Origin of the sequence: Flavobacterium aureirubrum (assembly GCF_038739835.1) — a bacterium.
GTDB lineage: Bacteria > Bacteroidota > Bacteroidia > Flavobacteriales > Flavobacteriaceae > Flavobacterium > Flavobacterium aureirubrum.
In genome coordinates, this window is record NZ_JBCGDO010000001.1 from 230,687 (window position 1) to 288,357 (window position 57,671).

Consider the following 57,671-nt stretch of genomic DNA (forward strand, 5'->3'; position numbering starts at 1 on the left):
CTTAGTTATATATTAGTGTTCAAATTTTACAATTTTGAGCCAACTACGGGAATTGAACCCGTGACCTCTTCCTTACCAAGGAAGCACTCTACCCCTGAGCTAAGTCGGCAGAGAAATTTTATTTAAAATTGTTTAAAAGTTTAAAGTTGTCTATTACTAATTAAACCATTTAAACCTTTAAAAAATTAACTTCATTTTGTGGGGAGAGCAGGATTCGAACCTGCGAAGACGTAGTCAGCGGATTTACAGTCCGCCCTCGTTGGCCGCTTGAGTATCTCCCCAACTTTTCTCATTGTTAAACCCTTTATTTAGAGCCGGCGGAGGGACTCGAACCCACGACCTGCTGATTACAAATCAGCTGCTCTAGCCAACTGAGCTACGCTGGCATACACAATAAAAAAAGCCCGCTATTTCTAACGGACTGCAAATGTATGATATTTATCGTGTAATCAAAACATTTTTTTAAAAAAAATTAAATTATATATGTGTTCTGATTTTTTCCTTTCTTTTAAGTAATAATCGCTCCAACGATTCGGAAGCTAATTCTACTCCTTCTTCAAATGTTTTACATTGTTTTTTAACTATGAAATCATCTCCTGGAACGTGAATTTTGATCTCCACAATTTTATTTTCTTTCTCACTTGTCTTTTCTACTTTTAAAAAAACATCAGACGAAACTAATTTATCATAATATTTTTCCAATTTCCCAAGTCGATCTTGAATGAAATCAACTAATTTTCTGTCGACAGTAAAATTTACTGCATGAACATTTACCTTCATATTCAAATTTTTAAGGGTTAAACATTTTTAGAATTACTTTTTATTTCTTGGATGGGCATTACCATAAACTTTTTTAAGTTCTGCTAAACTACTATGAGTATAAACTTGTGTGGATGCCAAACTAGAATGTCCTAACAGTTCTTTAACTGAATTTATATCTGCTCCATTATTGAGTAAATGAGTCGCAAACGTGTGCCTCAATATATGCGGACTTTTTTTTACTTTTTCGGAGACATTACTAAAGTAGTAATTAATTAATCGATACACAAATGAATCCGTCAATTTAACACCCTTTACTGATAGAAAAAAATACTCTTCATCAGTAATCTCTTGTAAACGAGTTCTTTCCATTAAATACATTTTTAGCTGTTGTACTACAACTGGAAGTAGTGGTATAATCCTTTCTTTGTTTCTTTTTCCTAGTACCTTTATAGTACTATTTTCGGTATCAACATTATGAATTTTTAACTGTATTAACTCTGCCCTTCTTATTCCTGTTGTATAAAACAACTCAATAATTGATTTGTCCCGGATTCCATCATAATCGGCTGTGTAATGAATTTGGTTCAAAACTAAATCCAGCTCTTTTTCCGAAAAGGGTATCTGCAATATCTTGGGTGACTTGAGCGCTTTATGTTTCAAAAACGGGCTCGACTCTATTTGCTTTGTTTTTAACAGAAATTTATAAAACGATTTTAAAGAAGATAATTTCCGATTAATAGAAGAATTTGAAAGCGCATCTTCAGACATTGCAACTATCCATGCTCTGATTTGCGCATAATTTACTGTTAACAGATTACTATCATCAAACTGACTTGATAAAAAAACTTCAAAAAATTCAATATCACTCACATAAGCTGTGACAGTATGGATAGAATAATTCTTTTCTCGAAGCAAATAATAATAAAACTTTGTTTTAAAATTTTCCATAAAAAAAACCGCTGACATCAAAGTTAACAAACTTTAACGAACAGCGGTGATATCAAAACGGAATTTATCTATCCTTCGATATTATCCCTCAAGTTCTGAATGTAAGCAGCTTTTTGAATCTGCGCTCTTCTAACGATTGAAGGCTTTATAAAAGCTTGACGCGACCTAAGTTGTCTTACAGTTCCGGTTTTATCGAATTTTCTTTTGTAGCGCTTCAATGCTCTATCGATGTTTTCTCCGTCTTTAATTGGTATAATTAACATTTTTGGACCTCCTTTCTTTAAAATTAGACTGCAAAAGTAATAATTAATTTGAATTATCAAACTAAAACATAAAGAAAAAAAGAAAAATGGAATCTTTATGATTAGTAATAGAAAAAGCCAAGTTGAATTTCGTGCTCCTTGCCTTTTTTCTATAATCCTTCTTCTAAAACATTCTTTCTACAGATTATTTCACAGCTGGTTTATAATTTTGTTTATCAATAATCATCTTCGATAAAATCTCTCTCAGAATTTCGGATGTTCCGCCGCCAATTGGTCCTAAGCGACTATCTCGTAGTAAACGCGCCAGTGGATATTCTTCCATGTAACCATAACCACCAAGCATTTGCAAACAATTATAAATAGCTTCATCAGCCACTTTAGTTGATTTTAATTTAGCCATGGTAGCTTCTTTAACTACATATTCTCCTTTATTAAGTCGCGCTACAGCAGCATAATTAAAAATTTTGCAGTGTTCCACTTCAGTTGCATGATCAACCATGGTATGGCGTAACGCCTGGAATGTGTTTATTTTTTTACCAAAAGCCTCACGCTCCGACATATATTGCAGCACATAATCGATAGCATATTCAGCTCTAGCATGGGCATTGATAGCCATGATTAATCGTTCCAAAGCAAAATGTTGCATGATATAAGGAAAGCCTTTTCCTTCCTCTCCCATTAAGTTATCTAACGGAATTTCAACATTGTCAAAAGATATCTCAGCAGTATCACTTGCTCGCCAACCCAGTTTATCTAACTTAGTTGCTGTAACACCTTTTAAATTGGTGTCCATCAAAAAAATGCTAATTCCTTTATTTCCTAAATCTGGACTAGTTTTTGCGGCAACAACATAATAATCAGCATATACACCGTTTGTTATAAAGGTTTTTGAACCGTTAATGACATAGCAATCACCCTTTTTTACTGCTGTAGTTCGTAAACCTGCCAAATCACTACCACCAAAAGGCTCTGTCAAACACAACGCACCTATTTTATCTCCTGCGATACTTGGCGCCAAATAATCTTGCTTTATACGCTCATCACCTTCTGCATTTAAATGTGTCATAGCCAAATAGGCATGTGCCCAAATAGCTGCAGCGAAACCCGACGATTTAATTTTTTGAAGTTCTTCTAATAATACAACCGTGTAAAATAAATCTAAGTTCAAACCTCCATAGGCTTCGGGGTAATTCAACCCAAAAAAACCCATATCGCCAAACTTTTTCCAGATAAAGCGCTCAATAGTTCCCGTTTTTTCCCATTTTTCAATATGTGGGACTACTTCTTTTTGCAAAAAATCTTGCAAGCTTTTCCTAAACAATTCGTGTTCCTCTGTAAAATATGTTGAATTCATATAAATTAGACTGTTTTTATTAGCAATTTTTTAGAATTCCAAATATAAGGCAATAATTTTAATTTTATCAACAGGAAAATCTTTAATTTTTGACAAATCCTCAATTTTAATATCACCATTCATACTCCTATAAATGACAATATTTTTGGCTAATGCATATCTGAAAAAAGGAAACTGAGATAGTTCTTTTATAGAAGCAGAATTAATGTTTATCCTCTTTATACCAGTGATAGATTTCACTTCAAAATGAGTATTGAGTTTATCCAAAACTTCGGGCGATAAACCCCATATATCATTCATTTGTTGCATACTAACAAAGCTGCCATACTTCTCTTTTTCGTTCAAAATTCGGTCAGAGATTTTATCCCCAATACCATTGATTTTCATCAAATCTTCTTTAGTCGCCGTGTTGATATCAAGAACAGTAATAATTTTTGACTTTGAAAAATCTTTCTTTGGAAAAGATTGAAAATCATTTCTCTTATTTTTTACCCACTCAGGAAATTTAAAATACGGAGAAATAACACTTAGTAAAGAATCGGAAACTCTAGTCACCGCTTGAAACTCGGCAGCTGAATTGACAAATTTGTTTTGTTTTCTAAACGCTATTAATCGGTCAATTTCATCTACTGACATTCCTAGTTTATATCCTTTAAAGTCCGTTATAAAGTTGGGATTGAATGGATAGATTTTAGGTTTGTATTGCCTTTTATAAAGTTTCAGACTATCAATAGTCCCCTTTTGAGAAAGCCACAATTCTTTATCCTTGTTTTTATTTGCGCCACTGCCAAAATCCATAAAAAAATAAAGCGACTGCAGAGCAAATAGCAAAGTAAAGAACAATAAAATTTCTATTCGTTGACTTTTAGTGTAGTGAATTAAAGTGTTTCGCATAAAAACGCAACTTTCAAAAATTATAAATCAAAAACTGAGGTTCTTTTTCCGCGAATTAAATCTTTTAATTTAAGCCAAAAAGCTAAAGTTAAATACACCCCAAAACCTAATCCCGCGGTGACAAAAGATATGTAAATAAAAAACAGTCTAACATCTGAAGCACGCATACCCAAGCTATCTGCTAATCGAGAGGAAACATGAAAACCGTGTTTTTCGAAAAAATATTTTAATTGTATAATGGGTGACATAAGCTAAAATATATAATTAACTATTCTTTTTATTAAAATGAAATTAATTATAAAATTACACTTTTAATAATTGAATTCCAATAGCACACTGCAAACATTTGCTTTTATTACAATATTCATTTTTTAAAGTCAATAAAGATTGTGTGTCAAACGCCGATTTTGATTTACATCCGAATTGCGAAAACTTATCTATAATAGCATTTTTTTCAGCAGGAATCGTATAAAATAATTCGAGTAAATCCTCCGAAATTTCTTTACCCAAGCTTTTAGCATAAGCATACTTTATGGGCGCAATAGTATTAATGAGCAATAAATCGATAAAAGAATTTGAAAATTGCTTTTTCTTTTTTGGACTTTCTTTATCAAATTGATAATGGGTTTGCCAATAGTCAGATATTGAAATTGAAAACATCTTATAAAATTGTTCCACGTCTTTAGTATCAATAAGTTTTGAAAATAAATTACTTTCTTTATGGTACAGCATGGCCAATTGCGCTAGTCTTATCGTAGGAAAGTTATCCGGACGATGTTTAAAAAACTGAACAGGCTCAATAAAGATTGTTTCTAATTGATGTTTTTGAAGAAGATAATCGAAGCGGGCTTTTAATGCTTTGGCATACAAATCTTCGGGTTCCATTGGCAATAAATCAGCACGACCAAAAAATAATGCTTCCAAATTTTCAACTTCAAATCTTTCTTTGCGTAGTACTGCAAATGGAATAGACTTCGCCACCTTGAGAAAAATTTCTCCATTAGTATTTAAACCAAAATTCTTAGCCAGCATATAAAAAAGAACTGCTTCCCAATCATTCGCTGTTTCTTGTAAAAGTTGTTCGATAGAAAGTGATTTTCGCTCTAGCCGTTCAAAAAACAATCGTTCTTGCCAATTTTTAATAACAAACTCATCAACCGAACCCAATTGGTTTTCGCAATAAATCCAGCTCTTGGACGAAGTCAATTCTTGGTAGTTGCGCACTACTTCTTTTAAAACATAATCCTTCAGCTCTAAAACTGGCAATTCTGAGTTATCTTTTCTAAAAATAGGTGTATCGTGTTCCCAAACCACATGAAGTATCACACTGTCGTATGCTTCATCTTTCTCGTGATGGTGCAAATACCAATCCGAAGATTTAATGTGAATTTCTACATTGCCTGCCCACTTCTGATCACCAATTATAATTTGTGCATTAAAAAAATCAGGTCCGGAAAGTTGTAAATACTGCCCACAGTTTATCACAGTCAGCAATTCTCCTGAAACCGTTTTTAGGTTGGAAAAGCTAAACTTCTTATATTGCCATACATAATGAAGAAAATCTTCTTTCACGATTTTAATTTTATAGGTCTAATTTATAGAAATTACTGAGGTTTACAATTGTTTTATGAAAAAATTAGTGTTAATTATCTCGATATTCCTTTACGGAAAAACCTTTTCGCAGCATTTTAAAATTACTTATTTGCGAAGTTCTAACGGAAATTTGATCGAAAATCAAAATCCAATATTGATTTTCACTGATGAAAATTACACAAAATTAACTACTGAATATCTTCCTAATAAAAAAAACACCTATCCTGAAGAATACACTACAATCAATAGAAGCACTAATTTTCTCAAACAATTTGCCATCTTAAATAGTTTAAAAGCTATTTATACCGTAGACAGTATTTCGCTGGGCAAACAAACTTTTGAATATACCGATGAAACAAAATAAATTCTTGGCTACAATTGTAAAAAAGCAAAAACTGTAGTCAATTCAAATACTATAGAATTATGGTATACTAACGAATTAAAAGTAAAAGGCTCGCCAACCATTTTAGGACAAAATCTAGGATTAGTATTAGAAATGGTGCGCAACGGAAATTATATAATTGCTGCCACGAAAGTCGAAAAGATAAAAAGATTACAAACCACAGAAATAGAAGCAAAAGAGGTAGACGGATTAACATACAAAGATCTGCTGTGGAAAAGTCGGTTCACTACTATTCCTGTTTTTAAAGACCAAATCATCAACTTTTCAGATGCTTCTAAATCAAATGACACCATTTTGCGATTTGCTAACGGAACTATCGCCGTTAGGAAAATTAAATTTCCTGAAATACCTATAGGAAGCCAAATTTTTGCAGACATCACTGAACAATCCAACGGCGATGCCTATGATAGAACTGGGTCGTTTTTTATCATCCCAACAGAAAAACCGCTGTCTTTTTTAGATGCATTACAAAAAGGAATTAAATCGGTACCCATTTATACTAATGGAAATGGAAAAGAATATCAAGGCGTAACTATAACAGAAAACTACAATCCAATTGTAGAATTAATGCGCTTTTTCACGCCTTTTGGAGTAAAACAATACAATTCGCTTCAATTAAAAGACAAAACTTGGCAAGAAAATGTATACTACAGACAGGATATTTCTGAAATAAGAACCATGCTTAGCAATAAAGAAGTTTGGTTAGGTATAAACATTGGTAACTATGATAAAGGTGGACATAAAGTATCAGCAAATATCACTATTCATAATGAGGAAGAAACTAAAGCAAAGCCAACTCAAATTATACCGCTATTTTGCACTACTAATATCATGGAAATGGCTGGACAAGAATATGGAACGATGTTTAACTCGGATAAAGGACTATTAGTGACTTTCAAATTAGACAAACCGATGAAGAATGTAAAGTTACGTTACATAACCACAGGTCACGGTGGATGGGAAAATGGAGATGAATTTGTACCAAAAAAAAATACGATTGTAGTAAACGGAAAAGAAGCATTCAGTTTCATTCCATGGCGTCAAGATTGTGGTTCATATAGATTATCAAATCCAGCATCTGGAAATTTTCCAAACGGCTTATCTTCCTCTGATTATAGTAGAGCCAATTGGTGTCCAGGCACGGTGACTAATCCAATATTTATTGAATTAGGTAACTTAGAGGCAGGAAATCATACCATTCAAATTAAAATTCCACAGGGTTTAACGGAAGGTAGTAGTTTCAGCTCGTGGAAAATTTCGGGTGTTTTGATTGGGGAATAAAAAAAAGTCTCGCTACTGCAAGACTTTACTTTTATTTTATCGAACCTATAATATCATACTTTGTAATGATGTGATGCTTTCCGTTGCCCAAATCAACTAAAACAGCCTGATTTTCTTTAGTAAACAGTTTAGAAACTTCTTCAATAGGTGTACTTCGTTGTACGATTGGGTATGGTTTACCCATTACTTCTTTAATCGGTTTATCGGCTACATTTTTATCGGTAACATAACTTTGAAATAAATCGGTTTCATCTACAGAACCTACAAAGCCATGAATATCAATCACCGGAATTTGCGATATTTTTAATTTTCTCATTCTGTCTATGGCATGGGAAACCAACTCTTCTGTACGAACAGTAGCTAACGGCTTATCGAGATGATCCTTGATCACGTCTTCTGCTTTTGTAATTTCTTCATCTAAAAATCCTCTTTCCCGCATCCAATCATCGTTAAACATTTTCCCAACATAACGACTTCCACTATCGTGAAACAACACAACCACGACATCTTCGGGTTTAAAATGCTCTTTCAATTGTTGTAATCCTTTCACACAAGCGCCAGCAGAATTACCAACAAATATGCCTTCTTCAAGTGCAATTCTTCGGGTATAAACTGCTGCGTCTTTATCAGTTACTTTTGTAAAACCATCAATAAGTGAGAAGTCAACATTTTTAGGAAGAATGTCTTCTCCTATTCCTTCTGTGATATAAGAATAGATTTCGTTTTCGTCAAAAATTCCTGTTTCGTGGTATTTTTTGAATACAGAACCATAGGTATCAATTCCCCAAATTTTAATGTTTGGATTTTTTTGTTTTAAATACTTAGCAACGCCTGATATTGTGCCACCAGTTCCAACACCAACCACAAAATGAGTTACTTTTCCATCTGTTTGTTCCCAAATTTCTGGACCTGTTTGCTCATAATGTGCTACAGCGTTACTTGGATTATCATATTGATTCACATACCATGAATTAGGGATTTCGGTTCCTAATCTTTTAGAAACAGAATAGTACGAACGTGGATCAGTGGGTTCAACATCAGTAGGACACACAATTACTTTGGCACCAACTGCTCGAAGAATATCCATTTTTTCTTTGGATTGCTTGTCGGTTATAACAAAAATACATTTGTATCCTTTGACGATTGCGGCCAAGGCTAATCCCATACCTGTGTTGCCTGATGTTCCTTCGATAATGGTTCCGCCCGGTTTTAATCGTCCATCAGCTTCTGCGTCTTCAACCATTTTCAATGCCATTCTGTCTTTTGTAGAATTACCAGGATTGAAGGTTTCAACTTTAGCTAATACCAAAGCGTCAATACCTTCAACTACTTTGTTAAGTTTAACTAATGGTGTATTGCCAATGGTTTCAAGGATATTTTTTGCATATTTCATTCCTGTTTAATTTTTTTATGGTGTCATACCGTCGCAAGCTCGGGTCATTTTTTAAAATTGCGGGTTTCGGGTTGCGAGTTTACTATTGGACAAATGTACTGCTATTTCAAAACTTTACAAATAATCGAATAGATTATCGTATAACCCTGATGGAAGTAGAAATCCTTTTTTAAACTTTTTTTGTTTAAAAAAGATTGTAACGAACAGCAGGAAATGCCAATCTTAGAAACGCCGAACGCGCTGTTTCTATTGGAAAAAATTCCACACGAGTCCGAAACGAATCATGAAATCTCGATAGGGATAATTGGGTGCGTTATAGTATCTATTGCCTGTAAACCCTGAATTGAAATGTTCTGCTTTTAAAAAAATTCGCGTTTGTCGAATTCGAGCATTAATAAAAAAATCAAGCATAGGGAAATCACCAATTTTTACTTCGTTTTGAACAAACGCTTCGGTAATTAGAGGATTATAATCATTGACGTAATATTTTGAAAAATAATTAAATATAAATCCTGTTTGTAAAAACATCGCTTTTTTGAAGACATAATCAGAAAAGTAAAGGGTATTTCTCGTGAGTAGTTGCGGCACATTGAGGATGTCATCGTTTTGGTCCACTTGCTGATAAAGAAACGTATTGTCGAGCGCAAATTTGCCCCATTTAAATTCCCTACTCACTTTCAGGCTAACATAGTTTATAGTTTCAGCATATTGTTTGGGCGAAATTAATTGCGTTCTATCAGGAGATGCATCCTGACTAAAATACAAATAGTCGTCATACGAGCTAAGTTGTAAAGTGGCATCAACCCATTGTGTTTTGGCTGTAGCCTCTAAAATATTGATTTTTTCATTATTGAAATTATTAGACCAATTATAATTTATGTAGCTACTTTGGCTCAAATTATAGATATGATCGGGAATTTTATTCAACATTTGATACTGAAAAAGAAATGAATTTTTTTCATCAAGTTGGTATTTTAACTTTGCATCGACATTTGACAACGATTGATTAGTCACTGAATTAGAATACAAAAATGTTCCATTCCATTTGTTCTTTCTGTACTCATATTGTCCGCCAATAGTGTTAACTTCACCACTTATGGCATTGGGAACAACACCGGAATCTAATACTAAAATCTTGTCATAATAAAAGTTATAACGAAAATCTTCAACAAAAAATTGAAACTTACCTAGTAAACTATTGTCGTAAATGGCACCCACTTTATTGTATAGTTTGTTGTACCGTGCCTGATCGTTTATACCACTTGTCACAAACGCCTCTCCGAAACGTAATATTTCTTCATTACCCACTCGAGAAAACAGTGTTCTTTGATTGTACTCATAATACTTATTCTCATAGGTAAACTGATGCGAAAGTACTAAAGCACTTTTATTATCTGAACGATTAAACTTGAAATTATGATCGAGAAAAACACGATTGCCCTTCATGAAAGACCTGGCATCCGTGAGATAAACTTCTAAACGCGCTCTATTTTGAAATGTTACATCATTGCCTTCAAAATCATCGAGATTTGTTATACCACCATTTTCTCCGTTTAGTATATCTTGCCCTGTAAAATGAAAATTTAAAAAATACCTGTTATTTGAAGAATGATAGCTGGTTGTAAATCTAAAATTACCTGCGCTTGATAGTTGGTTAATATATTTTCCTAAAGACCGCAAACCTTTATAAGCAATAGACACATTTAGCCGCTCTGAAATATTTAAAGCAACGAGCGCATCAATAGATTGGCCTTGTCCCATTACGGTCTTAAAATACAACTCAGTTAATGGCGTGGCAACAGAAAAATAATTGATATCGTCAACCTGTAAATAATTAAAATGCTTACCAGAAAATCCTATATCAGGGAATGCAGTATAGTTTTTAAGGCTATTGTCTAGCACAGTATAAGTTTGCCCTTCATTGGCAAAAGGCAAAAGTCCAAAAATATCCTTTCTCAAATAGTTATATTGATACTCTTTTTTAATGGTAAGCGATGTATCAACAAAAGTAGTGTCTTTTTGTAAAGTAATAACTCGATACTGATCAAAAGTGGCTTTTGGTGCAATCTTTACTGGTTCATCAGTTGAGGCATTGTCTCGCACGGAACCATTATTTTGAACTTGTGATATTCCTGTGGATAGTGTCAATAAAAAAACAACTATGATAATGTTTCTCATTAGTATAATTTACACCACAAAAATACACAAAACAATTTGGAAAAAAATCAATAAAAGCCATTCCTAGTCAATAACAAATTTGTGAACTAAAAAAAATAAATTTACAATTTCACAAATTTCTTTGTAACGATAGATTGCTCAGTTTGAAAAGTAATAAAATAAACGCCATTAATTAATGAAGATATGTCTAGAGAAGATATGTCACTAATTCTATCAATGCTGTAAACTTCTTTACCTGCAACATCACAAATAGTTATAGATGAAACTTCTGCTTCATTGGCAATTGAAAAATTTAAAATATCTTTTACGGGATTTGGGTAAACAAATATTTTGTCTGAATTATTAAAATCAGTCATATTTAAACTTAAAGCATTATTACCATTAGCAATTAAAGAAAAATTTTGAACTCCTCCTTGCAAAGTGCCTTTATGCTTTACTTCGATGGTATATACACCTGGCGGTGCGTTAAAAATTTCAACCTTTTCAACATTATCTACGTTATTGTCTGAATTATTTGTTGCTTGAGCTAGAGGATCATTAAAATCGAGCTTCCAAGGATAATAAGTTACCCCATCTTTTAAAATTTTTAAATCCAAGTTGTTTACTAATCGAGCGGTTCTATTATCTACATCATTTGAAGCATTAGGAACTCCGGTAGGATCTGTCCAACATATAGTTGCAGCTATATTTTGCGTTGCTGTTATAGAAATCTGCTTAGTAAACACCTCACCATTATTTAAAGTCTCTTCGGAAAGGATAGCTGTTGTACCCCTTCCTGATATAATTTTAACTGCTTCCTCCGCATTACCTAAACCCCAACCAAATTCATAATCAGGACCTGGGTTCATACCACACTCTTTAGCAGAATGACATATTAAACCTCTAACTGTCGCAGCCCTCATAAAGTTAGAAGGATTTAAATTATTATAATGTTGCTGTAGTAATAAAATCATGCCAGTTATAGCGGGAGTCGCCATTGATGTACCTTGCAAAGTAGCATATGATGTATCTGTAAAACTAGTACACGAGCTCACACCAACACCTTTAGAAGAAATATCTGGTTTGATTCTTCCATCATCTGTTGGTCCAAAGTTACTAAATGCAGACATTGTAACACTAAAATTATCGCTATAAATTGGTACATCTTCAACAGCAGCAACAACAATACTGTTTTTCGACACACCTCGACCAGAAATCAAATCATACCCACCCTTATTTACAACTTGAGGCAATGAAAATGAATTGCGGTCATTGCCTGCGGCAATAACAATTTGATAGTATGGAAAGGCATTTGCTAACTCATCCATCTGCACTGCAAGAAAATCATAAGCACCAAAACGGGCGCTTGTTATACCTGTGGCTATTAACCCATAGGAATGATTTGAAACTAAATATCCCTCTGAACCAAATGTTAGCATTTCTAAATAATCATCAGTAAAGCTGTAAGTAATTGCATTAGCATTATACGCCATACCTCTTCTTATAGGACTTACACCTCGCGCTATAATTGTTCCAGTAACATGAGTAGAATGGTCGCTGAGATTAGAATTAACATCACCGCCGTAAATAACTTTACCGCCCGACAATTCTTGATGAGACTCCCTAACTAATCCACCATCCCAAACACCAGCTAACATTCCAGCACCAGTAAGATTCAAACCTAAACCACCGCCAGGGTACAATCGGTTTATTCCTAAAGAAATTGCAGAACCTTGATTATTAACTGAAAAAAACAAAGGAGAACCATTATCAATAAATTGCAAAGAATTATTCTCGCTTTCTATAAAAAAGTTATTCTCTTTATATTGCTTAATGAGCTGTTTTTGCACAGAATAAAACGACTCCGCTTTACTGTATAATTCAGCAATCTTACCAAAATCATAGTATGATTTAATCCTTTCACGTTCTACAATAGTTTGAGCAAAACAAGAAAAAGATAAAAAGAAAAGTAATAAAAAATTTTTCATAGCAAAAATAGTATTTATTGTAAACTGAACAAATATATAAAAATGACAGCAAAAAAAAAAGCTATCAATACGATAGCTTTTTTAAAAAAGTTTATTTCAAAATTAATATCCAGGATTTTGTGGAAAACTCGCATCAGCATTTATTTGTGACTGAGGAATTGGCAAAGCCCACTTGAAGTTACCAGCAAATTCAAAGAAAGAAGGATTTCCACCTGGGAAATTTAACCCTGATGGAGCATAATCCGCTGGATCACGATCAAAGCTATTCACACCAGCCTCAACATATAACCTCTTAAGATCAATAAAACGATGACCTTCAAACGCTAACTCTTTTCTTCTCTCATCTAATATTGCCTTCCATGCTTGTTGCGCAGACGTTAATACCAACTGAGCTGGAGGCGTTGTGAACCTTCTATCTGTAATAGTTTTTAACGCTACAGCCACTCCTGTAAAATCTGAAGCAGCAGCGCGACATTCTGCTTTAATTAAAAACATCTCAGATAATCTTACCTGAATAAACGCAGGATTAAATCCATTATTTGCAGTTTGTGCACCAGCACCACCGTGCTTAAATGGTACTAAAATATCCGATGACCTTACCGTTGGCGAAGTAGCATAATTAGGGTCAATCAATGAGCCTGCAGTCCCACCAGCGGGTCTAACAATTAGATCTCTTCTTCCATCTGAACCAGGCGCATTATTTAAAAAATTATACAACGACCTTGAAACCTCGTAAAAAGGAGAACCATTTCTAGCATTTGCAACCGAAACCCATCCATTATGTAAATTAGAGCCTTGTGCATTTTGTACATTAGTTCTAGCAAACTTATAAATTACCTCTAAAGTAGGAGCAGAAGTATGCGAATGGAAAACAGAAGGCAACTGTGCTCTTGTAGATAAAGTAATACCAGAGTTATTGATAACCTGATCAGCCCAAATCTCCGCATTTACATAATCCTTTTTGTACGCATACGCTCTAGCCTTCAAAGCCCTTGCTAAATTAAGCGTTGGAAATAAAGAATTATTTGTCACAGCGGGTAAAGTGTTGTTTGTATACAAGTCAATTGCATCATCTAAATCACTATGTATAAGCTCATAAAGTTCACCTACAGTAGCACGCGGTGGTTTCTCATCGAACAAAAACGTACGATTAGCTAAGATACCAGCTAATGCCGCATCATTTGTCATATCTGTAGAAAAATAAGCTATAATCTTTAGATGCGCTAAAGCTCTCAAAATTTTAGCTTGAGCTTCAATTCTTTTCACCAAATCAGCATCAGCAGGGAAATTAGTGGCAACTTTTTCAACGTTCTCTAAAACTAAATTTACTCTAGCCATAGCATTGTAATTTCTTTGCCAAATCACGTCTGGTGAAGCAGATGTTGGAACAACAAAAAACAAATAGTAAGCATCAGTTCCAGCGACACCTTGACCGCCATTATTAGCACCCGGCGCTGCCTCGTCTGTAAATATAGAAGTAAAGGTATACTCATCTCTGTTTGTCAACACATTTTGAGCGTTATTCAAGATTCTATTTAAATCTGCAGCAGTTCTTGTTGCTTGTTCTTCAAATGCTACACCAGGTAAGAAAGGATCAAGCACATCTTCGTTACATGATACAATCACAAAACCGAAGAAAAAATAACTAATAATTTTTTTCATATTTTTTTTTTTTAAAATTTAACATCAATTCCGAAAGTATAAATTCTTGGTGTAGGATACTGATAGAAGTCAGAAGTTCTATTACTTTCAGCATCAAAGCCTTTCCACTTAGTCACTGTAAATAAATTTTCACCTTGTAGAGTAAATGCAAGAGAACTAATAAACGTTTTACTTAAATATTTAGAAGGCAATCTGTAACCTACTTGTGCATTTCTTAATCTTAAATAAGAAGCATCTCTTAAAAAACGATCTGAATCACCAGTAGCAGGCAAATTTGTAGCATCCAAAGAAGGCACATTAGTATTAGTATTTGTTGGAGTCCAAGCGTTCAACATCTGACTACTATTTACAAACTGACCTATGTTTGCAACATCAAACAAATTCTCTTCATCTTGATCAAACCTCCATGTATCTAAAACATAAGTAAAGGTTGTTGAAGCAAAAAATCCTTTGTATTCAAAATCAAAGCCAAAACCACCTTGATAAGTAGGAATAAAATTCTTACCAGTCGCTTTTCTATCAACAGATGTAGGGTTTTCAGTTGGATTACCATTTACATCAGCAAAAAGTAAATTACCATTAGCAGGATTAACTCCAATATAATCATAGACAAAGGCTTCTTGCAAACTACCACCGTTTTGAGTTATGAAGGTATAGCCAGCAGTATCAGTAGTAACGATACGCCCATTATTTGTTAATATTCCATCAACAGAATTTTTATTGTAAGAACCATTTAAACGAACTGTAAACTGGAGGTTGTCATTTTTCACTAAATCGTAAGCTAAATTCAATTCCAAACCACGATTTGTAAGATCGGCATCAGAATTTCCTCTTACAGTATCTGTACCAAACGAAGCAGAGGTTGGGATACTAATGTAACTATCAACTGTTGTTCTGTTGTAAAATTCAATGCTACCTCTTAATTTTTTAAACATATCAAAATCAAGACCAATATTAAATTGCTCTGTGGTTTCCCACTGTGTGCGTGGAAAAGCAAAATTAAAATTATACCCCTGCTGACCATTATAAGCATTATTCCCTAAAGCAAAAGAGTCAATGAAAAGAGGAGGCTGAACACCAGCAAAAGCGGTACCATCTACAATACGCTGGTTACCAGTAGTACCAATTGAAGCTCTAAGTTTCAATACATCTATAAAGTTAACGTTATCCATAAAAGCCTCTTTATCAAGATTCCATCTAGCACCAACAGACCAGAAGTTACCCCATCGGTATTGAGCAGCAAATCTCGAAGAACCATCTCTTCTTATTGTACCGGATATACCATATTTACCGTCAAAATCATAATCAACTAAAGCAAAATAAGACAACAAATCAGTTCTAATATTGGAAGCACTAGCAACAGGACCATAAAAATCGTTTGCAGCGTTATCAGCAACATAGCCAGCTCCAGTATTTGGCACGAAGAAAATAGGGTCTAAACCTCTTTGTCTCTGATTATCAGTATTAATTCTCGCGTGATTATATTCGTAATTTAAAGATGCGTTAATTTTGTGCTTTCCGAATTGCTTATTATACTCTAACTGGTACAAATTGTTGAAATTAAATTCTCTCCTGTTATTAATGTCCTCAAAACCATTAAAATTTCCACCTTCGAAGGTAGGTATACCCTGGGTTGATGAGAAGAGTAAAGCATTGAACGAATCTGGAAACTCAGATTGAAAAAATCTATTGGTTTGCAATAAACCATTTAATCTGGTGCGAATCGTAAAGTCATTTGATAACTTATAGGCGAATTCAGTAGCTACATCGAAACGCGCTTCCTCTGTTAAATTTGCATATTTCTTTAATTTGTCTATCAACATGAAAGGTGTTGCCTCAAGACCAGGCGTATTGTTGAATAAATCAAGTGTCCACACAGAACCTTGGTATTCATCTGGACTATAATAAGGCAATGATAAAAACGCACCGAGTACATAGTTTCTATTAATCGCACCTTCACCAAGGTTGGTAGCTTCATTATTTTTCGAATACCCAAAACCAGTAGCAACTTGGTAAGTAAACTTTCCATCTGCTGTCTTCCCACCAGTATTATTTCTAAAATTAAACCTTTGTAAACCTGTAGTATCTAATATACCGTCTTGATCAGTATACCCTATAGAGGTGAATGAACTCATATTTTCTGAAGAGGTTTCAAAACTAAAGTTATGATTTACTGTATTAGCTGGTCTAAAAAATACATCAACCCAATCAGTATCTGTTGTTATGGCATTAATCTCTTCATCAGTCAAACCAGCACCTCTACCAAGTCCAAAAGCACGTTCAATTCGCAATTGTTCATTTGTATTAGCATAATCATATTTTGGCGTTTGTAATACTGCCAATCCGTAGGTAGAAGAATACCTAAAAGATGTTTTTGAACCACCAAGGGCTGGTCTTTTAGTAGTAATTAAAATAACACCATTAGTACCTCTATTACCATATTGAGAAGTAGCAGAAGCGTCTTTCAAAACAGTTACACTTTCAATATCGTTAGGGTTAATAGATCTAAAATTATCCGCATTTGTTGGAAAACCATCAATAACATATAATGGATCGTTATTTCCGTTAAAAGTACCTATACCTCTAATAACTACTGATGAACGAGCACCAGGCTGACCTGTAGAGGCTGTAATATTCACCCCTGCAAGCTGACCTTGCAATGTATTCAGTACATTGGCATTCGGACGGTTTTCGATAGTTTTTGAGTCAACCGTCTGTTCAGCAATTACACTACGTGATTTAGTTGTAGTTCTATACCCCTGAACAACAACTTCATCAAGAGCAACTCCATCAGCTAAGGTTACAGAATAATTATTCGCAGCACCCACAGTTACTGCTTTGTCTGACATTCCCACAAAAGAGATTAGCAAAACCTCTCCTGCTTTTGCCTTGATGGAAAATTTACCATCAAAGTCTGTTTGTGTACTACGAGTTGTTCCTTTAACAACAACGTTAGCACCAGGTATTGGTCCTGTTTTATCAGAAACAACTCCCGTCACAGTTTTCTCTTGTGCAAACGAAAACTGCATTGAAAACGCTAACAAAAGCGTAAAAATCCATTTGAACTTCGATCTCATATTATTTTTTTTTGAGTTAGTTATTATGCAAACTTCTTAATTATTTCTTAATTAACCAAATATTAACAACTAAATTTTTGAATATAATAAAGGTGTGATAATGTTTTGGTAATATTTGCCTAACTTAAACTATTGATACAAAAAACTTTATTAGGTTGCGTATTTTTTTAATTTTAACAAAAAAAATAATCCTTTCAATAATATATGCTACAAAATAAATTTTCAATTTACCAATATGAATGTGGTACAGACGAAGCTGGTAGAGGATGCCTCGCTGGTCCAGTAACAGCTGCCGCCGTGTTACTTCCAGATGATTTTAAACTAAGCATCTTAAATGACTCCAAACAACTTTCTGAAAAAATGAGGGAACAAATAAGACCTGTCATAGAAAACAATGCGTTATGCTTTTCGGTTAGTCATATAAGTCATACCATTATTGACGAAATCAATATTTTAAATGCATCCATAAAAGCTATGCAAGAAAGTATTGCAAAATTGAAGCCCACACCTAATTATATCATTGTTGATGGCAACCGGTTCAAAACTATTAACAATATTCCTTTTTCAACTATTATAAAAGGTGATAGTAAATTTATGAGCATTGCAGCAGCTTCTGTTTTAGCAAAAACCTATCGTGATGAGTACATGAATCAAATACACGAGGAATACCCAATGTATAATTGGAAAAAGAACAAAGGCTATCCAACAGAAGAACACCGGGAAGCCATAAGAAAATACGGTGTTTGCAAATACCACAGAATGTCTTTTAGATTATTACCCGAACAGTTAAAACTTGATATTTAACCATAAAGTTAACGCTACACAAAAAAAGTACCTCTCAAGTTCCAACCTTAAATAACCTTAAATTTCTTTTATGGTAAAAAATTAAAAACTTTGTGAACTTTGAGATTCCTTTGTGCTCTTCGAGGTTAAGAATAAAATTCAGCTTCAAATAATTCTGAAAAATGGGTGCGAATTTTTTCTTTCACTTCATTTTCATCAATAGGTCGTCCAAGTTCAACATGCAGCGAAGTAACCGCTTTCCCTTTTATTCCGCAAGGAATGATATTGTCGAAGTAGCCCAAATCAGCATTAACATTCAAAGCAAAACCATGCATCGTTACCCAACGAGACGCTCGAACTCCCATCGCACAAATTTTTCGAGCAAAAGGCGTACCAACACCAAGCCAAACTCCAGTTTCTCCTGCGCTTCGTGCGGCATGAAGGCCATATTCCGCTAAAGTAAGTATTATCACTTCTTCTAGAAACCTTAAATACTTGTGAATATCGGTAAAAAAATTTTCTAAATCCAAAATAGGATAACCAACAATTTGACCTGGACCATGGTATGTAATATCACCACCACGATTTATTTTATAAAAAGTAGCACGTTTAGCTTCCAATTGTTTTTCAGAAAGCAACATATTAGTCATATCACCACTTTTCCCCAAAGTATATACATGCGGATGTTCCACAAAAAGAAAATAATTCGGCGTATCAACAGTAGTACCTTCTCTCCTATTCTGAATTTTTAAATCAACAATTGCTTTAAATAATTCTTCCTGATAATCCCATGTATCTTTATAATCTTTATTTCCTAAATCTTGCAGTTGGATTTTCTTATTCATAAATAAAAGAGTAGCGACGCAAAGTTATAAACTTTAAAGCAAAATCATAACTACAGTAACAACAGTTTGTAAAAAATGAAGTTAGTGTATGGCTAGTGTATGAGTTATATATGCCGAGTGTATGGCTAATGTATGTCAGAAGTATGCATAAGGTATGGATGATGTATTAAAAAGGTAAAAATGATTTACTAAAAAGCAGCAACCATCGTACAAAAACTTTTAAACTTTTAAACTAAAACCTATCTTTGCACGCTTAAATACAATACTATGCAACTTTCGGAACAAGAAATCATAAGAAGACAAAAACTAAACGCATTACGCGAATTAGGCATTAACCCTTATCCTGCGGATTTATTTCCCGTTGACCATACATCAAAACAAGTTAAGGAAAGCTTTGAAGAAGGAAAGAAAGTGATTATTGCAGGTCGTATGATGAGTGATCGCGACATGGGGAAAGCTTCTTTTGTAGAGTTACAAGATAGCGAAGGAAGAATTCAATTGTATTTTAACCGTGATGTGCTTTGCCCTGGTGAGGACAAAACATTGTACACTCAAGTTTTCAGAAAATTAACCGACTTGGGCGATTTTATTGGCATTGAAGGGGAATTATTTTTAACCAAAGTAGGGGAAAAATCAGTAAGAGTAGATAAATTTACTTTTTTAAGCAAAACATTACGTCCATTACCATTGCCAAAGAAAGATGAAGAAGGTAATGTTTATGATGCTTTTAATGATGCCGAATTGCGCTACCGTATGCGTTATGTAGATTTGGTAGTAAATCCACAAGTGAAAGAAGTGTTTATCAAAAGAACCAAATTATTCACTGCCATGCGTAACTTTTTTAACACTGCAGGTTATATGGAAGTAGAAACTCCAGTATTACAATCTATTGCGGGTGGAGCTGCGGCGCGTCCGTTTATAACGCATCACAATGCCTTAGATATTCCATTATATTTAAGAATTGCTAACGAGTTATACCTAAAAAGATTAATTGTAGGTGGTTTTGATGGTGTATATGAGTTTTCAAAAAATTTCCGTAACGAAGGAATGGACAGAACACATAATCCAGAATTTACAGCCATGGAAATTTATGTGGCCTACAAAGATTACAATTGGATGATGGAGTTCACCGAAAACTTACTGGAATACTGTGCCAATGAAGTAAACGGAACAACCGAAGCAACATTTGGAGAACATAAAGTCAACTTCAAAGCACCTTATGCTCGCATTACAATGACAGATGCTATCAAGCAATTTACTGGTTTTGATATTTCAGGAAAAAATGAAGCCGAATTATTTGCAGCAGCAAGAGGAATGGGAATTGAAGTAGACGAAACAATGGGCAAAGGAAAATTAATCGATGAGATTTTTGGAGCAAAATGTGAAGCTAACTTTATCCAACCAACCTTCATTACAGATTATCCCAAAGAAATGTCACCGCTGTGTAAAGAACATAGAGACAATCCTGAATTGACCGAACGTTTCGAGTTAATGGTTTGCGGAAAGGAAATTGCCAATGCCTACTCTGAATTAAACGACCCAATTGATCAACGCGAGCGGTTTGAAGCGCAACTAAAATTAGCAGAGCGTGGTGATGATGAAGCCACTCAGTTTATAGATAACGATTTTTTAAGAGCACTAGAATATGGAATGCCACCAACATCAGGTTTAGGAATTGGAATGGATCGGCTCATTATGTTCTTAACCAATAACGCTTCTATTCAAGAAGTGCTTTTCTTCCCGCAAATGCGACCAGAGAAAAAGCAGTTGGATATAACCGAAGATGAAAAAGTAATCATTGGGTTGCTAAAAGCGGAAAACAATCAACAATTATTGCAACTAAAAGAAAAATCACTCTTAAGCGGCAAAAAATGGGATGCCGCAATGAAAGGACTATCAAAACACGGATTGATTAAAGTAACAGTTGAAGGCGAAAACAAAACTGTTGTTTTGAATTGAATAAGATAACGGCTTTTTTTATTTTTAAAAAGTTACTTAGCGGATTAAACCTTTTTATTTTAGTTTAGTCCAATTACTAAATAAACTTAAATAATACAATCATGAAAAAATTAGTAGTAATTCTATTTCTAGCTGTTGGAATAGCAGCAATCGCACAAGAAAGAGGAACGAAAAAACCTATGGGTGGCAAATATGCTTCGCTATCCTCAGATGAGAAAGTGGAACTTCAAGTAAAAAGATTGACAAAAGAATTAAACTTGAACGAAAAACAAACTAGTGAAGTAAAAGTAATTGTAATAAAAGAAATCGAGAAAAGAGAAAAAGCAAAGGCTGAAATGGATGCATTTAAAGCAAAAAAAAGAGCTGAAATCCAAAAAGATAGTATTGCTAAAAGAGGAGAGATGAAGAAAATATTATCTGCTGAACAATTTGCCAAATGGGATAAAATGAGAGAGGAAAACAGAGAAAAAATAAAAGAAAGAGTCTCTCAAAAAAGAGGATTAAACAGATAATTTACATCTGATTTGTAGAAATTAAAAAATAAATTTTGCATTCTAATTAAAATAAGGTAGATTTGAAATTATTTATAAACTAAAATTTATTACAATGAAAAAATTAGTAGCTATTTTAACTTTGATACTTGCGTTTTCAATCAATGCAAATGCTCAAGACAAATACGAACCAACTTCTAAAGAAAAAGGAACTAAAGAAGCTGCAATGTTAACAGAGTTATTAGGATTAAGTGACACTCAAAATGCTGATTTCGCTAGACTATTTATTCAAAAACACACTATTTTAGAAGATAAATCAATTACTGCTGAAAGAAAGCAGGAATTATCTAGAGTAATTGAAGCTAAGATCAAAGCTACACTAGATGGAAATCAAATTGAAAAATTAGAGAAAAATCCAGATTTGTTCAAGAAATTAATAAATTAAATTCTGTTATACCATCAATAAAAAAGTCTCGATATCTATCGAGACTTTTTTTATAAAGTTTTCGCTACTTTAACGATGGCGTTGATAGTAAAGTCTAAATCTTCATAAGTCAAAGCATCTGTTATAAACCATGACTCATAAGCCGAAGGAGCAATATAAATTCCCTCATGCAATAATCCGTGAAAGAATTTTTTAAAGGTTTCATTATCGCCATTTTTGGCCGTTTCGAAATCTACAACTGGATTTTCGTCAAAGTGCACAGAAATCATGGAACCCACCCTGTTAATTGTAAAAATAATATTATTATCTTCAAGTGCTTTTCTAATACCATTCTCTAAATAAGAAGTTTTTTCGTCCAACCGGGTAAATACTTCCTTGTCGTTATTCAATACTTCAAGCATAGCCAATCCTGCGGCCATAGCTAAAGGATTTCCCGATAAAGTTCCTGCTTGATAAACAGGTCCAACTGGAGCTAAATAATTCATAATTTCGTGGCGCGAAGCAAATGCTCCTACAGGCAAACCACCACCTATCACTTTTCCAAAACAAACAATATCTGCATTGACATTATACAACTCTTGAACGCCACCTTTGGCTAGACGAAAACCAGTCATCACTTCATCAAAAATCAACAAACTATCATTTGCATCACAAAGTTCGCGTAATGCTTGCAAAAACCCAGGTTTAGGTGGAACACAACCCATATTTCCAGCAACCGGTTCAATTATGATGGCAGCAATTTCATTTTTATTGGCATCAAATAACGCTTTGACACTTTCCAGATCATTATAATTGGCTAGTAAAGTATCTTTTGCAGTTCCTTGCGTTACTCCTGGACTGTTCGGTGTTCCAAATGTACTCGCGCCACTTCCAGCTTGAATTAAAAACGAGTCGGAATGACCATGATAACAACCTGCAAACTTGATAATTTTATCTCTGTTCGCATATCCACGTGCCAATCGAATAGCACTCATGCAAGCTTCAGTTCCTGAATTCACAAAACGAATTTTGTCAATGTTAGGAACCATCGAAATTGCCAAAGAAGCTATTTTAGTTTCTAATTCTGTTGGCATTCCAAATGAAGTTCCATTTTTAGCTCTATTAATTACAGCATCAACGACTGGTTGATAGGCATGACCTAAAATCATTGGTCCCCATGAGTTAATGTAATCAATTAATCGATTATTATCTTCATCATAAACATAAGCACCTTTGGCACTTTTTGCAAAAACTGGGGTTCCACCAACGCCTTTAAATGCCCTAACTGGTGAATTGACACCACCTGGAATAACTTCTTCTGCTTCAATAAATAACTGACTGCTCCTTTGATAAATCATATCTAAAATGTGTTTTTTAAAATGAGATTATATTATTTAACTAGTAGGCTTTGGCCTAGTGATAAAGTAGTATCTGTTAAATTATTTTTCTTTTTTAATTCTTCAATGGAAATATTGAACTTTTTTGAGATAGAATAGAGCGTATCCCCTTTGACTACGGTATATACTTCAGTTTTACTATCATAAGCAATAGGCTGTGAATTAACTATCGGATTATACTCTTTTTGCAAAACTTCCGCATCATATTTACCTAATTGATAGCGTTCTATCAGTCCAATTAATTTTTCTGGATACTTAGGATCTGTGGCATAACCTGCAGCCTTCAAACCTCTTGCCCAAGCAACGTAATCGTCATTTCCTAACTGAAAAAGTGAAGAATATCGTGGTCTACTTGTTAAAAAATAGGAATGGTCGCGAAAAGAGTCAGCAGGATCACTATACTTTCTGAAACACTCATTTTCGGCATCATCGGTATATCTAATACTTTCGCCCGTCCATTCTTTATGACATTTGATACCAAAATGATTGTTGGCTTGTACACTCAACGGACCAGTTCCTGCTCCCGACTCTAATATAGCTTGACCAAGAGTTATGCTTGAAGGAATTCCTGTTTTAACCATGTTATCTTTGGCAACTTCTTTATATTTTTCAATATAAGCTAACACCATTTGAGTAGTAACTTTTACTCTGGTTGTCGCTTCTAATACGATAGATGAATTATCCTGATTTGAAACTGATACTGGTAGTTTTTGGGGTTCTACATTAGGTTTCTTTTGACTTGTAGGTTTATAAATTGGTTTTCTAGTCGCTTGTACTACTGGAGTTCCAGACTTTCTTGGATCAGGTTTTGAAGTTCGCACCACAGCATTATTGGTTCCACATGATGAAACAAAAATGAGGATAAATAATAATAAAAAATGCTTAAACATTGATGTTAATTTCAATTTGGTTTTTTTGTTTTAATAAATTGTTCATTCCAGCAATTCCTTGCAATCCGCCAGTATGTAATAATAATATTTTTGAATTATCAGGAAACCAATTTTTTTCTATTAAATCCATAACACCAAAAACCATTTTTCCAGTGTAAATTGGGTCTAATGGTATTTTATATTTCTGATTAAATTCATTTATAAAAACTATTAATTCCTCAGTAACTTTTGCATAACCTCCAAAATGGTAATCAGTTATTAATTTCCAATTACTATTTTTTGCAAATTTACGAATATCTTCTGTTAGAAAATCACCTTTTAATGCTGGAAATCCCAAAACTTGTTGACTAGGTTTTGAACAATTTATTATGCCAGAGATAGTGCCTCCAGTTCCTACAGAACAGCAAACAAAGTCAAATTCCGTGTCGGCATTAATTAAAATCTCTTCACAACCTTGGATGGCTAGTTCATTTGTGCCGCCTTCGGGCAACAAATAAAAATTTCCAAACTTTTCTTCTAATCTAGTTATAAATTCTGGTTTGATTTTATCGTTGTAATTTTCTCTTGAAACAAATTCAAAAATCATTCCGAAATCTTGCGCTTTATGGAGTGTTGGATTGTCCGCAATTTTGTCACACAACTCTTCGCCTCTTATAACACCAATAGTCTTAAATCCAAATTCCTTACCTACAGCTGCCACTGCTAAAATATGATTGGAAAATGCGCCACCAAAAGTCAACAAAGTTTCTTTGTTTTCCGCCTTTGCTCGAAGAATATTGTATTTTAATTTCCTATATTTATTTCCGGAAATAAAAGGATGTATTTCATCCTCTCTCTTAATAAATAGAGAGTAATTAGGATGCTCTAGTTGAATTTTTTGATTATAACTTTTCAAAAATAAACTTTTTGCAAAAGTACGATATGCATCATTTTAATATGCTAAAAATTGATTTAATTCACTTTTAGAATTGAAAATTAGTTGGAAGAAATAATTATTTTTTGAACCCTTTTTTTGTTATCCGCTGTAAATACTTCAACTAAATAAACAGATTCTGCTAAACCACTTGTAGAAAATTGATAGCTGTTTTGAGAACCTAATCTTTGTTTGTCAAAAATTTGTTTACCAGTCAAGTCATAAAGTGTCACCGATTTAATTTCTAATAAATTAGGATTGTGAACTGTAACCATTTGATTGGTGTTGTTTTGAGTAATCATTAGATTGGATTTAACATCATCATTAGCACTCAAATTTGAATTTTTGAAAGTAATCTCAAAACGGTTATTGTGTAATCCTGTTGGCAAATTAATATCAAAACTAGCATTTTTTATATCATGATAAATACCTGTGTTGTTATCGTATAAATAGACATTATCAACGTCAAAATTTACAAATTCATTTACTTTAATGGTAAAAGTAAACATACCATTAGTTGCATTTTTAAAACCAATTGGAAATCTTTTATTTTCATCAAAACTAGTCGTTGAGTGAACATAAAGTTCATTGTTTAAAACCAAATACATGTCTGCTATAATATCAGCTTCGGCTGCTGGGAACTTTGAGTCAGCTAAATCAACTCCGTCAATAGCATTTGGAAGAAAACAAACTGCAATTTGTCTCACTGCTAAATTATTCAGTGATGTATTTACAATAAAATGTGGTGTTGGCGCTTTGCTTATTTGCGTGTAATCGATACCTGCAACATTTGGAATATCATCAAAAAAACCATGATCTGCCGTTTGAACTTCATTCGAGCTTCTTTCAAATTGTGAGTTGTTTGCTACACCTTCCCTGATATAAAGGCGATAGGAATTTCGCATTTGCACTGTACCATTAGCCGCACCTCTTACCATAAAACCTTGCCCAATTGGAGAAAATCTTCTTTGATATATATTATTAGGACTGCTAAAAGCAGAACCTTGAATTCCCGCTAAATCATAAGTATAAAAAGTGGCGGGCGTATAAACACTTGTAGAACCATTGTAAGTACCATATCCACCTCTATATTGAGCAATATTGTGAGAATTCACAGTTTTATCGTGCTCCCAAAAAAGTGCTGTACCGTCAATTGCAGCGTTCAACGGATCGGTCAAAAAAGCATTTAAATCAATTGCTGAGCTGTATGGATTTCCTGTTAAAGTAAAACTATTCAACCCTACATTTATCGTTATATTACCATCGTTGGGCTTTCCTCTAAAGTCATAACGCTGTGCACTTCCGGGGTTATTAACCGCTACTTCACCTACATTTGTGGCATCAGACCCACTTGTTCCTTTCATGGTAAATCCTTGCCCAGCTTGTATATCTGTATTGGCTTGTGAATGCACCCATTGCGCATAATTTGTTGAAGACAAAAATCTCCATATCCAATAGGTTGCAATAGATAATGAACCCGAACCAGAAACGCCATTAAATGAACCTGACATTGTCGCTGGTGTTGAAGCAACATTTGTAGTAGGAACATGTAACATTGTTATACCAAAAGGTTCATTTCCAATAGATGTTGATGCGTTTCCAACTGGCGAACACCAATAATTATAAGCAAAATTATTTACAGTCCCTTCTTGAAAAACAGACAATCTTCCTGTTCCTCGGTTTGAAGACGAACCTGTAGCACCTTGAAGCAGTTGCCCTTGATTTCGCAAATAAAAGTTACTATTTGTACCATTAAGTTCTACGTTACCTGTTACATAAACGAAGCTGTCTCTATTAAAAACGTAGCTATTATTACTCACATAAAGTTGAGCTTGTAATTTACAGGTAATTAGAAAAATAAAAATAAAAATAAACTGTAACTTCCTCATTTTGAAATAATTTTGACAATTGTAAAAGTAGAAAAATAAACTTAAACAAAAAATAATTATTTTTTAATAAATTTAAAATGATTAAGAAAAAATCTATTCTTCAAAAAGTTTAGATTTTTTTCATTTGCATAAGCTTCTCGCTCAAAAGAAATATTAATGTAGGCTAATTTCAAATTTCCATATTGAAAAAAACGAACTAAAAACTCCAAACCATACCAGATAATAAAAGGAATGATTAACAACTCTAACTGCTGCCGAATATGAATTCTTTCATGGTTCAAAATTACTTTATTATTCTTCAAATTCGGGTGTGCCAAAATTACAAATGGAAAAATAGTAATACCTTTATATCCTTTCGGAACTAAATATTTTGAAATGATTAACACCATTTTTTGATAAAGTCTATAAATTTGTAATATGAATGACCAAAATAACGAAAATAAATTAATTGAAGGTGAAGATTTTTATCTAACACCCGAAGGCTACCGTTGTTTTACTGAAAAATATCACTTGAAACGTGGCTATTGTTGTAAAAGTGGCTGCCGACATTGTCCCTATGGATATGATAAAAAAACAGGAACAATAAAAAAGTAATCGGTATTCAGTAGCGGTATTCCATTAAAAAAATATAAAATAGTACAACATACAATTAAAATGACTTTTCAAGAACAAATACTACAAGGAATTCCAGCGGTTCTACCGAACCCAAAACCTTATGAAGTTGAAATAAATCATGCACCAAAGCGAAAAGAAATACTTTCAGAAGAGGAAAAAAAATTAGCCTTAAAAAATGCTTTACGCTATTTTGAACCAAAACATCATGCCGAATTACTTCCTGAATTTAGAGCCGAATTAGAAACCTACGGAAGAATTTACATGTACCGTTTGCGTCCTGATTACAAAATGTATGCACGTCCAATTTCAGAATATCCTGGAAAATCCGAACAAGCCAAAGCCATCATGCTCATGATTCAAAACAATTTGGATTATGCCGTGGCACAACATCCGCACGAATTAATTACCTATGGCGGTAATGGAGCCGTTTTTCAAAACTGGGCACAATACCTATTAACCATGAAATATTTGGCAGAAATGACCGATGAGCAAACCTTAGCTATGTATTCCGGTCATCCTATGGGACTATTTCCTTCGCACAAAGAAGCGCCGCGAGTTGTAGTAACTAACGGAATGGTTATCCCAAATTATTCAAAACCTGACGATTGGGAAAAGATGAATGCCCTGGGCGTTTCACAATATGGACAAATGACCGCTGGAAGCTATATGTACATTGGTCCGCAAGGAATCGTTCACGGAACTACAATCACTGTTTTAAACGGATTTAGAAAAATAAAAAAATCTCCAAAAGGTGGATTGTTTGTCACTTCAGGACTTGGAGGAATGTCTGGCGCGCAACCAAAAGCTGGAAATATTGCAGGTTGCATTACCGTTTGCGCCGAAGTAAATCCGAAAATTACACACATTCGTCATTCACAAGGTTGGATTAATGAAGTGATTGAAGATATTGACGAATTAGTTCCGAGAGTTAAAAAAGCTCTAGAAAATAACGAAGTCGTTTCCATTGCTTATTTAGGAAATGTAGTCGACGTTTGGGAACGTTTTGATCAAGAAAATCTGCATATCGATTTAGGTTCCGATCAAACTTCGCTCCACAATCCTTGGGCTGGAGGTTATTATCCAATTGGATTTACTTTCGAAGAATCCAATGATTTAATGGCTAATAATCCTGATAAATTTAAGGAAGAAGTTCAAAAAACATTACGCCGTCATGCGACAGCCATCAATAAACATACAGCAAAAGGAACGTATTTCTTCGATTACGGAAATGCCTTTTTATTAGAAGCTTCTCGAGCCGGAGCCGATGTTTTTGCAGAAAATCACATCGATTTCAAATACAACAGTTACGTTCAAGATATTATGGGACCAATGTGCTTCGATTACGGTTTTGGACCTTTCAGATGGGTTTGTGCCTCAGGAAATCCCGAAGATTTAGCGAAAACCGATAAAATTGCCTGCGATGTATTGGAAGAAATGATGAAAAATTCTCCCGAAGAAATCCAACAGCAAATGGCAGATAACATTCAATGGATCAAAGGTGCGCAAGAAAACCAATTAGTCGTTGGTTCTCAAGCAAGAATTCTTTATGCCGACTCTGAAGGAAGAATCAAAATTGCAGAAGCGTTCAATCAAGCCATTGCACGTGGCGAAATTGGATACATAATTTTAGGTCGCGATCACCACGACGTTTCCGGAACCGATTCACCTTACAGAGAAACATCTAATATCTATGATGGTTCTCGTTTTACTGCCGATATGGCCATCCAAAACGTAATCGGAGACAGTTTCCGTGGTGCCACTTGGGTATCTATTCACAATGGTGGCGGTGTTGGTTGGGGCGAAGTAATCAATGGTGGATTTGGTATGGTTCTTGATGGATCTGCAGAAGCGTCAAAACGTTTAGAGTCAATGCTTTTCTGGGATGTGAATAACGGAATTTCCAGAAGAAGTTGGGCAAGAAATGAAGGAGCCATTTTTGCAATAAAAAGAGCTATGGAGACGCAACCTTTATTAAAAGTTACCATCCCAAACATAGTAGATGATTCGCTATTTTAATCTAAATTTTATAACCATGAAAAAGCTATTTCTTCTTTCGTTTTTCGTAGCGCTATTTTCATCCTGTAGCTCTATAAAAGTGTACTCCGATTATGATAAAAAAGTAGATTTTACTCCCTATAAAACTTTTGCTTTTTATAAAGCTGGCATAGATAAAGTTGAAATATCCGATTTAGATAAAAGAAGAATTTTAAATTCTATTGATGAAGTTTTAACAGCAAAAGGCTTTATCAAAAGTGAAAACCCCGATTTGCTCATCAATTTTTTCACCAAAGAAAGAGAACAAGTTGACGTAAACCAGTTCAATATGGGTTGGGGTTGGGGTTGGGATCCATGGATGTGGGGTGGAAATACTGCCATAAATAGGTATGTTGAGGGCACATTATTTATTGATTTAATTGACGCGAGAAAAAAAGAACTGATTTGGCAAGGAGAAGGAATTGGCGTTTTAACAAAAGACCGAGATAAAAAAGAGGAACTTATTAAAGAATTTGTAACTAAAATTCTGCAACAATATCCGCCGCAGAAAAAGTAGGCAGTGTTAAGTAACAGTAAGCAGTTTAATCTAGACTTGAATTAAATTGTTTCTAAAGTATTTAAACCGTAACTTGTTTGTTACGGTTTTTTTTATGATTTTTATCACACTTTATACTGCTAAGATTTGTAAATTTACCAACACAACAATTTTAGATTTATGGAGGCAAATTTTGAGAGCAACCCTTTGATAGATAGATTACCAAAGCATTTAAAACAGTTTATTAAACCGCAAGATTACTCAGATTACACACCAATAAATCAAGCGGTGTGGCGTTATGTAATGCGTAAAAACGTGGATTATCTTTCTAAAGTTGCCCACAATTCTTACCTAGATGGTTTAAAAAAAACCGGTTTAGAAATTGACAACATTCCAAACATGTATGGCATGAACCGAATTCTGAAAGAAATTGGTTGGGCTGCAGTTGCTGTTGATGGTTTTATTCCTCCCAATGCTTTTATGGAATTTCAGGCTTACAATGTTTTAGTAATTGCATCAGATATTCGTCAATTGGAACATATAGAATATACTCCAGCACCCGATATTATTCATGAAGGCGCAGGTCATGCCCCAATTATTGCTAATCCAGAATATGCAGAATATTTGCGCCGTTTTGGTGAAATTGGGTGTAAAGCCATTTCTTCGGCGCGAGATTATGAACTTTACGAAGCTATCAGATTGTTATCGATTCTAAAAGAAGCTGAAGATACACCAGAAGAGATAATTAAAAAAGCGGAAGCACAGGTAGACTTTCTTCAAAACAACATGGGTGAACTTTCTGAAATGTCTCGTATTCGTAATTTACATTGGTGGACTGTAGAATATGGTTTAATCGGAACAATTGATAATCCTAAAATATATGGTGCGGGATTACTCTCGTCTATTGGTGAAAGTGCTTGGTGTATGACCGATAATGTGGAGAAAATACCCTATGATATTTCGGCTTCAAACCAAAGCTTTGACATTACCAAACCACAACCTCAACTATATGTAACTCCTGATTTTGCTCATTTAAGCCTAGTTTTAGAAGAGTTTGCCAACACTATGGCATTAAGAACTGGAGGATTATCGGGAATAAAAAAATTAATTAAATCCAACGCGATAGGAACTATAGAATTGAGTACTGGAATTCAAATTTCAGGATTGTTTACCAACGTAATTGAACACGAAGGCAAACCAGTATATGTTCAAACTACGGGAAAAACAGCACTGTCCTATAGAGAAAAAGAATTGGTTGGCCATGGAACACAGTATCATGTTGAAGGTTTTGGTTCGCCAATTGGAAAATTAAAAGGTATAAATTTGGCCATAGAAGATATGAGCCCGCGAGATTTGAGAGCCTACGACATTTATGAAGCCGAAAAAGTAACTTTAGAGTTTGAAGGCGATATTATTGTTACGGGTGAAATCATTACGGGTTCAAGAAATCTTCAAGGTGAGATTTTATTAATTAAGTTTAAAAACTGCACCGTTACTCACAAGGATAAAATACTTTTTCAACCTGAATGGGGAATCTATGATATGGTTGTAGGTAAAAAAGTGATTTCTGCTTATTCCGGTCCAGCTGACGTGAATAGTTTTGATATGATAAATCACATACCCTCAAGTCACACCATCAAGGCCAAAAAATCGGAACAAAGAGAGGAATTAGAAAGACTATACCAAAATATCCGAACTATTCGCGAAGGAAAATCGGCTCAAATAACCTTAAAAGAAGCGTTTTCAGCCGTGAGTGCAAACCATCCAAACGATTGGTTGCTTGCTGTTGAAATTGCCGAATTAGCAGTAAGAGATAACAATCATGATTTCCTTGGAAAAATACTCAATCATCTTGAAAAAGTAAAACAAAATCGTCCTGAAGTGGCTCATTTAATTTCGGGTGGATTAGAATTATTTTTAGAAAAAGCAACAATTTAAAACATATGTAACTTTTGTTACTGCATACTTATTGACACCTAATTACTTTTGTTAAAAAAATAATTAATTATGGGACTATTAAGCATGTTAGGATTAGGAAGTAAATCAGAAAGCATTCAGGATTTTGTAAAAAAAGGTGCTGTTATCATTGACGTAAGAACCACAGGAGAATTTCAAGGTGGTCATATCAAAGGTTCAAAAAACATTCCACTAAATACTATCGGCAATCAAATTGACACTATAAAAAAAGCAAACAAGCCAGTAATCGTTTGTTGTGCCAGCGGGATGCGAAGTGCTCAAGCGGCTTCTATTTTGAAATCAAATGGTATTGAAGTAATCAATGGTGGTGGATGGCAAGGTTTAGCAAGTAAATTGTAAAAAATAGTAATCCCAAAAGCTTACTGTAAAAGTGCTATTTAACGAATTGTATTGGATTTCTATGTTTTAATCAAGTAAGTATATAGATTGATTAATTTTCAAAATCTAACGTATTCTTTTGTACGTAATTTTATTCATCTTACTTTTCAACTCTCTAGATGGCTTATAATTTATTTTGGCACCTTTGATATTCGATTTTCCTATAGCGTCTGCAGTTGCTGCCGGAGTACCCAACAAATTCAGTTGAAAGGTACCTAAACTATCTATTCTAACAATTTTTCCATCAGATAATGCTTCACCAATAACCTCGCTCAAAGCCATTATTACACCATAGCAATCGGGACGACTAATAGTACATCTACTTGAAATAATTTTGGCCAAATTATTAAGATTAACCTCGCCTTTACTAACAGCGCATGGATAATAATTAACTTCTGGTGGCGACACTAAACTGTTCTTCTTAGGGATCATTTTAAATTGTACAGACATATAAATAAAGTTATTAGGGTTACATTTTCTACTAGTCTTTACAAATATATAAAAAGATATACATCTTTTAACTAAAAGAAGTACATCTTTATAATGAAAGTCCTATATCTTTTTACTAAAAGCAGTACATCTTTTATTAAGTTCATCATTACAATTGTATTTTAGTTAACGGACTAAAAGAAAAAGAGCTATAACGAGCTATAAAGAGAAGTAATAATTTAAAATTGAATATGAAAAAACTTCTCCTGTAATTTGATAATCTTACTGTTTAGTGATTGCAAAAATAATTTATGAGAGGTAGTTTCCGAATTAAAAGGTCGATGAGCTAGTCCTTTTTGAATAGTCTCGACTTCATTCATAATCGAATGACTTTCGGTAGAAATAGTAGTTTCAGTAAAGCACTGCCAGATATAATTAATTGCCGTCTGGTTTGGATGTAACATATCTTCCGCATAAAAACGATAGTCTCGCAGTTCGTCCATCATGATTTCGTAGGAAGGAAAGTAATCAGTGTTCAGTTTCCAGTGTTCAGCATTCAGCAAAAACTGTAACGAAGTAATTAAATGTGCTTTACTTCTTTGGTTTTCTACAAAACCATCTTTGATGTGTCGCACAGGTGAAACGGTAAAAATAAAATGACAATTGGGATTAATTTTTTGAACTAAATCAATTGTACTTTGAATGGATTGCTGAATTGTTTCTACTGAGAGAATTTCTTTGTCAAATAGACTCTGAGGCATTTTATGACAATTGGCCACAACTTCTTGAGCAGATTTCAATCGGTAAACCCAAGCGGTTCCGTAAGTAATTATGGTATGTGTGGCTTCAATTAACTGATTATGGACTTGTTGCGTTACTTGATTTAAAATTTTTAAGAATTCCTCTTTATTTGGATTTGATAATTCAGAATGTACTTCATAGCAATGCCAAAGTTCGTTGTGAAAGAAAATATCTTGTTCGGTAAAGGGCTTTTGGTTTACAACTCTTTCCAAAAGCTTTTCAATAGAAACTGGATTAAAGATAATTCCAAACGGATTGACGGTATTCTGAAATTTGAAGTACGCCAACTTTTCCCCCATATTTTCTGCAAAACAGGAGCCTAATAACACTATCTTGGATTGATAATTAATAGGCTTTTTTGAAAATGCTATGGGAACTTTGGTAGTAAACTGCATCGCTTTTTTATTTATAAACAAATATATGGCATTCTATTTAAAAATTGAAAACCCTTTCCTTGACAGTGGAAAGGGTTTTCGGGAAATAGTGTTTGATTTTTATTTATTTGAAATATTGAAAACTATACTGATAAGATCCATTTGAACGCATGGTGGAAAACATTTCAACTGGATAATTGTTTGAGTTATAATTTATGGTAAATGCCACTTGACTGTCCATAACACCCGAAGTTAGGTAGGTGTTTTGCTGAATCATGTTGTGCTCATAACCAAATAAACCATTTGCAATAAATGCATACAATTTGATAGCGTCTAAACCTGTCACATTCCGCATCGGATGATTTGCTGTATCATAACTGTAAATTACGCTTGATGAAAATGAATTTGAAAAAAAGTCTTTTTGACTTACCTCGCCATTTTGGAAATAAAATTTTTCTGAAGTATCAGAAATTGTATTTTGAGCGTCGACGGTTCCGCTAAATCCTGTAGCAGTAACGCTTCCATCTGAGTTGTAGGCGTAAACCGTTCTAAAACCATAATTTAGGCTTGGTTCTACTTTTACAACTTGAGTTAATCTCTTGTTGACATCATAGGTAAAAACCGTAGTCGTTGTATTTTGATTTAAAGCATTAAAACGTTTGATTTGAGTAATTAAGTCACCAGTGTAAAAGTATTTATCATAACCACTTCCATCTGTCTGCGCTTCAATTTCAAAAGCCACTTTTGTCAATTTTGTCCCATTGTAAGAAAATGTATGAACGGATTGCTGACCCAAACTAACTCCTGTTACTTTACTTAATAAAACTACATTTGGTCCATCATTGTCGCTAGAACAAGACGTAACTGTTAGCATAAAAAGGAAAACAGGTAATAAAAGAAAGAAAACTTTTCTCATTATAGCATTTTAGGTTTATAGTGCAGATTTACTGGGGTGTATTTCTTAACAATCCAAAAGTAAACCACTACTGCTTAACGCAAAAAAAATTTCGATATTTGGTCAATAAATCTGTTATTCGGCAAATTTTGAACGCTTTTGAACCGTTTGTCGATACAAAAAATCCCCTTAATCGATAGATTAAAGGGATTTATAAAGGCTTTAAAAAAAGTTATTTTATAAAATCAAGTGCTCTTTCTAGCGACTCTTTAATTCCGGCAACATTCTTCCCTTTACCAGAAGCAAAGAACGGTTGTCCTCCACCATTCCCGTCGATGTATTTTCCTAGTTCACGAATTATATTTCCGGCATTTAATCCTTTTTCTGCAACTAATTCTTTCGAAATATAGCAATGAATATTGGGCGTGTTATCTTCAACAGAAGCTAAAAAGACGAAGGCATTTGGTTTAGAAGTACCAATCGCATGAGCCAAATCTTTCGTCGCACTCATTGACAAATCTACTCGTTTAGCCAAAAAGTGAATTCCATTTACATCCTGAAAATCGGCTACAAAAGCATTTTTCAATCCTTCTACTTTTTCTTTCACCAACTGTTCAATCTGCTTTTTAAATTTCGCATTATCATCTTGCAATGAAGCAACCGATTTTAAAACATCTTGCGGATTTTTCAAAGCTGCTGCGATTTCTGCCAAAATACTTTCTTGATTTTTGTAGAAATTTTTCACCGCGTCACCAGTAATGGCTTCGATACGACGAATTCCTGCGGCAATGGCGCTTTCAGAAATGATTTTGAAATGCCAAATATCTGCTGTGTTTTTTACGTGAATTCCTCCGCAAAGTTCTTTGCTTTCGCCAAATTCAATCATGCGCACATTATCGCCATATTTTTCCCCAAACAAGGCCATTGCGCCTTTATCTAAAGCTTCTTTAATTGGAATATTTCTGTGTTCTATTAATTGCAATTGCGCTTCGATTTGAGCATTAACACTTGCTTCTACTTGACGCAATTCTTCATCAGAAACTTTAGAAAAATGTGAAAAGTCGAAACGCAAATAATTTGGATTCACCAACGAACCTTTTTGCTCCACATGTGTTCCTAAAATAGTCCTCAAAGCCAAATGCATCAAATGTGTAGCCGAATGATTTTTAGAAGTCGATGTTCTTAAATCGGTGTTTACTTTGGCCACAAAACTCGCTTCGATATTTTCTGGAAGTTGTTTTGCAAAATGCAATATTAAGTTGTTTTCTTTTTTCGTATCAATAATATCAATGGCTTCGTTAGCAGAAATCAACGTTCCTTTGTCACCCACTTGTCCGCCACCTTCTGGATAAAAAGGTGTGTTGTCTAAAACGATTTGGTATAAAATTCCATCTTTTTTAGAATCTACTTTACGAATACGAGTGATTTTAACTTCGTTTTCGGCTTGGTCATAACCAACAAATGTTTCTACATTTCCTGGAATTAAAACCGACCAATCTTCGGTTGAAACTTCTGAAGCTGCGCGTGAACGGGCTTTTTGTTTTTGCAATTCTGCTTCAAAATCGGCTTCGTTATAGGTATATCCTTTTTCTTTTAGAATTAACGCTGTTAAATCTTTTGGAAATCCGAAGGTATCGTATAATTCAAAAACTTTGGCACCCGAAACTTCTTTTCCTGATGTTTCGGCAACCACTTTATCCAACAATTGTAACCCTTGATCTAATGTTCTCAAAAACGAAGCTTCTTCTTCACGTATTACGTTGGTAACCAATTGTTGTTGCGATTTAATTTCCGGGAAAAATTCGCCCATTTGGTTTGCTAAAACTTCCACCAATTTATTGATAAAAGGTTCTTTGGTGTTCAAAAATGTAAATCCATAACGAATGGCGCGACGTAAAATTCTGCGAATTACATAACCCGCACCAGTATTGGATGGTAATTGTCCGTCAGCAATTGCAAAGGCAACGGCACGAACATGGTCAACAATTACACGAATGGCAATGTTAGTTTTCTCCTCGACTGCGCTCGGAGTGACAGTATTATCTAAATATTTATATCCTGTAATTTGCTCTACTTTTTCAATTAAAGGTGTAAAAACATCGGTGTCATAATTGGAAGTTACATTTTGCATTGCCATACACAACCGCTCAAAACCCATTCCGGTATCAACGTGCTGCGCCGGTAATTTTTCTAAACTTCCATCAGCTTTTCGGTTGAATTCCATGAAAACATTGTTCCAAATTTCCACCACTTGTGGATGATCGGCATTGACTAAACTTCTTCCTGAAACTGCAACTCTTTCAGCCTCGGTTCTTAAATCGATATGAATTTCGGAACACGGACCACACGGACCTTGATCGCCCATTTCCCAAAAGTTGTCTTTTTTATTTCCTAAAATAATTCTATCCTCGGGAACATACTTTTTCCAAATATCGAATGCTTCTTGGTCAAACGGCACATTTTCGGCAGGATTTCCTTCAAAAACTGAAACGTATAACCGGTCTTTGTCTAACTTCAAGACTTCGGTTAGAAATTCCCAAGCCCAATCTAGAGCTTCTTTCTTAAAATAATCACCAAACGACCAGTTTCCCAACATTTCAAACATAGTATGATGATAGGTATCAAAACCTACATCTTCTAAATCGTTGTGTTTTCCTGAAACACGAAGACATTTTTGGGTATCGGCTATTCTAGGACTTTTTGGGGTTCCGTTTCCTAAAAAATATTCTTTGAATTGTGCCATTCCAGAGTTGTTAAACATCAAGGTTGGATCGTCTTTGAGCACGATTGGCGCCGATGGGACGATTAAATGTCCTTTTGATTCAAAGAAATTGAGATAGGCTTTACGAATGTCTTGTGATTTCATTGTTTACTAGTTTCAGGTTTAAAGTTTCAAGTTTATAATTGAAAACTGATGTTTTAAAAAAATGGTTTGTCGTTTAGCCCTGATTGAAGCAAGTATCCTTTTTGTCTTTGGATAGACCGCTATTATACTGCGCTCGATGTGACAAAAAGATACTGCGAAAAGCAGGAATATGGTTTATTGAAAATGCCCAAACGCTTTGCTCCTTCAAACGATTTACGAAAGAATTTGAAACAAGTTCAGATTAAATTGAAACATTTGTTAAATTTGTTCGTATAACCATTGTTTTTAAAACTCGAACAAAAATAGTATAAATTAAAAGATGGCGAAAAAAGTAAAGTATTATTTCGATACCGAAAGTTTGGCTTACCGAAAAATAAAACCTAAACTCTCTAAAAAAGTGGGTTATGTTGCTTTGTTCTTGCTTTCATCTGGATTGTTTGGTTTTTTGTGTTTTGTGGCGTTGTTAAACACATCCTATCTTGAAACGCCGAAGGACAGATTGCAGGCGCGCGAAATTGAAACCATGAAATTGCGATATGCTATTTTGAATAAAAAAATAGAGGAAGTCGAAGTAGTTTTAGCCGAAGTTGAGGATAGAGATAATAGTATTTATAGAGCTTATTTTAACACTTCGCCTATTCCAGCAGAACAGCGAAAAGCAGGTTTTGGTGGCGTAAATCGATATAAAGAACTGGAAGGATTTGATAATTCAGAATTGGTGATTAATACTTCCAAACGTGTTGATATTGTATCGAAACAGTTAGCTATTCAGTCGAAATCGCTGGATGAAATATTGAAATTAGCGAAGGATAAAAACAAATTATTGGCTGCTATTCCTGCTATTCAACCCGTAAAAAATGAGCAGTTGAAACGGATGGCTTCGGGTTTTGGTTATCGGAGTGATCCGTTTACTAAAGCTAGAAAAATGCATCAAGGCATGGATTTTACAGCACCAACTGGAACGCCCATTTTTGCAACAGGCGATGGCGTAGTTAAACGAGCGGATAACACTGTTTCTGGCTATGGAAATCATATTGTTATTCAACACGGCTATGGCTATGAAACGCTTTATGGTCATTTGAGCAAATACAAATGTAGACCAGGACAACGGGTGAAACGTGGCGATATAATTGGTTATGTTGGTAGCACAGGTCGAAGTGAAGCGCCACATTTGCATTATGAAGTGCATAAAGATGGAAAGCCTGTTAATCCTATTAATTTTTATTATGGAAATATTTCGGCTGCTGAATACATCGTTATTTCAAAAATGGCAAATCAGGAAAATCAGTCGTTGGACTAGAGTGTGCAGTTTTCAGTCACAGTTAACAGTTTTTAAAAAGCAACAACTATGCAGATAGAATTAACAGAAGGAAAAAGATATTACAGCATTGGCGAAGTGGCCAAAGCATTTGATGTAAATGCATCGCTAATTCGTTTTTGGGACAAAGAGTTTGATATTTTAAAACCGAAGAAAAACGCAAAAGGCAATCGAATGTTTACACCCGAAGATGTGAAAAATCTGCAATTGATTTATCACTTGGTTAAAGAACGTGGATTTACGCTTGAAGGCGCAAAAACGCATTTGAAAGAAGGTCAGAAAAAGACGTTAGATAAATTTGAAATCATCAATAAATTAGAAGCAGTAAAAGCACAACTGACTGCTATAAAAAATCAGTTGTAACAATCAAGCAAACTTAAAAACTAATAATAAACTTTAAATTGAACAAAAATGGATTTTAAAAAATTTTTACCTTGGATTATTGGAATTGGATTAATCTTAATCGTTGCTTTTTGGGTAATTGGTATTAATAATACTGGTTTGAAAAAAAATCAAGCCGTAAATAAAGAATGGGGGAATGTAGAAACAACTTACCAAAGAAGAAATGACTTAATTGGCAACTTAGTAAACACTGTAAAAGGTGCTGCTGATTTTGAAAAAAGCACATTGACTGCTGTTATTGAAGCCAGAGCAAAAGCAACTTCTATAACTGTTGACCCAACCAATGTAACTCCAGAACAATTAGCTGCTTTTAATTCGGCTCAATCGGGAGTTTCTTCTTCATTATCGAAGTTGTTAGTATCTGTTGAGCGTTATCCTGAATTAAAGGCAAATCAAAATTTTCTAGATTTACAAAGAGAATTGGCTAGTACTGAAAACCAAATTTTAACAGCGAGAACCCGCTTTAATGAGGCTGTACAAGATTATAATAGCTATGTTTTGGCAATCCCCCAAAGCTGGTTTCTAAGCTACCCTGAGAAGCCTTTCTTTAAATCTGTAGATGGCGCAAACAAACCTGTTGAAGTAAAATTCTAGTATAAAGCGATGTCAAAAGTAGAAAATTTTCTTACCCAAGAAGAAGAACAAGAAATTGTTGAAGCTATTCGCGTGGCTGAAAAAAATACTTCTGGCGAAATTAGAATACATATAGAAAAAGAGACTTCCCTTGCCACGTTTGATCGAGCAAAGGAAGTCTTCCATTTATTAAAAATGGATGAAACCGAATTGAAGAATGGGGTTTTGATTTATTTGGCAGTTACCAATCATGCATTTGTAATTTGTGGTGATAAAGGTATAAACGACGCTGTACCCGCTGATTTTTGGGACTGCACACGTGATGTTATGGTCAACCATTTTAAAGAAGGAAACTACAAGCAAGGACTCATTGATGGTGTTTTACGAGCTAGTGAACAACTTCAAAAATACTTTCCATATGAAGATGGTGACACCAACGAACTTTCAAACGAAATATCAAAAGGATAAATTATGAAGTACGAAGTACAAATTACGAAGTACAAAGGAATATTGAAACTCCTTTTGGTTTTTGCACTATTCAATTTTTTGCCTGCTTTTTCCCAATTTACTATTCCGGAAATTCCAAAACAGCAAACTTCAGTTTATGATTATGCCAGTGTATTGAGTTCCCAAGAAAAAAAACAATTAGAAGAAAAACTAATACGCTATTCAGATAGTACTTCAACACAAATTGTTGTTGCAACAATTTTGAACCTAAAAGGCGAAAGTATTGATGTAGTTTCTACAAATTGGGCACAAAAATGGGGAATTGGTGATGCCGAAAAAGACAATGGTGTTTTCATACTAGTTTCAAAAGAAGACAGAAAAATTAGTATTCGTCCAGGATACGGATTAGAAGACAAACTTATTGCTGCAACTTGCGGACAAATTATCGATTATGAAATTGTTCCTGAATTTAAGGCGGGCAGTTATTATAAAGGTTTAGACAAAGGTGTTGACGCAATCATCAATGTTATAAAAGGAAAATATAAAGCTGAACCAAAAAAGAATAAAAAAGATGGTAAATTCCCAATCATCCCGTTAATAGTTATTTTTATTGTAATTATAATTATCATTGCCAATAGCAAGAAAAATGGCGGTGGCAACTCTGGAAACAGAGGTGGCGGAATGGATTTAGCCGATATTATCCTTTTGAGCAGTCTTGGTCGTGGATTTGGTTCCTCTGGTGGTGGTGGATTTGGCGGCGGTTCTTCTGGTGGCGGTGGATTCGGTGGCGGATTTGGCGGTGGTGGATTTTCTGGTGGTGGTGCAAGTGGAAGTTGGTAAAATTAATAAGTGTATTTGTGATAAAGTATCTATTTTGTATAAAATTGTTTTTGTTTGGAGTTGCATCTTTTTGTCAAGAAATAGATTTTGAAAAAGATGTTATTTACTATACTGATTTAATAAAAACTGATCCATCAGCTAATAATTATTATTTTAGAGGTTATACCAAGTACAACCTTAAAGATTATGAAGGCGCATTGGAGGATTATGATAAAGCAATCGAATTAAATCCTGATAAATTTGAAGCCTATTTTAGTAGAGGAATTCTCAAAGAAAAACTTAAAGACTACACAAATTCCATTGAAGATTACACAAAATGTATTTCTTTAAATGACAAATCATCCAAAGCCTATTTCAACAGAGCTTATACAAAATCTCTAATTGAGGATTATAAAGGTGCGATAGAAGATTATTCAAAATGCATTGTTTTGAGCCCTGATAATTCTGTAGCCTACTTTAATCGAGCAATACTTTATAAAATCTCATCAAAATTTGAACTTGCCATTAATGATTTCGATAGTGCAATTAAAATTAAGACTAATTTTATTGACGCTTATCAGAACAGAGCGGTTTTAAGAGCTCAATTAAAAAACAAAGATGCTATTCTTGATTTTAACAAAGTGATTGAACTAAATCCAGAAAATGGTGAAAGTTATTACAACAGAGCTGTTTATTGCATCAACTTCAAAATAGAAGGTGATTATTGCAAAGACTTGAAGAAAGCTTTCCAGTTGAATTACTACCCTGCTATGGAAATTTTAAGTAACAAGTGTAGTAAATCAAAGTAAAGATAAGTATTTCATTTCAATCCTCTTTTTATTCCATAAACATCATATTGTCATTCTTCTTTTTCCCAGCAAACTTTTCCATTTTATAGGTTAAAGAAAACATGACATAACGCTGTAAAACAATATTTTCAGCATCGATAATAGCCGTCGGTGTTATGGTTCGAGTGTTGTTCAAATTTTGATTTAAAACATCATACACTTTCACTTTTGCTAACAATTGGTCTTTAAAAAAGTTATAACCCAAACTCACATTCCATAAATAAAAATCTTTCTGAAAACCATCAGCAATATTGGAATTATAGGTATATCCAAAATCGGAACCAATTACAAATTTCTTCGGAAAATAAGAGGTAATTTCGAGCTTGGCATTGTGTAAAAAATTAATGGCATTATCAATGACATAATTCTTAAAGTCGGTTTTAAAATAAGTATAGCGATAACTTGGCGCAATGGTGATTAACTCATCAATACTCCAGGTTAGATTTACTCTAGGATTGAGTTGTAAGCCACGAGACTCAAACAAAACGGCATTTGTCAATCCTTGTTCAAAGCTATAGTTCACATTTATTCCTGAACTAAAACTTAATGTACGTTTTTCTTTTTTGAACGATTTATTCCAATTCACTCCAAAATAGGAATTATGTGTCACATCTACATTTTGAAAGGTAGTGGTAGCTTTAAAATTTGCATCAAACACGGTGGAAGAAACCACTGCATTATTACTCAAATTAAAACCTGAAAAGATATAATATCCCGAGCGAGATTGATAATCATAATTATTGAAACTAAAGTAAAGATTGTGTCTTTGAGTGGGCTTTAACTCGTCATTTCCAATTAAAGTGCTCAACGGATTGGACAGATTTTCTACTGGTAAAACTTGGTTGGCTTGTGGTAATTCTACGCCATAATCATAAAAAGAATAAATCGATTTCGATTTTCCGATAGTATGACTGATGTATCCTTTTACTCTTGGAAAAACATAATTTTTATTTCTATCGGTATTTACGCCTAAATAGTTTGAATTGGCATTAAAAGTGATGAATTCGGGACCAAAATTGATTCGTCCATTAGTTTTTGATTTACTCAAAATTAAACCTGTCGATGGGAAAAAAGTAGTAGCTCGTGAACCAGTAGTATTAGACTGAAAATCGTTAAAATCGTCATATTCATTTGTTCCTAAATTAAAATCAAATGTAGCCAACTGGTCAGTCACTTTTCGAATGGTAACCTCTGAAGTCAAACTTAATCGCAGTGAATCGGTTAAGGGTTCACCAAATCGAGCTTCAAGTTTCACAAAATTATTGGTTCCGGTATTCAACTGATTTTGATTTCTGATATCGTCTGGCGTAGCATCAGCAAAAAGCGTAGCCGAATTAGTATTTAAAAAGTTATCGTTTTTTGTAATCTTCGATTCTAAATTTAACGAAAGTCCGCGGTTTTTCTTTTTAAATCTTTTGCTGTAACTGGCATCTATTTCAAAATTTGAATTTTCATTATCGCTAAAATCAGTATTCACACTTCTATTTAATTCTTCAAAAAGCTCATTTGTGGTAATTTGATTGCGCGATGATCTATTTTTTGTAATGCTATTTTGAAAACGAGGATTAAAATATATCGTTGATAACGAGTCTATCTTTACTTCAAAATCCAAATTTAAATTATGCCCGTTGCTAGTATTCAATGTATTTGCGGTAGAGTTTGTGAAGGTTTTTCCTTGAGGCAGTAGATTTATGCGCTCCGTTCTATTCACATTTTCAGTTTCGGCATTAGTAAAATAATAGCTGCCACTTTGGTCAAATTTTTTAAAAAATTTATCTTGATAATTAACTCCTATCAAATTAGAACGCGTAATTCCGCGATTGCCGCCACCAAACGACATATTGTTAATGCCGAAAGAACCCGAGTCATCATCAACATAGATAGAAGTATTTCGACCACCACCCATATTGTCAAAAATTTCATCCATCGAAAAACCTATCGAATTAATATTGTTAGAAGAAGCCAAAACACTAATTTTCTGTTCTCCTTTAAAATAATTGAGCAATAAACTCGACTCGTATCGATCTTGCGAACCATATCCACCCATTATTTTTCCGAAAAACCCTTTGTTTTTATCTTCTTGGATAGTCAAATTAATGGTTTTTTCTTCTGAACCAGCAGCATCGCCTGATATTTCTTCGGCTTTAGTTTTTGTATCAACTACTTGCACTTTCTCTATGATTTCCGCAGGAAGATTTTGAGTAGCAATTTTTCCATCTTTCCCAAAAAATGGTTTTCCATTGACAAGTATATTGTTTACTTCTTTACCGTTCACGGTGATTTTTCCTTCGGGCGTTATTTCTACACCTGGCAATTGTTTCAGCAAAGCTTCCACATTAGCATCGGCACCAACTTTGAAAGAGGATGCATTGAACTCGAGCGTATCTTTTTTAATTCGAATAGGCGGAATTTCCGATTTAATGACAACCTCTTTCAATTCGTTAGTCATTTCTTTCAGTTCCAATGTGCCAAAATCTTTATCCGCCGAAAAATCATCTACTAGAATAATATAATCTTGATAACTGATGTATGAAATTTTAAGATTAACGGGATTGCTGTTTTTCCTAACTTTTATGGAAAACATTCCTAGTTTATTGGTGATAGTGTAATCTACAACCGAAGAATCTTTAACCGAAGTTAGATAAACAGTGGCAGATTCGATAGGTAATTTGGTAGTTGGGTCGACAATTTTTCCTTTCAAATTGACGGAGTTTTGAGAAAAAAGAAAAGAACTACAAAATAATAGGCAAACAACAGTTAAACATCTTGGCATAAAATAAATAATAAAAAGTGTATAATTTGATTGAAATTCAAAAGTAAGAACGTGTTTTTTCTGACATTATTACTTTGTTATTAAAATAATATTTTGTTTAACATTATTTTAAAATGACTAAACATTATCTTTGAAAAAAATTAATGTTATGAAATACATCATTTTTACTACCGTGTTTTTAGTGCTTTATATTGTTTTATGTCAGTTTGCCGCAAACTATGCCTTGCTGATGTCACTTTTTATTGCAGGAAACGGATTGATTATCCTTACTGTCTACAAAACCTTGACAGAAAAGTATACTACCAAAAAAGTTTTTAACGATTGGTACGAAGACAATCCGAAGAAAAACAAGTAGTTTACTTTTATTTTTCTCTGATATAAATGTCGATTGGAACACCCGAAAAATCCCAGTTTTCGCGAATTTTATTTTCTAGAAAACGTTTGTAGGGTTCTTTCACGTACTGTGGTAAATTGGCAAAAAACACAAACTGAGGTGTTGGTGTGGGTAATTGCATGCAGTATTTAATTTTCACATACTTACCTTTTAATGCTGGCGGTGGATAGGCTTCAATTAATTTCAACATAAAATCATTGAATTTTGAAGTTGAAATTCGTTGTTTTCTATTTTCAAAAACTTTTACCGTTTCTTCTAATGCTTTTAATAAACGTTGTTTAGTCAATGTGGATATAAAAATAATGGGCACGTCAGTAAAAGGTTGCAACTCTTCGCGAATTTTATTCTCGTAGTCGCGTGTTGACATGGTATCTTTTTCGACTAAATCCCATTTGTTGACTAAAATAATTACTCCTTTTCTATTTTTTTCGGCAAGCCAAAAGATACTTTGATCTTGACCTTCAAAACCACGCGTCGCATCAATCAATAAAATACAAACATCTGAATGTTCAATCGCACGAACGGAACGCATCACCGAATAAAATTCTAAATCTTCTTTTACCTTCGCTTTTCTCCGAATTCCAGCTGTATCTACAAGATTAAATTCAAACCCAAAACGATTGTATCTTGTATCAATAGAATCGCGTGTTGTTCCAGCAATATCGGTAACAATATATCTATCTTCACCAATCAAGGCATTGATAAAAGATGATTTTCCTGCGTTTGGACGACCCACAACACAAAATCTTGGTAACGCTTCTTCTTCCTCTGATGTTTCTGGAAGTTCAGGTAACACTTCTACCAATTTATCTAAAAGTTCTCCCGTTCCGCTACCGCTAATACTGGCGATAGTAAAATATTCTCCTAATCCTAAATTATAAAACTCGATGGCGTCTTTTTCTCGCATCGAATTGTCTACTTTATTAACTGCCAAAAGTATTGGCTTGGTCACTTTTCTTAAAAGCTTTGCCACTTCAGCATCCATCGGAGTAATTCCTTCTTCTACATCTACTACAAAAATGATCGCATCGGCTTCATCAATTGCTAATTCAACTTGACGACGAATTTCAGCTTCAAAAACATCATCCGAACCTTTGATGTAACCACCAGTGTCAATCACAGAAAATTCCTTTCCGTTCCATTCGCTCTTTCCATAATTTCTATCACGAGTAACACCACTAACCGAGTCAACAATCGCTTCTCTTCTTTTGATTAATCGATTAAAAAAAGTTGATTTTCCAACGTTTGGTCTTCCTACTATGGCTACAATATTATTCATGATATTTTTAAAATAAGGTGCAAAGGTACTATTAAAGAACACAATATCAATTTTTTTATTAACTTAGTATAGTTTAATAATCAAAGTAAACAGCAATGGACACCACTAATGAAATTAGATTACGTCTCCGTTTTTTTAAAGACGTGGAAGAAAATATTGATGTAATAAGACAAAAATTTATCGACTATCGAAAAGTAATTTCTTCTGATTTCTATATTAAAATAAGAGAAAATTACATTCAGTTTACCATTTCGGGAGAAAAACAGCACTATTGGTCACCACATTTAACCATTGTATTGGAAGAAATGGAAGGCAATGAAAAAAATGCCACCCACATTAGAGGTTTGTTTGGACCAGCACAAACCATGTGGACTTTTTTTATGTTTTTACATTTTTTTGTAGCCGGAACTTTTCTGCTATTTGCCATGTTCGCTTACTCCAATTATACCTTAAAAGAGCCCATGATGATGGATTTAGTTGTAATGTTTATCATGGTCATCGTTTGGTTTTTACTCTATGTCATTGCTCGACAATTGCGTGAAAGAGGCCATGATCAAATGAATGATTTGGAAAACGAATTCGAAAAAATTATGGCAAGTTAAAAGTTATTGGTTATAGCCAAATCGTCTTAATTGATAAGCATTACTTCGCCAATCTTTGTTGACTTTTACATACAATTCGATGTGGATTTGTTTTCCAAAAAACTTCTCTAAATCTTCACGAGATTGCATTCCTACTCTTTTCAAAGCAGCACCTTTGTGACCGATGATAATTCCTTTTTGCGTATCGCGTTCCACCATGATTACAGAACGAATTCGGATAATTTTTTCGTCTTCAAGAAACTCTTCGGTTTCAATTTCTACTGCATATGGAATTTCTTTATCGTAGTTCAAAAGAATTTTTTCACGAATGGTTTCATTTACAAAAAAACGTTCGGGTTTGTCGGTCAAAGCGTCTTTTGGATAATAAGGTGGAGAAACAGGAAGTAATTCCAATATGCGCGCAAAAACTTCTTTGACATTAAAATTTTCTAAAGCAGATATGGGATAAATTTCTGCATTAGGAACTTTTTCTTTCCACAAAGCAATTTGTTCTTCTAGTTCTTCTTGGTTGGATTTGTCTATTTTATTTAAAAGTAATAAAACTGGGATTTTTGAATGGATTATTTTATTAAAAAAGGCTTCGTCTTTTAATTCCTTTTCGCCTATTTCAACCATATAAATCAATACATCAGCATCTTCAAAAGCCGATTTTACGAAATCCATCATTGATTTTTGCATTTCGTAAGCTGGTTTTATAATCCCTGGTGTGTCTGAAAGGATCACTTGAAAATCTTCGCCATTGACAATACCTAAAATTCGGTGACGTGTAGTTTGAGCTTTGGACGTAATTATGGATAATCTTTCCCCAACAAATGCATTCATCAAGGTTGATTTACCCACATTTGGGTTTCCAATAATATTTACAAATCCTGCTTTATGTGACATGTATTTTGATTTAATTGGTGCAAAGGTAGTCATATCAGTTCAATAGAGGAAATAAAGATTTTTTGCATTTTTTGTTGCATTTCTTGATATTCATTGTATATTTGCACTCGAAACATCGCGGGATAGAGCAGTAGGCAGCTCGTCGGGCTCATAACCCGAAGGTCACAGGTTCGAGTCCTGTTCCCGCTACTAAGAAGCTTCAATTGAAAGATTGGAGTTTTTTTATGTCTATACTTTTCAGTAAAATCAATACTTCTCTTGAAATCAGCCATTCTAATAAATCTCATAAATTAATAAAGCGAGGCATACAATTAGGGTTGCAACTTTTTAAAATTGGGTTGCAAAAAGGCTAACATTTGGGTTGCATATCTAAATTCTATGGGTTGCATATCTAAAATTTCAATAATAACTAATAAACTATCTAATGACAACACAACCAATTAAAATATTGTTTGTGATTTCTGCTACAAGAAAAAACAAAAAAGGATTAGTTCCATTAGTTTGCAGAATCACATATCTAGGTAAAAGAAAGCCATTTGCAACAGGCATATTTGTTAATCCAGATAATTGGAACAACACATTACAAAAAGTAGTTCCTCCTGATGTAGAGAACACTCAAATAAACACTCAACTGAGCCTGATTAAACAAGAAATTAATCAGGCTTTTTTATTTCTACAAGTTCAGAATGATGATTTTGATGTAGATGATATTTACCTAAAGTATAAGGGTGAAGATGTAAAACCTGCAAAGTCTTTAATTGAAGTTTTTGAATTGCATAATTCAAGAATGGAAAAGTTGATAGGTAAAGAGTATTCAAAATCTACACATTCAAAATTTATTGAAGCCAAACAGCACACTGAGGATTTTCTGTATTACACAACTAAAAAGCGTAATATACAGCTAGAGGATATAAGTTTAAAGTTTTTACAGGATTTTGATTTTTATCTTAAAACACAAAAAAACTTCAAACAAATAACCATCAATAAAAGCATACAGAGAATATCTAAAATTATTAAACTTGCTTTAGCTGAGGGTTTTTTAGTAACAAATCCCTTTATTTTGTACAAGCCCAAAAAAGTAATCAATAACATTACTTATCTTACCCCTGAAGAATTATCTAGCTTAGAAAATTACAAGTTTTCACAAAAGAGATTAGAACAAGTGAGAGATATGTTTGTGTTCTGTTGTTATACAGGTTTACCCTATCAAGAAATGGCTAGTTTAAAAGCTAAGCATATTGTAAAGAAGTTTGATAACAAACTTTGGATTGATATGTACAGGCAAAAAACAAAGAAACAATTTGCTTTGCCATTACTCCCAAAAGCATTAGAGATTCTTGATAAATACAAATCAGATAAAGAGCTGTTGCCAATAATTTCTAATCAAAAATTTAACTCTTACATTAAAGAAGTAGCTGAGATAATTGGTATTGAAAAGAAACTTACACACCATATAGCTCGTAAAACATTTGCAACAACAGTATTACTCTATAATGATGTGCCAATGGAAATTGTGAGTGAATTATTGGGGCATTCAAAGCTATCTACCACACAAGAGCATTATGCTAAAGTGGTTCAAAGAAAAGTTAGTGAACAAGTTGCAAACCTTTCTGATAGACTAAACAAATAGATTTGATAAATAATTGTGTTGTAGTATATTTACAGCACAATTATTTATTACTGATGGCTTTACCAAACATACACTTTCAAGATTTTCCAATAGAATTTAAAGAAATAAATCCTCAAGATTTTCCTTTATTTAATGTTGATGATAAAATAATTATTGAACCTAATAGATTAGGTTGGATTAATGAGCAATTGCAATCTAACATAATTCTAGATGAGAAAAATACTGTTGTTGTAAATGCAGCAGTAGGTCAAGGTAAAACCTATTCAATTATTGAGATTGCCAAAAGGTATTATTTTGATAAAAATCAAGAATACTTAATCTTTATTGCTTCACCTTTTGTAAGTCTTGTTGAACAGTATTTTAATGATATTTCATGCGAACAAATTCCAGAAAACAAAATTTACAGATATGAGTATATTGGTCAAGAAAACAATATATCATATATTGATAAAAAAATACATATCATCACAGTAAATGGTTTGTTAGGTAATCCGGGAGAAGATGCTTTTATTAATTCCCAAGCTAAAAGAAAATACCTTAATGATTTAGCTAGGCATTGTAAAGCAAAAAACAAAAAGGTAGTTTTTATTTATGATGAAATCCATGATGCAATTCACAACTTTAAAGAAGAGTTCATTTTCAATCTATGGAAATGGAAAGAAGTAATACACAAGAATTTTATCATAAGTGCTACATTCAATGAAGCTTCAAAGATTGTAATAGAATATTTAGCTGAATTAACAGATAAAAATATACAAATCATTGAGTCAAAAAGAACAAGGATTCCAAAAAATCAAAGTGCTTTGTATTTGCATTATAACCCTGCCAAATATTTTAAAAATGACAATGAGCAAATTGTAGCAGTTGTACAAGACGCATTGGAGAGAGGTAAAAAAGTTGATATTTTGTCATATTCAAAAAATCTAGCTGATGAAATGACCAATCCAAAAAATGATGGGGTTAGCAAAGAACTTTATAAATACAATACTAGAATTCAAAATTGTACTTCTGATTTAAACTCAAATCAAAGAATGGGTAAGCTAGAAGTAACAAATAGGTTTAGTAAGACAGATTGTAATGTTGGAACAAATTTCAAAACAGGTGTAAGTATAGAAAAAACCAATCATGCTTATATTATCATCATGCCTCACAGAGGAGAGGGAATGCCATTTAAAAATCTTAATGGAATTTTTAGTAATGGTATAATATCTGTAGTTCAAGCTTTAGCAAGACAAAGAAAAAGAGGTGGAGAAATACATATTATATTGCCTCCTCCAGAGAGTTTTGATTATCTTACATTACCATTTGATGATGAATTAAAACTTGAATTTGCCAAATTCTATGAAATTATTAAAGACCACTCAGCTACAAAAGAACTAGTAAAGTATGTCCCATTAAATACTCAAAATGAAATACTACGTAAATTTTATGAAGAGGAGTACAGAGGGAATCTTCTTAATGAAATTGAAGAAGTAAAAAATTCAGAAAGAGATGAACTAGTTAGATTAATCTTCCCTGAGTTTAAATTATTCCAACTAGAATACGGAGAGGATTACCTTGCTAACAATTTTAAGTTTTTTGGTAAAGATTTATCTGCATATATTACCTATTGTGCTATTACTAATCAGTTTATTAATTGCAATTTAAAGGGAGTTACCTACAAACCCCTCATAATATTTGAGGAAAATAAAATCCAAAACAGGTTACAACATTTCTATAAAATGTATATGGATTCAGAAACTTATCAAATGACATATAGAGATAGTTCTGATTTATGGTTTTATCATGAATTTAGAAACAACTTATTCAAAAGCTATAGGTTAAAACTGAAAGTTAATGATGAAAGGTTTGATACAATAAAAGAGTATAAGAATAGAAAATTTGAAGTACAATTAATTGGTTTTATACAGAGGATTATTTATCCAAATGCTTATTTTTCTGCAATGAACTACACATCTTTAAGAGGATTTAGAGATTATGAATTTTCAAGAAAAGATTACTTTTCTTTTGGTATTGTACATGCAGAGAGATTAAATTTAAATGATTATATTTCAGATGAATTTACAACTAAAAGAATAAATGCTTTTAGAACACTTAATCATTACAGAAATAAAATAATTCAAAGTATTCAAACAAGTTCTTCCTCAACTAGAGGAGATTACAGATATGTTTTAGCTACACCACCAAGAGGATTTGTTAATGAGCAAGAACAAGCTAGATTTGAGAGTATGATTGACTATTTTGTTACTCAGGATAGATTTATAAGAAATAATATTTTTGAATTTAAACAGAGATTTAAACCAACACATACATTTAAACAAAAAGTAAAATCTTTTTATACTAAACTAATTGATGATTTTTTTGAAACTGAAAATTACAAAAAATCAACTCCACCTAGAAGGATTGTAAAAGTAATTAACTCTATCAATGAATTGCCAAATTTTGAAGAGGTACTAGACTTTGTAAGTCCCGCAGATATTTCATTTTCTGATGAGTATTTGGATTATATCAATTATGAAATTGTAGATGGAAAATTTATACATACTCCAATATAATTTTAACTCGTCCTGTTTTGATATTTACCTATATAGGATTGTATCAAAAGTGGACGTAATTAAACTTTCCTAAAAACCTCAAATTCCAGCTAGACTTATAGAAATATCTCTATAGGTTTAGTTTCTATTTCACAACTAATAGGGTTTCTTTTTAATCTTCCCACCCTAGATAAATCTTTGGATTAAACAACGCACGAACTTGGAGGAGGACTACTCTGTAGTAGGTTTGAGTATAGCACAAAGCTACTAAATTTCTACCACATTATCAATTAAAACACCCCTATTCAAAACATTTTAAAGCTAATAGCCAAAAGTAATTTTTGGCTATTTTTTTATATACAAATTAATCAACTTAAACATTTTATTACTATGCAATTAAAGCAATCCGAAAGAAAACAAGTTAAGCTCCGTTTAGGAATAAGTGGAGCTTCTGGCTTTGGTAAAACTAAGTCAGCATTATTATTAGCCTATGGAATGACTAATGATTGGAGTAAAATAGCAGTTATTGATACTGAAAATTCCTCTGCATCATTGTACTCAGATTTAGGAAACTTCTATGTAATAGATATTTCTGCTCCCTATACACCTGAGAGGTACATTGAAGCAATTACCCTATGTGAGAATTCAAATATCTCTGTTGTAATTGTGGATTCTATTACCCATGAGTGGAATGGTTCAGGTGGATGTTTAGATATTCACGAAAAACTAGGTGGTAGATTCCAAGATTGGGCTATTGTAACACCAAGACATCAAGCCTTTATTGATAAAATTCTACAATCAAGTTGCCATGTTATTACTACAGCTAGGAGAAAAATTGAGTATGATATTGACAAAGATGCTAATGGTAGATTGAAAGTACAAAAATTTGGTACTAAAGAAATAACTAGAGAAGGCTTTGAATATGAGCTTACAGTCAATTTCGAGTTAATTAATGACAATCATTTAGCAAGAGCAAGTAAGGACAGAACAGGGCTATTTATGAATAAACCAGAGTTTGTGATTAATTCTGCAACTGGTAAAAGGATTTTAGAATGGTGCAATTCTGGTACTAACTTACAAGATGCTAGAGAAAAAATTAAAGCTACTAAAACAGTTGAGGAATTGAAAGTCTTATACAATCAATACAGCTCATGGCGTGAATTATTAGAGTACGATTTTAAAATTCAAAAAGACACTATCAACTCGAAAGAATTATTGTTAAACCCTAAATCATTTTCAACAAATGGACACACAACTCATCACTGAAAATTCTACTACCATAATAGAGAATAATGGTAGTATCACAGAAGGAACATTGGTATTACAAAGAGTAAATCCAAATGGTACTAAAACTATATTGAATTATCCTAAAAGTGAAAATATTGATATAGATAATGAAGTTATGCTACCAAGTAAGATTAATGAGATTATTACTGTAGAAACTATTTCAAAACCTACAGAAACAAGCTTATTTGTACCCAAACCATTTATTGAAGCTAATACTTCAGAAATTAGTTTGCACACCTTAAAAAGTGATTGTGTAATACCTGTATTTTCAAAAGATAATGAAAGAACTATTGCACATCAAGAGTTTATTGAAATAGCACAAGATTGTGTTAGTAGAGTATTCCCTCATTATATATTTGATGAACCAGAAGTAAGAGTTTCACACCAAATTAAAGGCAGAACTCCTGATGCAATAAATAAGCAAGCTAAAGATTTGCTAGACCACGAAAGAACACAATACTTTGAAAGAATGGCATTCATTATTAGAATACCTAGTATTGTTGAGACAATCAATGGTAATGAAATTGCTTTGGTAATAGGTGGAGTACGCTCGTATAATTTAGAGAACCTATACAACAAAAAGACTATTGAAAAGTTCAAGTTTTTTATTGGCTTTCAAGTCAAAGTATGTTGCAATTTAGCTGTATCAAGTGATGGATTTGTAGAGGAAATGCGTGTAAGTTCGTATCAAGAATTACAAAGCAAGATTTTAGAAGTGTTGTACAATTTTAATGCAGAAAAGCAATTAGCACAAATGAAGCAACTTTCTGAACACTCACTTACAGAACATCAATTTGCTCAATTATTGGGTAGAACAAGATTATATCAGCACTTGCCTAAAAAAGATAAGTTGAATATTCCTGTTCTAAATTTCAATGATGGTCAGCTTAATACTATAGCAAAAGACTATTACGAAGATGCTAGTTTCAGCAGAAATGAAAATGGGGATATTAACCTTTGGAATGTATATAATCTCTTTACTCAAGCTAATAAGAGTAGCTACATTGATACGTTCTTGGATAGAAATGTAAATGCATTTGATTTCTCAAATGGCTTGTTAAAAACACTAAATGGTAGCTCTAACTATCATTGGTTTTTGAGTTGAGAAGAACCCAATCCCAATCAAGGGGTTGGGTTTATTTTTTTACAGTATAAAAATCTACAACTTCTTTTTCTGTTAAGAATCTTATTCTTTCAGCTGTTAATTGATATAACTCTCCTGTTTTTAAATCTTCAACTAATCCAATGAAATAATCACTACCATAATTTTTTTGTTGTACTCTCCATAAATGGAAATATCCAATTTTATTATTAGGATGATTTTTTAATACTTTCTCTGTATAATCAGCATTAGTTACATACTCAACTAATCTTAAATCTGGTTTTGTCATATTAATAATCTTATATAACTATTTCATCATTGGTATTTCCGTCAAAAACAATACCTCCATTTTTATCAGTAACAGTTTTTAAATCATCACTTACATTAAATGGTAAATCATCATTATCATCTTCAAATATGAAATCTGATGACTCATTGACTGTAGAAGCATTTTTTGAGATTGAATTTGGTATTACATTTTTAACAACCTCTTTTGTAAATGAAAAGTTGGCTATTTGAATTTCAAATAAATTCCCTGTCTTTTCATCTTCTATAATTCCTAAAATAATCTCTGAACCATTTTCAGCAATATTCTTTTTGAAAATATGGAAAAATCCAACTTTTGAAGTTTTGGAATTTTCTAACTTGTACTTTACTTTTCTTAATTGTGTCATTTTACTTCAAATTATTTAATACAACCATTCTTTAATCTTTTCTATCAGTTCTGACTTACTTATAGGTGTTACTTCATTAAAGAATTTCAATTTAATACCATTGTACTTTTCCCCAACTGAATCACCATTTAAGTAATTTCTGGGTATTGAATTATCTACAAACCAATAATTCTCACTATCCTCATTTCCTAATATCCAGCGTAAATTTTTTTCAAAATAATCAGTTCTATCTTTTAATAACTCAGGTTGAAATCCACCACCTTTGCCATGACCAAAACCAAGTCTTCCATGACTTTTTTTGTGATACTTAATTTCTAAAAAATATAACTCTGGATTAGCTCCATTTTTTGCAATCAATACATCAACTGCTTTTTTAAAATTGAAGAGTTTATAGCTTTGATTTTCAGAAATAATATTATTCAAAATGTCTTTTCTTATATGATTTTCAAAAGCTGTTTCATTAATTATATCTCTCATTTATTCTATAAAATTTTGCTTTACTCTTTTATTTTTTTATGCTGTCACATACTTAATAATTGCTTCTTTATGTTCTTTGCCAATTTCATCAAAAATCATCTCAAAAACTTCAAATAATAATTCAGGAGTTGTATTTGATATTTTTTGATAATGCATTTCTTCAAAAGGTGAGGTATGATGACTATCATCATTAATTTGTGAAATTAATGCACTAAAAATTATTCTCTTAGGTTCTTCAGGGGGTAAATCATTTATAATATTCCATTCGATATTATCTAGTCTAGTAAAATTCAAATAGCTTTGAATAATACGTCTCATTAAATTACTTATTACAATGTTCATGTCATTATTAGAAGAACTTTTAAGAGTGTACAGCCCTTTCCAAAGTAAATTGTAATCACTATTGATATTGTTTTTATGTAATTTAATTACAGAGCTTTGCTGATTAATCTTGGTAATTTGAAAATAATTTAAATCATTACAAAGTTTATTATTACTCCCTTGTACAAAAGTAACTTCCTTAAAAAAATATATGTTATGACTTAACACATAAACTTGCTCAATATTAGGTAATGCAAATTCATTATGGTTAGGACTTTTACCTTTCTTCTTTGCTAATTCTCTAATTAAAGTAGTTACTAAAAAAAGTACTTGACTGTCTAAACTTGAAACAGGGTCATCAATAACAATAATCTTTTTTTTGTCTTTTTTGTTCTCATCATCAGTTAATATACATAATTGATAGAAGTACAAAAAAGAAATAAAATTCTTTTCTCCTTCACTTAAAGTTTTGAAAACAGAATCATTGTAATTTTCTCTTTTTAAATAATATTGAGTGATGTTATTTTCTGTAGTTTTTGGTGCAATTTCAAAACCTGATAAACCACTACTCCTAAGAATTGTATTTATATTATCTTTTGCAATATTTGTATTTACTGTATTTTCTTTATTCTCATCTATGATTTTTTCCGAATTAGCTATTTTGTCATTAATATAAATTTTAAGTCTATCACAAGCTTTAATTCTATTATTTAATTTTGAAATTTCTAAATCTGAATCATCTATTATACTTTTAGATTGAAAAGCTAATCTCTCCCAAATTTCATTATCTAGCTTAGATTTATTTGTTACTATATTCTCAAAAACACTATTATTTAGTTTAATATCATTTATGATTTTTTTTAAATTGGTTTTAAATTCAAGAATAGAGCGTAAGGACTTTTTCTCATTAGATTTTTCTAACTTTACTCTAAAAGTCTTTTCATTGTCATAAATAAAATCTTTGAAATCAGCTATCAATTCATTAATAGTAGTACTATTTGTTTCATTTTTAATTGCATTAAAATTCTCATTTAATAATGAAATTAAATCAGAATATTCATTTTTTAGATTTTCA

Annotated in this window: 51 protein-coding genes, 4 tRNA genes and 1 pseudogene (1 of these 56 cut by a window edge); 24 read left to right on the forward strand and 32 right to left on the reverse strand. The window is 33.2% G+C overall.

What is annotated here, in order from left to right; all coding sequences use genetic code 11:
* Window positions 1-37: 37 nt before the first annotated feature.
* The 10 genes from WFZ85_RS01005 to WFZ85_RS01050 all read right to left on the reverse strand — a co-directional run bounded on the left by WFZ85_RS01005 (window position 38) and on the right by WFZ85_RS01050 (window position 5,793).
* Window positions 38-109 (reverse strand) — tRNA-Thr (locus WFZ85_RS01005).
* Window positions 110-199: 90 nt separating this feature from the next.
* Window positions 200-281, reverse strand: a tRNA-Tyr gene (locus tag WFZ85_RS01010).
* A gap of 31 nt (window positions 282-312) precedes the next feature.
* A tRNA-Thr gene (locus WFZ85_RS01015) sits at window positions 313-386 on the reverse strand.
* A gap of 91 nt (window positions 387-477) precedes the next feature.
* The gene (gene hpf, locus WFZ85_RS01020; protein ID WP_342694421.1) at window positions 478-780 is read right to left on the reverse strand and encodes a ribosome hibernation-promoting factor, HPF/YfiA family; all 303 of its coding nucleotides are present in this window, start codon (window positions 778-780) and stop codon (window positions 478-480) included.
* Between the two features lie 33 nt (window positions 781-813).
* On the reverse strand, window positions 814-1,710 hold the full coding sequence (locus tag WFZ85_RS01025; protein WP_342694422.1) for a tyrosine-type recombinase/integrase: 897 nt from the start codon (window positions 1,708-1,710) through the stop codon (window positions 814-816).
* Window positions 1,711-1,778: 68 nt separating this feature from the next.
* A complete protein-coding gene (rpsU, locus tag WFZ85_RS01030; protein ID WP_342694423.1) occupies window positions 1,779-1,973 on the reverse strand; it encodes a 30S ribosomal protein S21 in 195 nt (64 codons plus the stop codon).
* 184 nt (window positions 1,974-2,157) lie between these two features.
* A complete protein-coding gene (locus tag WFZ85_RS01035) occupies window positions 2,158-3,327 on the reverse strand; it encodes an acyl-CoA dehydrogenase family protein (protein WP_342694424.1) in 1,170 nt (389 codons plus the stop codon).
* 30 nt (window positions 3,328-3,357) lie between these two features.
* On the reverse strand, window positions 3,358-4,221 hold the full coding sequence (locus tag WFZ85_RS01040) for a ComEA family DNA-binding protein (RefSeq protein ID WP_342694425.1): 864 nt from the start codon (window positions 4,219-4,221) through the stop codon (window positions 3,358-3,360).
* A gap of 20 nt (window positions 4,222-4,241) precedes the next feature.
* Window positions 4,242-4,469, reverse strand: coding sequence for a PspC domain-containing protein (locus tag WFZ85_RS01045; protein ID WP_342694426.1), 228 nt, complete (start codon window positions 4,467-4,469; stop codon window positions 4,242-4,244).
* Between the two features lie 55 nt (window positions 4,470-4,524).
* Window positions 4,525-5,793, reverse strand: a complete 1,269-nt coding sequence (locus WFZ85_RS01050) for a DUF2851 family protein (RefSeq protein WP_342694427.1) — start codon at window positions 5,791-5,793, stop codon at window positions 4,525-4,527.
* Between the two features lie 55 nt (window positions 5,794-5,848).
* On the opposite strand from WFZ85_RS01050, the pseudogene WFZ85_RS16450 reads away from it, so the two are divergent.
* Window positions 5,849-6,970: pseudogene (locus tag WFZ85_RS16450) on the forward strand (PNGase F N-terminal domain-containing protein); the annotation flags it as partial.
* A gap of 108 nt (window positions 6,971-7,078) precedes the next feature.
* Window positions 7,079-7,498: a peptide-N-glycosidase F-related protein gene (locus WFZ85_RS16455; RefSeq protein WP_413789724.1), complete on the forward strand. Its 420-nt coding sequence runs from the start codon at window positions 7,079-7,081 to the stop codon at window positions 7,496-7,498.
* A gap of 31 nt (window positions 7,499-7,529) precedes the next feature.
* Here the strand turns inward: WFZ85_RS16455 and WFZ85_RS01065 are convergent, their stop codons facing one another.
* From WFZ85_RS01065 to WFZ85_RS01085, 5 genes are all read right to left on the reverse strand, one after another.
* The gene (locus WFZ85_RS01065) at window positions 7,530-8,891 is read right to left on the reverse strand and encodes a pyridoxal-phosphate dependent enzyme (RefSeq protein WP_342694430.1); all 1,362 of its coding nucleotides are present in this window, start codon (window positions 8,889-8,891) and stop codon (window positions 7,530-7,532) included.
* Between the two features lie 246 nt (window positions 8,892-9,137).
* A complete protein-coding gene (locus WFZ85_RS01070) occupies window positions 9,138-11,069 on the reverse strand; it encodes a putative porin (RefSeq protein ID WP_342694431.1) in 1,932 nt (643 codons plus the stop codon).
* 101 nt (window positions 11,070-11,170) lie between these two features.
* The gene (locus WFZ85_RS01075; protein ID WP_342694432.1) at window positions 11,171-13,036 is read right to left on the reverse strand and encodes a S8 family serine peptidase; all 1,866 of its coding nucleotides are present in this window, start codon (window positions 13,034-13,036) and stop codon (window positions 11,171-11,173) included.
* Between the two features lie 102 nt (window positions 13,037-13,138).
* On the reverse strand, window positions 13,139-14,698 hold the full coding sequence (locus WFZ85_RS01080; RefSeq protein WP_342694433.1) for a RagB/SusD family nutrient uptake outer membrane protein: 1,560 nt from the start codon (window positions 14,696-14,698) through the stop codon (window positions 13,139-13,141).
* Between the two features lie 11 nt (window positions 14,699-14,709).
* Window positions 14,710-17,775, reverse strand: a complete 3,066-nt coding sequence (locus WFZ85_RS01085; protein WP_342694434.1) for a SusC/RagA family TonB-linked outer membrane protein — start codon at window positions 17,773-17,775, stop codon at window positions 14,710-14,712.
* 204 nt (window positions 17,776-17,979) lie between these two features.
* On the opposite strand from WFZ85_RS01085, the gene WFZ85_RS01090 reads away from it, so the two are divergent.
* Complete coding sequence (locus WFZ85_RS01090; RefSeq protein WP_342694435.1) at window positions 17,980-18,579, forward strand: ribonuclease HII; 600 nt, start codon at window positions 17,980-17,982, stop codon at window positions 18,577-18,579.
* A 125-nt stretch (window positions 18,580-18,704) separates the two neighbouring features.
* On the opposite strand, the gene lipB is transcribed toward WFZ85_RS01090, so the two are convergent.
* Window positions 18,705-19,403 (reverse strand): lipoyl(octanoyl) transferase LipB, encoded by a 699-nt coding sequence (gene lipB / locus WFZ85_RS01095; RefSeq protein WP_342694436.1) that lies wholly within the window; start codon window positions 19,401-19,403, stop codon window positions 18,705-18,707.
* 267 nt (window positions 19,404-19,670) lie between these two features.
* Between lipB and lysS the strand changes: the two genes are divergently transcribed.
* The 3 genes from lysS (at window position 19,671) to WFZ85_RS01110 (ending at window position 22,298) form a co-directional block, all read left to right on the forward strand.
* Entirely contained in the window at window positions 19,671-21,362 is a 1,692-nt protein-coding gene (gene lysS, locus WFZ85_RS01100) for a lysine--tRNA ligase (RefSeq protein WP_342694437.1), read from the forward strand.
* A gap of 101 nt (window positions 21,363-21,463) precedes the next feature.
* Window positions 21,464-21,874 (forward strand): hypothetical protein, encoded by a 411-nt coding sequence (locus WFZ85_RS01105; RefSeq protein ID WP_342694438.1) that lies wholly within the window; start codon window positions 21,464-21,466, stop codon window positions 21,872-21,874.
* 94 nt (window positions 21,875-21,968) lie between these two features.
* Entirely contained in the window at window positions 21,969-22,298 is a 330-nt protein-coding gene (locus WFZ85_RS01110; RefSeq protein WP_342694439.1) for a hypothetical protein, read from the forward strand.
* A 50-nt stretch (window positions 22,299-22,348) separates the two neighbouring features.
* Here the strand turns inward: WFZ85_RS01110 and hemL are convergent, their stop codons facing one another.
* The 5 genes from hemL to WFZ85_RS01135 all read right to left on the reverse strand — a co-directional run bounded on the left by hemL (window position 22,349) and on the right by WFZ85_RS01135 (window position 27,755).
* Entirely contained in the window at window positions 22,349-23,635 is a 1,287-nt protein-coding gene (gene hemL, locus WFZ85_RS01115) for a glutamate-1-semialdehyde 2,1-aminomutase (RefSeq protein ID WP_342694440.1), read from the reverse strand.
* Window positions 23,636-23,667: 32 nt separating this feature from the next.
* Entirely contained in the window at window positions 23,668-24,564 is an 897-nt protein-coding gene (locus WFZ85_RS01120; RefSeq protein WP_342694441.1) for a glucosaminidase domain-containing protein, read from the reverse strand.
* The gene (locus tag WFZ85_RS01125; RefSeq protein ID WP_342694442.1) at window positions 24,557-25,459 is read right to left on the reverse strand and encodes a 1-aminocyclopropane-1-carboxylate deaminase/D-cysteine desulfhydrase; all 903 of its coding nucleotides are present in this window, start codon (window positions 25,457-25,459) and stop codon (window positions 24,557-24,559) included. The genes WFZ85_RS01120 and WFZ85_RS01125 overlap by 8 nt, the downstream gene beginning before the upstream one ends.
* Before the next feature lie 80 nt (window positions 25,460-25,539).
* Window positions 25,540-27,366 carry a T9SS type A sorting domain-containing protein gene (locus WFZ85_RS01130; protein ID WP_342694443.1) on the reverse strand — a complete coding sequence of 609 codons (1,827 nt, stop codon included), beginning with the start codon at window positions 27,364-27,366 and terminating at the stop codon, window positions 25,540-25,542.
* Between the two features lie 56 nt (window positions 27,367-27,422).
* Entirely contained in the window at window positions 27,423-27,755 is a 333-nt protein-coding gene (locus tag WFZ85_RS01135) for a hypothetical protein (RefSeq protein WP_342694444.1), read from the reverse strand.
* Between the two features lie 28 nt (window positions 27,756-27,783).
* Between WFZ85_RS01135 and WFZ85_RS01140 the strand changes: the two genes are divergently transcribed.
* The 5 genes from WFZ85_RS01140 to WFZ85_RS01160 all read left to right on the forward strand — a co-directional run bounded on the left by WFZ85_RS01140 (window position 27,784) and on the right by WFZ85_RS01160 (window position 32,827).
* The gene (locus WFZ85_RS01140) at window positions 27,784-27,960 is read left to right on the forward strand and encodes a DUF5522 domain-containing protein (protein ID WP_342694445.1); all 177 of its coding nucleotides are present in this window, start codon (window positions 27,784-27,786) and stop codon (window positions 27,958-27,960) included.
* 60 nt (window positions 27,961-28,020) lie between these two features.
* Window positions 28,021-29,997, forward strand: coding sequence for a urocanate hydratase (locus tag WFZ85_RS01145; protein WP_342694446.1), 1,977 nt, complete (start codon window positions 28,021-28,023; stop codon window positions 29,995-29,997).
* A gap of 16 nt (window positions 29,998-30,013) precedes the next feature.
* Complete coding sequence (locus WFZ85_RS01150; protein WP_342694447.1) at window positions 30,014-30,532, forward strand: DUF4136 domain-containing protein; 519 nt, start codon at window positions 30,014-30,016, stop codon at window positions 30,530-30,532.
* A gap of 159 nt (window positions 30,533-30,691) precedes the next feature.
* Window positions 30,692-32,449 (forward strand): aromatic amino acid hydroxylase, encoded by a 1,758-nt coding sequence (locus tag WFZ85_RS01155; protein ID WP_342694448.1) that lies wholly within the window; start codon window positions 30,692-30,694, stop codon window positions 32,447-32,449.
* 69 nt (window positions 32,450-32,518) lie between these two features.
* Window positions 32,519-32,827: a rhodanese-like domain-containing protein gene (locus tag WFZ85_RS01160; protein ID WP_342694449.1), complete on the forward strand. Its 309-nt coding sequence runs from the start codon at window positions 32,519-32,521 to the stop codon at window positions 32,825-32,827.
* A 105-nt stretch (window positions 32,828-32,932) separates the two neighbouring features.
* Here the strand turns inward: WFZ85_RS01160 and WFZ85_RS01165 are convergent, their stop codons facing one another.
* From WFZ85_RS01165 to alaS, 4 genes are all read right to left on the reverse strand, one after another.
* Window positions 32,933-33,316, reverse strand: coding sequence for an HU family DNA-binding protein (locus WFZ85_RS01165; protein WP_342694450.1), 384 nt, complete (start codon window positions 33,314-33,316; stop codon window positions 32,933-32,935).
* 218 nt (window positions 33,317-33,534) lie between these two features.
* Entirely contained in the window at window positions 33,535-34,491 is a 957-nt protein-coding gene (locus WFZ85_RS01170) for a GSCFA domain-containing protein (protein ID WP_342694451.1), read from the reverse strand.
* Between the two features lie 103 nt (window positions 34,492-34,594).
* On the reverse strand, window positions 34,595-35,386 hold the full coding sequence (locus WFZ85_RS01175; RefSeq protein ID WP_342694452.1) for a hypothetical protein: 792 nt from the start codon (window positions 35,384-35,386) through the stop codon (window positions 34,595-34,597).
* A gap of 211 nt (window positions 35,387-35,597) precedes the next feature.
* On the reverse strand, window positions 35,598-38,231 hold the full coding sequence (gene alaS, locus WFZ85_RS01180; RefSeq protein WP_342694453.1) for an alanine--tRNA ligase: 2,634 nt from the start codon (window positions 38,229-38,231) through the stop codon (window positions 35,598-35,600).
* Window positions 38,232-38,550: 319 nt separating this feature from the next.
* Here alaS and WFZ85_RS01185 point away from each other — a divergent pair, with 319 nt between their 5' ends.
* From WFZ85_RS01185 to WFZ85_RS01210, 6 genes are read left to right on the forward strand one after another with little or no spacing between them, the layout of a single operon-like run.
* Window positions 38,551-39,531: a M23 family metallopeptidase gene (locus tag WFZ85_RS01185; RefSeq protein ID WP_342694454.1), complete on the forward strand. Its 981-nt coding sequence runs from the start codon at window positions 38,551-38,553 to the stop codon at window positions 39,529-39,531.
* Window positions 39,532-39,579: 48 nt separating this feature from the next.
* Window positions 39,580-39,912 carry a MerR family transcriptional regulator gene (locus WFZ85_RS01190; RefSeq protein WP_342694455.1) on the forward strand — a complete coding sequence of 111 codons (333 nt, stop codon included), beginning with the start codon at window positions 39,580-39,582 and terminating at the stop codon, window positions 39,910-39,912.
* A gap of 48 nt (window positions 39,913-39,960) precedes the next feature.
* The gene (locus WFZ85_RS01195; protein WP_342694456.1) at window positions 39,961-40,545 is read left to right on the forward strand and encodes a LemA family protein; all 585 of its coding nucleotides are present in this window, start codon (window positions 39,961-39,963) and stop codon (window positions 40,543-40,545) included.
* 9 nt (window positions 40,546-40,554) lie between these two features.
* The gene (locus WFZ85_RS01200) at window positions 40,555-40,992 is read left to right on the forward strand and encodes a TPM domain-containing protein (protein WP_342694457.1); all 438 of its coding nucleotides are present in this window, start codon (window positions 40,555-40,557) and stop codon (window positions 40,990-40,992) included.
* A gap of 3 nt (window positions 40,993-40,995) precedes the next feature.
* The gene (locus WFZ85_RS01205) at window positions 40,996-41,811 is read left to right on the forward strand and encodes a TPM domain-containing protein (RefSeq protein ID WP_342694458.1); all 816 of its coding nucleotides are present in this window, start codon (window positions 40,996-40,998) and stop codon (window positions 41,809-41,811) included.
* A 50-nt stretch (window positions 41,812-41,861) separates the two neighbouring features.
* A complete protein-coding gene (locus WFZ85_RS01210; RefSeq protein ID WP_342694459.1) occupies window positions 41,862-42,599 on the forward strand; it encodes a tetratricopeptide repeat protein in 738 nt (245 codons plus the stop codon).
* A 28-nt stretch (window positions 42,600-42,627) separates the two neighbouring features.
* Here the strand turns inward: WFZ85_RS01210 and WFZ85_RS01215 are convergent, their stop codons facing one another.
* Window positions 42,628-45,339, reverse strand: a complete 2,712-nt coding sequence (locus WFZ85_RS01215; RefSeq protein WP_342694460.1) for an outer membrane beta-barrel protein — start codon at window positions 45,337-45,339, stop codon at window positions 42,628-42,630.
* A gap of 220 nt (window positions 45,340-45,559) precedes the next feature.
* On the opposite strand from WFZ85_RS01215, the gene WFZ85_RS01220 reads away from it, so the two are divergent.
* Window positions 45,560-45,766, forward strand: coding sequence for a hypothetical protein (locus WFZ85_RS01220; protein ID WP_342694461.1), 207 nt, complete (start codon window positions 45,560-45,562; stop codon window positions 45,764-45,766).
* A 7-nt stretch (window positions 45,767-45,773) separates the two neighbouring features.
* Here the strand turns inward: WFZ85_RS01220 and der are convergent, their stop codons facing one another.
* Window positions 45,774-47,084 (reverse strand): ribosome biogenesis GTPase Der, encoded by a 1,311-nt coding sequence (der, locus tag WFZ85_RS01225; RefSeq protein WP_342694462.1) that lies wholly within the window; start codon window positions 47,082-47,084, stop codon window positions 45,774-45,776.
* Window positions 47,085-47,179: 95 nt separating this feature from the next.
* Between der and WFZ85_RS01230 the strand changes: the two genes are divergently transcribed.
* Window positions 47,180-47,686, forward strand: a complete 507-nt coding sequence (locus WFZ85_RS01230) for a hypothetical protein (RefSeq protein ID WP_342694463.1) — start codon at window positions 47,180-47,182, stop codon at window positions 47,684-47,686.
* Window positions 47,687-47,689: 3 nt separating this feature from the next.
* Here the strand turns inward: WFZ85_RS01230 and era are convergent, their stop codons facing one another.
* Window positions 47,690-48,571, reverse strand: a complete 882-nt coding sequence (gene era, locus WFZ85_RS01235) for a GTPase Era (protein WP_342694464.1) — start codon at window positions 48,569-48,571, stop codon at window positions 47,690-47,692.
* A 116-nt stretch (window positions 48,572-48,687) separates the two neighbouring features.
* Here era and WFZ85_RS01240 point away from each other — a divergent pair.
* The 5 genes from WFZ85_RS01240 to WFZ85_RS01260 all read left to right on the forward strand — a co-directional run bounded on the left by WFZ85_RS01240 (window position 48,688) and on the right by WFZ85_RS01260 (window position 55,127).
* A tRNA-Met gene (locus WFZ85_RS01240) sits at window positions 48,688-48,760 on the forward strand.
* Window positions 48,761-48,995: 235 nt separating this feature from the next.
* The gene (locus WFZ85_RS01245; protein ID WP_026711890.1) at window positions 48,996-50,201 is read left to right on the forward strand and encodes a site-specific integrase; all 1,206 of its coding nucleotides are present in this window, start codon (window positions 48,996-48,998) and stop codon (window positions 50,199-50,201) included.
* A 53-nt stretch (window positions 50,202-50,254) separates the two neighbouring features.
* Window positions 50,255-52,756 carry a DEAD/DEAH box helicase family protein gene (locus WFZ85_RS01250; protein ID WP_342694465.1) on the forward strand — a complete coding sequence of 834 codons (2,502 nt, stop codon included), beginning with the start codon at window positions 50,255-50,257 and terminating at the stop codon, window positions 52,754-52,756.
* A gap of 369 nt (window positions 52,757-53,125) precedes the next feature.
* Window positions 53,126-54,001 carry an AAA family ATPase gene (locus tag WFZ85_RS01255; protein ID WP_342694466.1) on the forward strand — a complete coding sequence of 292 codons (876 nt, stop codon included), beginning with the start codon at window positions 53,126-53,128 and terminating at the stop codon, window positions 53,999-54,001.
* The gene (locus WFZ85_RS01260) at window positions 53,979-55,127 is read left to right on the forward strand and encodes a DUF3871 family protein (protein ID WP_413789720.1); all 1,149 of its coding nucleotides are present in this window, start codon (window positions 53,979-53,981) and stop codon (window positions 55,125-55,127) included. The genes WFZ85_RS01255 and WFZ85_RS01260 overlap by 23 nt, the downstream gene beginning before the upstream one ends.
* A gap of 31 nt (window positions 55,128-55,158) precedes the next feature.
* On the opposite strand, the gene WFZ85_RS01265 is transcribed toward WFZ85_RS01260, so the two are convergent.
* The 4 genes in view from WFZ85_RS01265 to WFZ85_RS01280 are tightly spaced (at most 36 nt apart) and all read right to left on the reverse strand, a layout consistent with a single transcriptional unit that may run on beyond the window.
* A complete protein-coding gene (locus WFZ85_RS01265; RefSeq protein ID WP_262319051.1) occupies window positions 55,159-55,413 on the reverse strand; it encodes a hypothetical protein in 255 nt (84 codons plus the stop codon).
* Window positions 55,414-55,423: 10 nt separating this feature from the next.
* On the reverse strand, window positions 55,424-55,798 hold the full coding sequence (locus WFZ85_RS01270) for a hypothetical protein (RefSeq protein WP_342694467.1): 375 nt from the start codon (window positions 55,796-55,798) through the stop codon (window positions 55,424-55,426).
* 15 nt (window positions 55,799-55,813) lie between these two features.
* Entirely contained in the window at window positions 55,814-56,275 is a 462-nt protein-coding gene (locus tag WFZ85_RS01275) for a hypothetical protein (RefSeq protein WP_342694468.1), read from the reverse strand.
* A gap of 36 nt (window positions 56,276-56,311) precedes the next feature.
* Window positions 56,312-57,671 carry the 3' portion of an AAA family ATPase gene (locus tag WFZ85_RS01280; protein WP_342694469.1) on the reverse strand. Its footprint extends 908 nt past the window's final position, so only the last 1,360 of its 2,268 coding nucleotides appear in the window; the start codon falls outside the window, past its right edge — the gene reads right to left on this strand; its stop codon occupies window positions 56,312-56,314.

Coding starts and splice junctions, on each gene's coding strand:
- hpf (WP_342694421.1), bottom strand. CDS start 780: ATGAAGGTAAATGTTCATGCAGTAAATTTTACTGTCGACAGAAAATTA.
- WFZ85_RS01025 (WP_342694422.1), bottom strand. CDS start 1,710: ATGGAAAATTTTAAAACAAAGTTTTATTATTATTTGCTTCGAGAAAAG.
- rpsU (WP_342694423.1), bottom strand. CDS start 1,973: ATGTTAATTATACCAATTAAAGACGGAGAAAACATCGATAGAGCATTG.
- WFZ85_RS01035 (WP_342694424.1), bottom strand. CDS start 3,327: ATGAATTCAACATATTTTACAGAGGAACACGAATTGTTTAGGAAAAGC.
- WFZ85_RS01040 (WP_342694425.1), bottom strand. CDS start 4,221: ATGCGAAACACTTTAATTCACTACACTAAAAGTCAACGAATAGAAATT.
- WFZ85_RS01045 (WP_342694426.1), bottom strand. CDS start 4,469: ATGTCACCCATTATACAATTAAAATATTTTTTCGAAAAACACGGTTTT.
- WFZ85_RS16455 (WP_413789724.1), top strand. CDS start 7,079: ATGTTTAACTCGGATAAAGGACTATTAGTGACTTTCAAATTAGACAAA.
- WFZ85_RS01065 (WP_342694430.1), bottom strand. CDS start 8,891: ATGAAATATGCAAAAAATATCCTTGAAACCATTGGCAATACACCATTA.
- WFZ85_RS01070 (WP_342694431.1), bottom strand. CDS start 11,069: ATGAGAAACATTATCATAGTTGTTTTTTTATTGACACTATCCACAGGA.
- WFZ85_RS01075 (WP_342694432.1), bottom strand. CDS start 13,036: ATGAAAAATTTTTTATTACTTTTCTTTTTATCTTTTTCTTGTTTTGCT.
- WFZ85_RS01080 (WP_342694433.1), bottom strand. CDS start 14,698: ATGAAAAAAATTATTAGTTATTTTTTCTTCGGTTTTGTGATTGTATCA.
- WFZ85_RS01085 (WP_342694434.1), bottom strand. CDS start 17,775: ATGAGATCGAAGTTCAAATGGATTTTTACGCTTTTGTTAGCGTTTTCA.
- WFZ85_RS01090 (WP_342694435.1), top strand. CDS start 17,980: ATGCTACAAAATAAATTTTCAATTTACCAATATGAATGTGGTACAGAC.
- lipB (WP_342694436.1), bottom strand. CDS start 19,403: ATGAATAAGAAAATCCAACTGCAAGATTTAGGAAATAAAGATTATAAA.
- lysS (WP_342694437.1), top strand. CDS start 19,671: ATGCAACTTTCGGAACAAGAAATCATAAGAAGACAAAAACTAAACGCA.
- WFZ85_RS01105 (WP_342694438.1), top strand. CDS start 21,464: ATGAAAAAATTAGTAGTAATTCTATTTCTAGCTGTTGGAATAGCAGCA.
- WFZ85_RS01110 (WP_342694439.1), top strand. CDS start 21,969: ATGAAAAAATTAGTAGCTATTTTAACTTTGATACTTGCGTTTTCAATC.
- hemL (WP_342694440.1), bottom strand. CDS start 23,635: ATGATTTATCAAAGGAGCAGTCAGTTATTTATTGAAGCAGAAGAAGTT.
- WFZ85_RS01120 (WP_342694441.1), bottom strand. CDS start 24,564: ATGTTTAAGCATTTTTTATTATTATTTATCCTCATTTTTGTTTCATCA.
- WFZ85_RS01130 (WP_342694443.1), bottom strand. CDS start 27,366: ATGAGGAAGTTACAGTTTATTTTTATTTTTATTTTTCTAATTACCTGT.
- WFZ85_RS01135 (WP_342694444.1), bottom strand. CDS start 27,755: ATGGTGTTAATCATTTCAAAATATTTAGTTCCGAAAGGATATAAAGGT.
- WFZ85_RS01140 (WP_342694445.1), top strand. CDS start 27,784: ATGAATGACCAAAATAACGAAAATAAATTAATTGAAGGTGAAGATTTT.
- WFZ85_RS01145 (WP_342694446.1), top strand. CDS start 28,021: ATGACTTTTCAAGAACAAATACTACAAGGAATTCCAGCGGTTCTACCG.
- WFZ85_RS01150 (WP_342694447.1), top strand. CDS start 30,014: ATGAAAAAGCTATTTCTTCTTTCGTTTTTCGTAGCGCTATTTTCATCC.
- WFZ85_RS01155 (WP_342694448.1), top strand. CDS start 30,692: ATGGAGGCAAATTTTGAGAGCAACCCTTTGATAGATAGATTACCAAAG.
- WFZ85_RS01160 (WP_342694449.1), top strand. CDS start 32,519: ATGGGACTATTAAGCATGTTAGGATTAGGAAGTAAATCAGAAAGCATT.
- WFZ85_RS01165 (WP_342694450.1), bottom strand. CDS start 33,316: ATGTCTGTACAATTTAAAATGATCCCTAAGAAGAACAGTTTAGTGTCG.
- WFZ85_RS01170 (WP_342694451.1), bottom strand. CDS start 34,491: ATGCAGTTTACTACCAAAGTTCCCATAGCATTTTCAAAAAAGCCTATT.
- WFZ85_RS01175 (WP_342694452.1), bottom strand. CDS start 35,386: ATGAGAAAAGTTTTCTTTCTTTTATTACCTGTTTTCCTTTTTATGCTA.
- alaS (WP_342694453.1), bottom strand. CDS start 38,231: ATGAAATCACAAGACATTCGTAAAGCCTATCTCAATTTCTTTGAATCA.
- WFZ85_RS01185 (WP_342694454.1), top strand. CDS start 38,551: ATGGCGAAAAAAGTAAAGTATTATTTCGATACCGAAAGTTTGGCTTAC.
- WFZ85_RS01190 (WP_342694455.1), top strand. CDS start 39,580: ATGCAGATAGAATTAACAGAAGGAAAAAGATATTACAGCATTGGCGAA.
- WFZ85_RS01195 (WP_342694456.1), top strand. CDS start 39,961: ATGGATTTTAAAAAATTTTTACCTTGGATTATTGGAATTGGATTAATC.
- WFZ85_RS01200 (WP_342694457.1), top strand. CDS start 40,555: ATGTCAAAAGTAGAAAATTTTCTTACCCAAGAAGAAGAACAAGAAATT.
- WFZ85_RS01205 (WP_342694458.1), top strand. CDS start 40,996: ATGAAGTACGAAGTACAAATTACGAAGTACAAAGGAATATTGAAACTC.
- WFZ85_RS01220 (WP_342694461.1), top strand. CDS start 45,560: ATGAAATACATCATTTTTACTACCGTGTTTTTAGTGCTTTATATTGTT.
- der (WP_342694462.1), bottom strand. CDS start 47,084: ATGAATAATATTGTAGCCATAGTAGGAAGACCAAACGTTGGAAAATCA.
- WFZ85_RS01230 (WP_342694463.1), top strand. CDS start 47,180: ATGGACACCACTAATGAAATTAGATTACGTCTCCGTTTTTTTAAAGAC.
- era (WP_342694464.1), bottom strand. CDS start 48,571: ATGTCACATAAAGCAGGATTTGTAAATATTATTGGAAACCCAAATGTG.
- WFZ85_RS01245 (WP_026711890.1), top strand. CDS start 48,996: ATGACAACACAACCAATTAAAATATTGTTTGTGATTTCTGCTACAAGA.
- WFZ85_RS01250 (WP_342694465.1), top strand. CDS start 50,255: ATGGCTTTACCAAACATACACTTTCAAGATTTTCCAATAGAATTTAAA.
- WFZ85_RS01255 (WP_342694466.1), top strand. CDS start 53,126: ATGCAATTAAAGCAATCCGAAAGAAAACAAGTTAAGCTCCGTTTAGGA.
- WFZ85_RS01260 (WP_413789720.1), top strand. CDS start 53,979: ATGGACACACAACTCATCACTGAAAATTCTACTACCATAATAGAGAAT.
- WFZ85_RS01265 (WP_262319051.1), bottom strand. CDS start 55,413: ATGACAAAACCAGATTTAAGATTAGTTGAGTATGTAACTAATGCTGAT.
- WFZ85_RS01270 (WP_342694467.1), bottom strand. CDS start 55,798: ATGACACAATTAAGAAAAGTAAAGTACAAGTTAGAAAATTCCAAAACT.
- WFZ85_RS01275 (WP_342694468.1), bottom strand. CDS start 56,275: ATGAGAGATATAATTAATGAAACAGCTTTTGAAAATCATATAAGAAAA.